General features: G+C 35.9%; 61 protein-coding genes (1 of these 61 running past the window's edge). 24 read left to right on the top strand and 37 right to left on the bottom strand.

Annotation, left to right across the window (positions count from 1 at the left end; genetic code table 11):
* Both ACHUE4_RS08435 and ACHUE4_RS08430 read right to left on the bottom strand, forming a co-directional pair.
* On the bottom strand, positions 1 to 1,061 hold the 5' portion of the coding sequence (locus ACHUE4_RS08435; protein ID WP_394188934.1) for a D-serine ammonia-lyase. The gene continues 280 nt to the left of window position 1, outside the view; 1,061 of the gene's 1,341 nt are visible here — the first part of the coding sequence; its start codon is at positions 1,059 to 1,061; its stop codon lies off the left edge, out of view.
* Positions 1,062 to 1,095: 34 nt separating this feature from the next.
* Positions 1,096 to 1,629, bottom strand: a complete 534-nt coding sequence (locus ACHUE4_RS08430; RefSeq protein WP_394188932.1) for a ribonuclease FAU-1 family protein — start codon at positions 1,627 to 1,629, stop codon at positions 1,096 to 1,098.
* Between the two features lie 148 nt (positions 1,630 to 1,777).
* On the opposite strand from ACHUE4_RS08430, the gene ACHUE4_RS08425 reads away from it, so the two are divergent.
* The 4 genes from ACHUE4_RS08425 to ACHUE4_RS08410 all read left to right on the top strand — a co-directional run bounded on the left by ACHUE4_RS08425 (position 1,778) and on the right by ACHUE4_RS08410 (position 4,811).
* Entirely contained in the window at positions 1,778 to 2,680 is a 903-nt protein-coding gene (locus ACHUE4_RS08425) for an aldo/keto reductase (RefSeq protein WP_394188930.1), read from the top strand.
* A gap of 164 nt (positions 2,681 to 2,844) precedes the next feature.
* Positions 2,845 to 3,357: a DUF3231 family protein gene (locus ACHUE4_RS08420; RefSeq protein ID WP_394188929.1), complete on the top strand. Its 513-nt coding sequence runs from the start codon at positions 2,845 to 2,847 to the stop codon at positions 3,355 to 3,357.
* Between the two features lie 71 nt (positions 3,358 to 3,428).
* On the top strand, positions 3,429 to 3,656 hold the full coding sequence (locus ACHUE4_RS08415; protein ID WP_394188928.1) for a hypothetical protein: 228 nt from the start codon (positions 3,429 to 3,431) through the stop codon (positions 3,654 to 3,656).
* Positions 3,657 to 3,671: 15 nt separating this feature from the next.
* A complete protein-coding gene (locus tag ACHUE4_RS08410) occupies positions 3,672 to 4,811 on the top strand; it encodes a zinc-dependent alcohol dehydrogenase (RefSeq protein WP_394188927.1) in 1,140 nt (379 codons plus the stop codon).
* Between the two features lie 285 nt (positions 4,812 to 5,096).
* On the opposite strand, the gene ACHUE4_RS08405 is transcribed toward ACHUE4_RS08410, so the two are convergent.
* The 3 genes from ACHUE4_RS08405 to ACHUE4_RS08395 form a co-directional block, all read right to left on the bottom strand.
* The gene (locus ACHUE4_RS08405; RefSeq protein ID WP_394188926.1) at positions 5,097 to 5,249 is read right to left on the bottom strand and encodes a YfhE family protein; all 153 of its coding nucleotides are present in this window, start codon (positions 5,247 to 5,249) and stop codon (positions 5,097 to 5,099) included.
* Positions 5,250 to 5,321: 72 nt separating this feature from the next.
* The gene (locus ACHUE4_RS08400) at positions 5,322 to 6,113 is read right to left on the bottom strand and encodes a cytochrome c oxidase assembly protein (protein ID WP_394188925.1); all 792 of its coding nucleotides are present in this window, start codon (positions 6,111 to 6,113) and stop codon (positions 5,322 to 5,324) included.
* Positions 6,100 to 6,600, bottom strand: a complete 501-nt coding sequence (locus ACHUE4_RS08395; protein ID WP_394188924.1) for a DUF2243 domain-containing protein — start codon at positions 6,598 to 6,600, stop codon at positions 6,100 to 6,102. Before ACHUE4_RS08395 ends, ACHUE4_RS08400 begins: the two co-directional genes overlap by 14 nt.
* Positions 6,601 to 7,030: 430 nt before the next feature.
* On the opposite strand from ACHUE4_RS08395, the gene ACHUE4_RS08390 reads away from it, so the two are divergent.
* The gene (locus ACHUE4_RS08390) at positions 7,031 to 7,504 is read left to right on the top strand and encodes an RDD family protein (RefSeq protein WP_394188923.1); all 474 of its coding nucleotides are present in this window, start codon (positions 7,031 to 7,033) and stop codon (positions 7,502 to 7,504) included.
* 32 nt (positions 7,505 to 7,536) lie between these two features.
* Here the strand turns inward: ACHUE4_RS08390 and ACHUE4_RS08385 are convergent, their stop codons facing one another.
* Positions 7,537 to 8,085 (bottom strand): GNAT family N-acetyltransferase, encoded by a 549-nt coding sequence (locus ACHUE4_RS08385; RefSeq protein WP_394188922.1) that lies wholly within the window; start codon positions 8,083 to 8,085, stop codon positions 7,537 to 7,539.
* Between the two features lie 458 nt (positions 8,086 to 8,543).
* On the opposite strand from ACHUE4_RS08385, the gene sda reads away from it, so the two are divergent.
* A complete protein-coding gene (gene sda / locus ACHUE4_RS08380; protein WP_394188921.1) occupies positions 8,544 to 8,666 on the top strand; it encodes a sporulation histidine kinase inhibitor Sda in 123 nt (40 codons plus the stop codon).
* Positions 8,667 to 8,717: 51 nt separating this feature from the next.
* On the opposite strand, the gene ACHUE4_RS08375 is transcribed toward sda, so the two are convergent.
* The 7 genes from ACHUE4_RS08375 to ACHUE4_RS08345 all read right to left on the bottom strand — a co-directional run bounded on the left by ACHUE4_RS08375 (position 8,718) and on the right by ACHUE4_RS08345 (position 14,965).
* Positions 8,718 to 9,437, bottom strand: a complete 720-nt coding sequence (locus ACHUE4_RS08375; RefSeq protein WP_394188920.1) for an alanine racemase — start codon at positions 9,435 to 9,437, stop codon at positions 8,718 to 8,720.
* 28 nt (positions 9,438 to 9,465) lie between these two features.
* A complete protein-coding gene (locus tag ACHUE4_RS08370; protein WP_394188919.1) occupies positions 9,466 to 9,816 on the bottom strand; it encodes an alanine racemase in 351 nt (116 codons plus the stop codon).
* Positions 9,813 to 10,901 carry a DUF1611 domain-containing protein gene (locus tag ACHUE4_RS08365; RefSeq protein ID WP_394188918.1) on the bottom strand — a complete coding sequence of 363 codons (1,089 nt, stop codon included), beginning with the start codon at positions 10,899 to 10,901 and terminating at the stop codon, positions 9,813 to 9,815. Before ACHUE4_RS08365 ends, ACHUE4_RS08370 begins: the two co-directional genes overlap by 4 nt.
* 150 nt (positions 10,902 to 11,051) lie before the next feature.
* Positions 11,052 to 12,104, bottom strand: coding sequence for an ATP synthase beta subunit C-terminal domain-containing protein (locus ACHUE4_RS08360; RefSeq protein ID WP_394189094.1), 1,053 nt, complete (start codon positions 12,102 to 12,104; stop codon positions 11,052 to 11,054).
* Between the two features lie 23 nt (positions 12,105 to 12,127).
* Positions 12,128 to 13,789, bottom strand: coding sequence for a M3 family oligoendopeptidase (locus ACHUE4_RS08355; protein ID WP_394188917.1), 1,662 nt, complete (start codon positions 13,787 to 13,789; stop codon positions 12,128 to 12,130).
* A 134-nt stretch (positions 13,790 to 13,923) separates the two neighbouring features.
* On the bottom strand, positions 13,924 to 14,397 hold the full coding sequence (locus ACHUE4_RS08350; RefSeq protein WP_394188916.1) for an NUDIX hydrolase: 474 nt from the start codon (positions 14,395 to 14,397) through the stop codon (positions 13,924 to 13,926).
* A 25-nt stretch (positions 14,398 to 14,422) separates the two neighbouring features.
* Complete coding sequence (locus tag ACHUE4_RS08345) at positions 14,423 to 14,965, bottom strand: GrpB family protein (RefSeq protein WP_394188915.1); 543 nt, start codon at positions 14,963 to 14,965, stop codon at positions 14,423 to 14,425.
* A gap of 152 nt (positions 14,966 to 15,117) precedes the next feature.
* Between ACHUE4_RS08345 and ACHUE4_RS08340 the strand changes: the two genes are divergently transcribed.
* A complete protein-coding gene (locus ACHUE4_RS08340) occupies positions 15,118 to 15,303 on the top strand; it encodes a hypothetical protein (RefSeq protein WP_394188914.1) in 186 nt (61 codons plus the stop codon).
* Between the two features lie 75 nt (positions 15,304 to 15,378).
* Here the strand turns inward: ACHUE4_RS08340 and ACHUE4_RS08335 are convergent, their stop codons facing one another.
* Positions 15,379 to 16,161, bottom strand: a complete 783-nt coding sequence (locus ACHUE4_RS08335; RefSeq protein ID WP_394188913.1) for a SurA N-terminal domain-containing protein — start codon at positions 16,159 to 16,161, stop codon at positions 15,379 to 15,381.
* Positions 16,162 to 16,378: 217 nt separating this feature from the next.
* Between ACHUE4_RS08335 and ACHUE4_RS08330 the strand changes: the two genes are divergently transcribed.
* Positions 16,379 to 17,086, top strand: coding sequence for a gamma-glutamyl-gamma-aminobutyrate hydrolase family protein (locus ACHUE4_RS08330; RefSeq protein ID WP_394188912.1), 708 nt, complete (start codon positions 16,379 to 16,381; stop codon positions 17,084 to 17,086).
* A gap of 77 nt (positions 17,087 to 17,163) precedes the next feature.
* Positions 17,164 to 18,156 carry a M23 family metallopeptidase gene (locus ACHUE4_RS08325; RefSeq protein WP_394188911.1) on the top strand — a complete coding sequence of 331 codons (993 nt, stop codon included), beginning with the start codon at positions 17,164 to 17,166 and terminating at the stop codon, positions 18,154 to 18,156.
* A 58-nt stretch (positions 18,157 to 18,214) separates the two neighbouring features.
* Here the strand turns inward: ACHUE4_RS08325 and ACHUE4_RS08320 are convergent, their stop codons facing one another.
* Together ACHUE4_RS08320 and ACHUE4_RS08315 are read right to left on the bottom strand one after the other, a co-directional pair.
* Positions 18,215 to 19,312, bottom strand: coding sequence for a threonine aldolase family protein (locus ACHUE4_RS08320; RefSeq protein WP_394188910.1), 1,098 nt, complete (start codon positions 19,310 to 19,312; stop codon positions 18,215 to 18,217).
* 59 nt (positions 19,313 to 19,371) lie between these two features.
* A complete protein-coding gene (locus tag ACHUE4_RS08315; RefSeq protein ID WP_394188909.1) occupies positions 19,372 to 20,646 on the bottom strand; it encodes an MDR family MFS transporter in 1,275 nt (424 codons plus the stop codon).
* Positions 20,647 to 20,746: 100 nt separating this feature from the next.
* Between ACHUE4_RS08315 and ACHUE4_RS08310 the strand changes: the two genes are divergently transcribed.
* The gene (locus ACHUE4_RS08310) at positions 20,747 to 22,402 is read left to right on the top strand and encodes an ABC transporter substrate-binding protein (RefSeq protein ID WP_394188908.1); all 1,656 of its coding nucleotides are present in this window, start codon (positions 20,747 to 20,749) and stop codon (positions 22,400 to 22,402) included.
* A gap of 80 nt (positions 22,403 to 22,482) precedes the next feature.
* A complete protein-coding gene (locus ACHUE4_RS08305) occupies positions 22,483 to 23,637 on the top strand; it encodes a phosphatidylglycerol lysyltransferase domain-containing protein (RefSeq protein WP_394188907.1) in 1,155 nt (384 codons plus the stop codon).
* A gap of 62 nt (positions 23,638 to 23,699) precedes the next feature.
* Here ACHUE4_RS08305 and ACHUE4_RS08300 read toward each other — a convergent pair whose 3' ends face one another.
* The 4 genes from ACHUE4_RS08300 to ACHUE4_RS08285 form a co-directional block, all read right to left on the bottom strand.
* Positions 23,700 to 24,020, bottom strand: a complete 321-nt coding sequence (locus ACHUE4_RS08300; RefSeq protein ID WP_394188906.1) for a hypothetical protein — start codon at positions 24,018 to 24,020, stop codon at positions 23,700 to 23,702.
* A 204-nt stretch (positions 24,021 to 24,224) separates the two neighbouring features.
* A complete protein-coding gene (locus tag ACHUE4_RS08295) occupies positions 24,225 to 24,764 on the bottom strand; it encodes a P-loop nucleotide/nucleoside kinase family protein (RefSeq protein ID WP_394188905.1) in 540 nt (179 codons plus the stop codon).
* 162 nt (positions 24,765 to 24,926) lie between these two features.
* A complete protein-coding gene (locus ACHUE4_RS08290) occupies positions 24,927 to 25,745 on the bottom strand; it encodes an SDR family NAD(P)-dependent oxidoreductase (protein ID WP_394188904.1) in 819 nt (272 codons plus the stop codon).
* Between the two features lie 131 nt (positions 25,746 to 25,876).
* Positions 25,877 to 26,050 (bottom strand): hypothetical protein, encoded by a 174-nt coding sequence (locus ACHUE4_RS08285; protein WP_394188903.1) that lies wholly within the window; start codon positions 26,048 to 26,050, stop codon positions 25,877 to 25,879.
* Positions 26,051 to 26,158: 108 nt separating this feature from the next.
* Between ACHUE4_RS08285 and ACHUE4_RS08280 the strand changes: the two genes are divergently transcribed.
* Entirely contained in the window at positions 26,159 to 26,977 is an 819-nt protein-coding gene (locus tag ACHUE4_RS08280) for a protein-glutamine gamma-glutamyltransferase (RefSeq protein ID WP_394188902.1), read from the top strand.
* 10 nt (positions 26,978 to 26,987) lie between these two features.
* Here the strand turns inward: ACHUE4_RS08280 and ACHUE4_RS08275 are convergent, their stop codons facing one another.
* On the bottom strand, positions 26,988 to 27,470 hold the full coding sequence (locus tag ACHUE4_RS08275; protein WP_394188901.1) for a DinB family protein: 483 nt from the start codon (positions 27,468 to 27,470) through the stop codon (positions 26,988 to 26,990).
* A 46-nt stretch (positions 27,471 to 27,516) separates the two neighbouring features.
* Positions 27,517 to 28,254 carry an alpha/beta fold hydrolase gene (locus ACHUE4_RS08270; protein ID WP_394188900.1) on the bottom strand — a complete coding sequence of 246 codons (738 nt, stop codon included), beginning with the start codon at positions 28,252 to 28,254 and terminating at the stop codon, positions 27,517 to 27,519.
* A 378-nt stretch (positions 28,255 to 28,632) separates the two neighbouring features.
* Here ACHUE4_RS08270 and ACHUE4_RS08265 point away from each other — a divergent pair, with 378 nt between their 5' ends.
* Entirely contained in the window at positions 28,633 to 29,127 is a 495-nt protein-coding gene (locus tag ACHUE4_RS08265; RefSeq protein ID WP_394188899.1) for an NUDIX domain-containing protein, read from the top strand.
* Positions 29,128 to 29,439: 312 nt separating this feature from the next.
* On the opposite strand, the gene ACHUE4_RS08260 is transcribed toward ACHUE4_RS08265, so the two are convergent.
* Positions 29,440 to 29,808 carry a class I SAM-dependent methyltransferase gene (locus tag ACHUE4_RS08260; protein ID WP_394188898.1) on the bottom strand — a complete coding sequence of 123 codons (369 nt, stop codon included), beginning with the start codon at positions 29,806 to 29,808 and terminating at the stop codon, positions 29,440 to 29,442.
* 131 nt (positions 29,809 to 29,939) lie between these two features.
* On the opposite strand from ACHUE4_RS08260, the gene ACHUE4_RS08255 reads away from it, so the two are divergent.
* Positions 29,940 to 30,845, top strand: coding sequence for a LysR family transcriptional regulator (locus tag ACHUE4_RS08255; protein WP_394188897.1), 906 nt, complete (start codon positions 29,940 to 29,942; stop codon positions 30,843 to 30,845).
* A 322-nt stretch (positions 30,846 to 31,167) separates the two neighbouring features.
* Entirely contained in the window at positions 31,168 to 31,509 is a 342-nt protein-coding gene (locus tag ACHUE4_RS08250) for a cell division protein FtsK (protein WP_394188896.1), read from the top strand.
* A gap of 206 nt (positions 31,510 to 31,715) precedes the next feature.
* Here the strand turns inward: ACHUE4_RS08250 and ACHUE4_RS08245 are convergent, their stop codons facing one another.
* From ACHUE4_RS08245 to ACHUE4_RS08235, 3 genes are all read right to left on the bottom strand, one after another.
* Positions 31,716 to 32,951, bottom strand: coding sequence for an MFS transporter (locus ACHUE4_RS08245; protein ID WP_394188895.1), 1,236 nt, complete (start codon positions 32,949 to 32,951; stop codon positions 31,716 to 31,718).
* A gap of 170 nt (positions 32,952 to 33,121) precedes the next feature.
* Positions 33,122 to 33,382, bottom strand: coding sequence for a hypothetical protein (locus ACHUE4_RS08240; protein WP_394188894.1), 261 nt, complete (start codon positions 33,380 to 33,382; stop codon positions 33,122 to 33,124).
* Between the two features lie 81 nt (positions 33,383 to 33,463).
* The gene (locus ACHUE4_RS08235) at positions 33,464 to 35,308 is read right to left on the bottom strand and encodes a DNA ligase D (protein ID WP_394188893.1); all 1,845 of its coding nucleotides are present in this window, start codon (positions 35,306 to 35,308) and stop codon (positions 33,464 to 33,466) included.
* A 111-nt stretch (positions 35,309 to 35,419) separates the two neighbouring features.
* Between ACHUE4_RS08235 and ku the strand changes: the two genes are divergently transcribed.
* Both ku and ACHUE4_RS08225 read left to right on the top strand, forming a co-directional pair.
* The gene (gene ku / locus ACHUE4_RS08230; protein WP_394188892.1) at positions 35,420 to 36,247 is read left to right on the top strand and encodes a non-homologous end joining protein Ku; all 828 of its coding nucleotides are present in this window, start codon (positions 35,420 to 35,422) and stop codon (positions 36,245 to 36,247) included.
* Between the two features lie 75 nt (positions 36,248 to 36,322).
* On the top strand, positions 36,323 to 36,538 hold the full coding sequence (locus ACHUE4_RS08225; protein ID WP_394188891.1) for a small, acid-soluble spore protein tlp: 216 nt from the start codon (positions 36,323 to 36,325) through the stop codon (positions 36,536 to 36,538).
* 61 nt (positions 36,539 to 36,599) lie between these two features.
* Here the strand turns inward: ACHUE4_RS08225 and ACHUE4_RS08220 are convergent, their stop codons facing one another.
* Positions 36,600 to 37,520, bottom strand: coding sequence for a patatin-like phospholipase family protein (locus ACHUE4_RS08220; RefSeq protein ID WP_394188890.1), 921 nt, complete (start codon positions 37,518 to 37,520; stop codon positions 36,600 to 36,602).
* A gap of 152 nt (positions 37,521 to 37,672) precedes the next feature.
* Between ACHUE4_RS08220 and ACHUE4_RS08215 the strand changes: the two genes are divergently transcribed.
* Positions 37,673 to 37,969 carry a hypothetical protein gene (locus ACHUE4_RS08215; RefSeq protein ID WP_394188889.1) on the top strand — a complete coding sequence of 99 codons (297 nt, stop codon included), beginning with the start codon at positions 37,673 to 37,675 and terminating at the stop codon, positions 37,967 to 37,969.
* A 434-nt stretch (positions 37,970 to 38,403) separates the two neighbouring features.
* On the opposite strand, the gene tnpB is transcribed toward ACHUE4_RS08215, so the two are convergent.
* On the bottom strand, positions 38,404 to 39,537 hold the full coding sequence (tnpB, locus tag ACHUE4_RS08210) for an IS200/IS605 family element RNA-guided endonuclease TnpB (RefSeq protein WP_394188888.1): 1,134 nt from the start codon (positions 39,535 to 39,537) through the stop codon (positions 38,404 to 38,406).
* 333 nt (positions 39,538 to 39,870) lie between these two features.
* On the opposite strand from tnpB, the gene ACHUE4_RS08205 reads away from it, so the two are divergent.
* The gene (locus ACHUE4_RS08205) at positions 39,871 to 40,815 is read left to right on the top strand and encodes an ABC transporter permease (RefSeq protein WP_394189092.1); all 945 of its coding nucleotides are present in this window, start codon (positions 39,871 to 39,873) and stop codon (positions 40,813 to 40,815) included.
* 299 nt (positions 40,816 to 41,114) lie between these two features.
* On the opposite strand, the gene ACHUE4_RS08200 is transcribed toward ACHUE4_RS08205, so the two are convergent.
* Positions 41,115 to 43,652: a glycoside hydrolase family 31 protein gene (locus ACHUE4_RS08200; protein ID WP_394188887.1), complete on the bottom strand. Its 2,538-nt coding sequence runs from the start codon at positions 43,650 to 43,652 to the stop codon at positions 41,115 to 41,117.
* A 355-nt stretch (positions 43,653 to 44,007) separates the two neighbouring features.
* Here ACHUE4_RS08200 and ACHUE4_RS08195 point away from each other — a divergent pair, with 355 nt between their 5' ends.
* Entirely contained in the window at positions 44,008 to 44,685 is a 678-nt protein-coding gene (locus tag ACHUE4_RS08195) for a hypothetical protein (protein WP_394188886.1), read from the top strand.
* A gap of 79 nt (positions 44,686 to 44,764) precedes the next feature.
* Here the strand turns inward: ACHUE4_RS08195 and ACHUE4_RS08190 are convergent, their stop codons facing one another.
* The 6 genes from ACHUE4_RS08190 to ACHUE4_RS08165 all read right to left on the bottom strand — a co-directional run bounded on the left by ACHUE4_RS08190 (position 44,765) and on the right by ACHUE4_RS08165 (position 52,061).
* Entirely contained in the window at positions 44,765 to 45,580 is an 816-nt protein-coding gene (locus ACHUE4_RS08190) for an inositol monophosphatase family protein (RefSeq protein WP_394188885.1), read from the bottom strand.
* Between the two features lie 160 nt (positions 45,581 to 45,740).
* A complete protein-coding gene (locus ACHUE4_RS08185; RefSeq protein WP_394188884.1) occupies positions 45,741 to 46,481 on the bottom strand; it encodes a hypothetical protein in 741 nt (246 codons plus the stop codon).
* A 1-nt stretch (position 46,482) separates the two neighbouring features.
* The gene (locus ACHUE4_RS08180; protein WP_394189090.1) at positions 46,483 to 47,178 is read right to left on the bottom strand and encodes a hypothetical protein; all 696 of its coding nucleotides are present in this window, start codon (positions 47,176 to 47,178) and stop codon (positions 46,483 to 46,485) included.
* Positions 47,179 to 47,460: 282 nt separating this feature from the next.
* On the bottom strand, positions 47,461 to 48,855 hold the full coding sequence (locus tag ACHUE4_RS08175) for a SpoVR family protein (RefSeq protein WP_394188883.1): 1,395 nt from the start codon (positions 48,853 to 48,855) through the stop codon (positions 47,461 to 47,463).
* A gap of 20 nt (positions 48,856 to 48,875) precedes the next feature.
* Entirely contained in the window at positions 48,876 to 50,033 is a 1,158-nt protein-coding gene (gene yhbH / locus ACHUE4_RS08170) for a sporulation protein YhbH (RefSeq protein ID WP_394188882.1), read from the bottom strand.
* A 132-nt stretch (positions 50,034 to 50,165) separates the two neighbouring features.
* Positions 50,166 to 52,061, bottom strand: a complete 1,896-nt coding sequence (locus tag ACHUE4_RS08165) for a PrkA family serine protein kinase (RefSeq protein ID WP_394188881.1) — start codon at positions 52,059 to 52,061, stop codon at positions 50,166 to 50,168.
* Between the two features lie 54 nt (positions 52,062 to 52,115).
* Between ACHUE4_RS08165 and ACHUE4_RS08160 the strand changes: the two genes are divergently transcribed.
* From ACHUE4_RS08160 to ACHUE4_RS08150, 3 genes are all read left to right on the top strand, one after another.
* On the top strand, positions 52,116 to 52,508 hold the full coding sequence (locus tag ACHUE4_RS08160; protein WP_394188880.1) for a hypothetical protein: 393 nt from the start codon (positions 52,116 to 52,118) through the stop codon (positions 52,506 to 52,508).
* 122 nt (positions 52,509 to 52,630) lie between these two features.
* A complete protein-coding gene (locus ACHUE4_RS08155) occupies positions 52,631 to 53,065 on the top strand; it encodes an HIT family protein (RefSeq protein ID WP_394188879.1) in 435 nt (144 codons plus the stop codon).
* Positions 53,066 to 53,088: 23 nt separating this feature from the next.
* Positions 53,089 to 54,144 carry a hypothetical protein gene (locus tag ACHUE4_RS08150; RefSeq protein ID WP_394188878.1) on the top strand — a complete coding sequence of 352 codons (1,056 nt, stop codon included), beginning with the start codon at positions 53,089 to 53,091 and terminating at the stop codon, positions 54,142 to 54,144.
* Positions 54,145 to 54,254: 110 nt separating this feature from the next.
* Here ACHUE4_RS08150 and ACHUE4_RS08145 read toward each other — a convergent pair whose 3' ends face one another.
* The gene (locus ACHUE4_RS08145; protein ID WP_394188877.1) at positions 54,255 to 55,205 is read right to left on the bottom strand and encodes a DUF2268 domain-containing putative Zn-dependent protease; all 951 of its coding nucleotides are present in this window, start codon (positions 55,203 to 55,205) and stop codon (positions 54,255 to 54,257) included.
* 72 nt (positions 55,206 to 55,277) lie between these two features.
* Positions 55,278 to 55,790, bottom strand: coding sequence for a DUF4275 family protein (locus ACHUE4_RS08140; RefSeq protein ID WP_394188876.1), 513 nt, complete (start codon positions 55,788 to 55,790; stop codon positions 55,278 to 55,280).
* A 205-nt stretch (positions 55,791 to 55,995) separates the two neighbouring features.
* Here ACHUE4_RS08140 and ACHUE4_RS08135 point away from each other — a divergent pair, with 205 nt between their 5' ends.
* Complete coding sequence (locus ACHUE4_RS08135) at positions 55,996 to 57,387, top strand: bifunctional metallophosphatase/5'-nucleotidase (protein WP_394188875.1); 1,392 nt, start codon at positions 55,996 to 55,998, stop codon at positions 57,385 to 57,387.
* Positions 57,388 to 57,671 lie beyond the last annotated feature (284 nt).

Below are 57,671 nucleotides of genomic sequence, written 5' to 3'. Positions count from 1 at the left end.
CTAATGGATGAAGCAAAGCTGGAAGGCCGACCTACAGCTAATCCGTCGCCTTCTGTTATATTATCTATGCAAAAATCCTGTACACAAACCTTTTCCTTCTCTCCTGTTAATAAACCGATTAAAACTGCTGGTGAATGTGTTGGCTCGACAAAGAAACAATGAACATGGTCTCCGAAAACCTGTCTTAAACCAAAAGCGGTACCACCTGGAGATCCTCCAACACCACACGGTAAATATACAAAGAGAGGATGATCACGGTCTACTTTAACTTTTTCAAGTGCGAGCTGTTCCTCTAACCGATGAGCTGCTACGCTATACCCTAAAAAGAGATGTCTAGAATTTTCATCATCCACAAAATAACCTTTTGGATTTAATTTTGTTTGTTCTCGACCAGCAAAAATCGCTTCTCCAAAATCTCCTGCAAATTCAATGACAGTGGCCCCTTTTGCACGCAATAAATCCTTCTTCCATTGCTTCGCATCTGAAGACATGTATACAGAAACATTGAATCCTAACTTAGCAGCGATAATCCCAATACTTAATCCTAAATTACCTGTAGAACCCACACCTATTGTAAACTGTTTAAAAAATGATGTGAATTTCTCATGACAAAAGACCGAATAATCTTCATCCTGTTGTATTAAACCCGCTTCAAGAGCAAGTTGCTCGGCATAATAAAGAACTTCATACACGCCGCCCCGTGCTTTAATAGATCCGGCAATAGGCAATTCATTATCACACTTCAAAAATAATTCCCCTTCTATTTGAGCAACATAACGACTATTCAGTTCATTTTTCATTGTAGCAATTAACCGCAATGGGGATTCTACGATGCCATTTGTTTCTCTCGTTTCAGGAAAAGCTAATGCAAGAAAAGGAGCGAATCGATCCCATAAAGCAGCGGCTTCATCCATATCATCACGGGTAACTGGAAGAGAATCCATCTCACTTTTTGAAAGATGGTTCGGATTTAACCAGACAACAGGCTCTAAAGAGACGATTCTTTTTAGTAAAGGAAATTGATGAAACCAAGTATTGAGTGCGGTTTTGTCAAAAGCCATAAAATCCTTCCTTTCAACTGAAGATTTAGATGCTTTACATTTTTTCTTCTAACATTTTTTTATGTTTTGCAGAATGGTGAAGCAAGTGAAAGTTATCTTTTTGTATAAGATTTAGTATACAATTTGCCTCATCCCATGCCTGTTTGTAAAGAACTTCATTTATTATCCCTTGAGACAAAGCCTCATCTAGTTCATCATGATCTTTTTGAATTATTTTTCCAGATGGGAAAACGATTAAGTCCAAATATAAATCATCTAACCATGGGACTTGATCAAAGCCAATTTGATAACAAATATCGATGTACCACTGGACAATCTCACCCTTATCATCAAACATGGTTGTTACGGAATATTTTTCGTTTGCCGGAAAATGTTGAAGCCAGAAATAACCATCATCAGCTAAGCAAATATGAAGATCATCATATCTAACAGTCAGAGGTGCAGCCACTTTTTTTAAGTGTAGTAAAGTGACATGCCCTTTAAATTCTGGAGCTTCCATATAGGTTTGCACATAAGTTCTATCAAGTATTCTTTTCCACTCGGAACGATCGCCAAATTTGCGTTTCAATCGAAAAAGCACCACCAATCTATATCCTAATTGTACCAATAACCATGAAATCTTATAACTAATAGATGTTGTGAATCATCATAACAAACTTCTTTTGAATGAAAATAATACATGAAATGTATACAATAAACGAGAGAGGAGAATGATTATGCAACGAGTAGAACTTACAGAGGACTTATCTTTTTCTAGAATTGTTTATGGATTATGGCGTCTTTCCGATTGGGACATGTCAACGAAAGATTTAGTTGTACATATTGAAAATTGTTTAAAATTAGGCATTACCACTTTCGATCATGCCGATATTTATGGGAACTATACATGCGAAAAAATATTTGGTGATGCATTAGCCCTTAAACCCGAACTGAGAAACGAGATGGAAATCGTGACGAAATGTGGCATAAAGCTTGTTTCAGAAAACCGACCATATCATTCGATTAAGTCTTATGATACGAGTAAGGAACATATCATCGCATCAGTTGAACAATCTTTAAAAAATCTTCAAACGAATTATATAGATGTTTTATTAATTCATCGTCCGGATCCTTTCATGAATCCTGCTGAAGTGGCAGAAGCTTTTATTCAACTAAAGACCGAAGGAAAAGTGCGACATTTTGGTGTTTCGAATTTTAAACGTTCTCACTTCAAAATGCTCCAATCCTATTTAGATTTCCCGTTATTAACAAACCAAATCGAATTGTCAGCAGTTCATCTTGAAAATTTTGAAGATGGAACGTTAGATTTATGCCAAGAAGAAAGAATTCCACCTATGGCATGGTCACCTCTTGCTGGAGGATCTATTTTTTCGAGCAAAGATGAAAGCTCGCTGGCTTTACGCAACACATTAACTAAAATTGCGGGTGATATTGGCGTTCAGGATATAGACGAAATTTTGTATGCTTGGTTATTAAATCATCCAGCTCACATTATGCCAGTTGTAGGTTCAGGCAAATTGAGCAGGATTGAATCAGCAGTTCGCGCACTTGATATCTCACTAACCCGCGAACAATGGTTCGACATCTTCCAAGTGTCAAAAGGACATGAAATAGCTTAATACATTTTTATTAAATGGACTTGAGAAAAACACCTTCTCGAGTCTTTTTCTTTGCCGTTATTTTTATTCATAAAATTCATCTGCATATTGGGGAGAAACTGACACAACATAAGTCAGTACGAATTTTTGTACATTCAAGATGCAATTCAAAAGGAGGAAAATAGTTGGGCATTTTATCTGGAAATTCGAAAGACGAACCCTTACATGACGGTGAAGTTTTTGGTGCTTGGTCTTATATGATATCGAATAACGGTTTGTTGTCTATTTATCAAGCATTCATCAATCATGCTGGTGACAAAGAACTTAAATCGATGCTAGAAGAAGCTGTAAGAACCATGAAAGATGAAAACCAATCGATTGGTGAACTTTTAAAAGAAAATGGAATTGCTTTGCCTCCAGCCTTACCAGATCGACCGGTTGCTTCTGCCGAGGAAATTCCTGTTGGCGCACGATTTATGGACCCCGAAATCAGTGCCGTTATATCAGTGAATGCCGCTCAAGGTCTAGTCGCATGTAGCTTAGTGATGGGACAAGCAATACGTGAAGATATTGCCCTTATGTTTGGACAATTCCATGCAAGTAAAGCTTTATTTGGAGCAAAATTACTACGTTTAAATAAAGAAAAAGCTTGGCTCGTACCCCCACCACTTCATTACGCACCGACAGTCGCCAAGTAATATTATTCATTTACCCATGGCGATGCGCATTGGCTCGTCATGGGTTTATTTCACGAAAGGATGGTCATTCAATGGACAAAAAAGTATTTACAGAAGAAGATCGCAAATTGGCTTTAGGACCTTACATGGATAATCCGGAACAAGTGATGACTGATAAGATAAGTCTCTTCGATATGCATGAGGACATGAAAACAGTCGATTCCATTTCGATTAATGAATTAAATAAACAAGTGATTAACGATCCATATCGAAAAGTTACGAAAGATCCAGCTATAAATGAAGAAATACATCCTAACTGAAAAAGAGGGAAATTAATGAAAGCAGTCACTTTCCAAGGAACGAAGGATATTAAGGTTAAAGAAGTACCAGATGCCAAATTAGAAAAACATGATGATATTATCGTTCGTATCACTTCAACTGCCATTTGTGGATCGGATCTCCACATTTATCGAGGAGCCCTTCCGACAAGAAAAGATTATGTTATTGGTCATGAACCTATGGGCATTGTTGAAGAAGTAGGTCCAACAGTAACCAAAGTGAAAAAAGGAGATCGTGTGGTTTTACCGTTTAACGTTTCTTGCGGAACTTGTTTTTATTGTAAGCATGATTTAGAAAGTCAGTGTGATAATTCAAACGATAATCCAGAAGTTGATACAGGTGGATATTTTGGTTTTACAGAAAGATATGGCAACTATACGGGCGGGCAAGCAGAATATTTGCGAGTGCCCTATGGAAATTTTATGCCTTTCGTTGTTCCACCTTCTTGCGAGCTCGAAGATGAATCGCTTCTTTTTTTATCTGACGTCCTTCCCACTGCTTATTGGAGTGTTGAAAATGCAGGGGTAAAACCAGGGGATACCGTTGCCGTTTTAGGATCTGGTCCAGTCGGCTTAATGGCGCAAAAATTCGCATGGATGAAAGGCGCAAAACGAGTAATCGCTGTTGATCACTTACCTTACAGATTGAAACATGCGATAAAAATGAACAATGTGGAAGCGTTTAATTTTGATGAATTTGATGATATGGGTGCACATATTAAGGAAATAACGAATGGCGGCGTTGACATTGTGATCGATTGTGTGGGAATGGATGGGAAACTTTCGATCGTAGAAAAAGTCGAACAAAAATTAAAGCTTCAAGGTGGAACTTTGAGTGCTATTGATATTGGCTTAAATGCAGTTCGGAAATTTGGAACCATTCAACTAACAGGAGTTTACGGTTCTCTATATAATATGTTCCCTTTAGGAAATATCTTTGAACGCAATGTGACACTAAAAATGGGACAAGCCCCTGTCATACACTACATGCCTTTATTATTCGATAAGATTACTAAAGGCGAATTCGACCCAAGAGAAATCATTACACATAAAGTACCTTTAGCAGAAGCGAGCAAAGCTTACAAAACATTTCATGACCATGAAGACGAAAGCATCAAGTTCATATTAAAGCCATAGAAAAAATGCTCTTTAGATTCTCACTAAAGAGCATTTTAGCCGTAAATCAATGGAAATGTAGGTGGTCAGCTATTTCTCTCACTTTCCGCAAACGAAACGCCAGCCTCCTCGGCTATAAAAACCTATGCTCCTGCGGTTACTCGTCGCAAAAGAATTGCGCACAATTCGTTGCCTGTGGGGTCTAGCTTGTTTCGTTTTTCCGCAGGAGTCTTCAGAAATAGCCGACCACTTCCCAATAAAATAGTTTGGATAGTTATTATGCCCGCGAAAGCGTCCTCCGCGTTCTTACTGTTTTTGTTTGTTGGTAGCTTCTATTTTATTTCCGTTCGAATGACGATCTGCTTTTTTGAATTCTTCTTGGTACAAAACCTCTTGTGTCTTTGTTAGACCATTACTTTGAGTAGTCATTTTTTGATGTGGCTCTCTGTTCTTAGACATTTTTAAATCTCTCCTTCATCACTCAATGCGAGTTTGTTCTCAACAACATTAGATTGCCCGATTGTTTTTACTTCATACAAAGGAATGAGTGCCTGTGGATACTCGTGGTTTAGTTGATTTATACCACTGTGTACAGAAGATGAGAATTATAAGGATTTCACTTGCATCTCCTCCGTAATACATCAACATCGAACCCTTTTCCGCATCTATTCTCGAAACGCCTTCTGGAGGATGCGCGTATAAATACTTAGACAAAATCCCATGAGCAGCAAGGGCTAATAAGAGAACAATCGATCGGAATCGAAAGCTCCATTGATGAGGAAGATAGTCAAAAGAAATAATGGAAATCGTAAATAGATAACTCGCGATGAACACATGAACATGCACGAACATATGCAACAAAACGTTTTGTTGCATGAGTGCATATAAACTTGACGTGTATAAAATCCATAGTCCTCCAACGCTTAGCAAAGCTGCAACTAATGGATGTGTTAACAATAGCATCGGCCAACTCTTCATCCATTCAATTACACGTCTTGCAGTTTTAACGTCAAGCACGCGTAAAAATAAAGTTACTGGTGATGCAAAAGCGATGAATATTGGAGCGAGCATACCAAGAAGTAAATGGTTCGTCATATGCGGGTAGAAGTCTGAGTGAGCCTTCATCGCGAGTGGTCCGATGAAAGCACTAAAGATAAACACCACTCCAATGCAAAACGAAAGAGTTTTCCATATAGACCATGACTTTCTAAAGCGACTATTTGAGATCACCATCGCAATTAAATATAAACCGATGGCTATCATACATACGGCGATCAGTTGTAACCAAAGAATCGGTTCAGGTAGATGGTTATTTGTATGCATGACGTTCCTCCGATCTTATGTTTGTATTCTTCAAAAGGAAATAGGCTGCGATAATCATTCCTAAAGCCGTGATATTCCACACAACATCATACGGCGTAATATCGACATTGTAGCGAATCTGATGAATCTGCATTAGCTTATGCTGAATCGTTCCATCATAAAGCTGAAATGTCCCACCACCTAATAATGCACCACCAATCCAGCGTTTCATCACAAAAGCATGCCTTCTATGAAGGTCCGCTAGCATAAAGCTAGACCCAATAATGGCAAACCAACTAAACGCGTGAAATAACCCATCCGAAACGAGTCCTATGTCCGTTGTAGATTTATCATAAAAATGATGCCAGTGTAGCAATTGATGAAAAACTGTCTCATCAATAAATGCGACAACCCCGAGTCCAAATAGAAAGCCTCCCCACAGATTTCTCGATGAATAGTTCAATTGATTCGTCAAACTCGCTTTCACCTGTTTACTAGTTTTCTCCATATAATCCCCCTACTTTGTTGATAGATTTTCAACTTTGAAAAGTCATGTCTGTTTTGCAGCAACTATAGATGCTTAGTTTAGTAACATTTAAAGCATTCCTAACTTTCACTAGACTTGTACCATTTCGAAGAGTCAGTTTAACAACCACTCATTTTCTAACTAAGATTAGTATGAATCAAAAATGTTAATTCAAAACATATAGTAGTAATTTGAAACTTTACTTAACAAAATACGTAAATCAACTAACGAAGTTAGACATAAGGAGACAAATCTAATGGAGAAAAAAAAGAAGGAAAAAGATCATTCATTAAGAGATTATATTTGGGGTGAGATAGTTGGGCACTTCTTATGGTCACTGTTTTCAGCACCATTTCGTCTTATAATCAATTTGTTTAAGCACTACTAATCACTATATTTTGGAGGAAATCAAATGAGCATCAGACAGCATGTACTTCATCCTGAATTCGGTGGATTTTGGAGCAGATTCTTCGCATCATTTTTAGATTTCATCATATTATCTATTCTTCTATTAGGATTAGGAAAATTAATAGGGTTAACAACGGCTGAATCAATGGAAGTTGTCTCAGGACTGAATGTGGGGATGGATTTAGCACACGAACAAAGTCTTTTTTACATATTAACGATTGCATATTACATCATTTTACCCGCCACTCCTTTACGAGCAACACTTGGAAAATTGGTTATGGGGCTTCAAATTGTGAATGTACAAGGAAACCGAATTTCCTTACTCCGTTCCACTGGTCGTTACCTAGCTTCATTTGTTAGCTCTGTTATTCTTTTTGCTGGGTTTTTGTTAATTATTTTTCACCCTGAAAAACGAGGATTACATGATTTAATGGCCAACACATATGTGATGAAGAGAGATCATTTTATAAAGAAATAACAAAACGGCAAAAGCGTTTATGCTTTTGCCGTTTATCTATTTACTTTTTTCGTATATTCAATTAGCCAGCAATCTCGAAGCTCGCCTTCATGAAGTTCTTTTTGCGGTAAAACCTTCACTTTTAAAAATCCACACTTTTCGTAGCAAGCAATTGCGCGTTCGTTAACCACTTGAGGATCCATAACGATTTTGTCTGCTTGTTTTTGTTCCACTAAATATTGAACAGTAGCGGACACCACTTTCGTTCCTACACCTCGATTCCAACAATCCACTTCTCCAATGAATTGATCCATACCAAAAACTCGTTCATTCGAAGCTTTAAGTCCGTATTCAGAAAAAGCTTCCTGATCTAGTTTATAAAATTGAAGATAACCGATTTCTTTTCCTTTATATTCAATAATACATCTTGTTTCACTGTCATTTTGGTTGAAGAATTTTTGACGCACTTTAGCCAAGTCGAATGGATTGTCCCTTCCTTCATAAAACTCTAACACAGTTGGATTTGAAAGCCATATGGCTAATAAAGCGGCATCTCCTTTCATTAATTCTCTTAAAACCAAATCCTCTTGTTGAAATATCATAAAAAATCCTCCAATACTTTTGTCTAAAAACCATCAATTTTTATTCCTATATTCGACAATACACAACATTCACCATAACGTAGATTAAAAAGAACAGTCATTTTTCCGATGAATAAAAATGAGTAAGTTATTAGAAAAGTCTGTATTTTTAGATAATAACTATTAAATGTCCTGAATATTTATTAATATTACCAATTATTTTTCCAATTCCCAAAAAAATGTTTCGACAAATTTCGCATTTTTTAAAACTGTGGATAACTTTATACACATATTTAGAGCTGCTAAATATACGGTTTGAGAAACTATACACAACTTAAACACAAGTTATCCACTGTAAACTGTGGATAACAGAACGGTTGTTCTTTGGAAATTATTTTGATAGATTAAATGTACATCCAAAATATCAATTAAAAATTCAAACTATAAATAAAACTATTCATCGGAGGTGCCTATTTAAAATGAGTAATCTTTCATCTGAATTACTAGTAGAGTCCTACTACAAAGCAAAAGAGTTAAAATTAAGCTCAGATTTCATCAGTCTACTAGAATCAGAGATTCGCAGACGATCATTAAAAGTTTAACTTTAATCACCATAACGGAAAAAGCACTCGGATTTGAACCGAGTGCTTTTTTTATTTATCCACAACATGTGGAGTTAACATGTTTATATATTTTTTACTTATATTTTCTGAAGTCATAAGTGTTAACAATGCACCATAATTCACTGAGAAGCTTACTTCATCGCCTACATGCAGATTTTCCTGCTTCGCATCCATAACTGTATGATCACTACTAGATCCGAGAATTTCAATATTTAATTTCGGTGTAAGCCCAGAAATCAACACATCTTGAAATCCAACACCAAGAATAATTCTTCTGATTTCTCCACGTTCTTCAAACTCAGGAGATATACCTAAAACATTTTGAGCAATTTCTCCATAAGGAACTGAAGGCTTCATTTTAGATTCAATTACTTCAGCTACAAAAGTAAATGCATCTGTAAATAAATTCGGTATTGCCTCACGATACAGCGTTTCTCTGCCTAAAAGAATCGATTCTCCAATTCTCAAGTTATTAATCCGATTCGTGTGTTCAGTCTCTATAAACCAACTGTAGTTCGCTGAGTTTCCCCCAGATACATAGGGCAAGGTAATATTAAACTCAGACTCTATTTGAGTAGCTAGTAAAGAAAGTTGATTCATCTTTTCATCCGTCGGTTTGACTCCGCCGAAACAAGCAAAATTAGCTCCAATGCCAACTAAACGTATTCCTCTAAGTTGTAAAACTTCTCGTACTACATCTACTGCGCTCTTAGGTAATATACCTTCTCTTAAATCACCCATTTCAATCATCAGAATGACCTTATGAAGGACATGATGTTTAAGTGCCATTTTCAGAAAGTTGTCTAATAATAACAAGTTCAGAATTCAAACTCACATCCACCGTTTGAATGACTTTTTCAATTTCGCTTAATGCAGGTGATCGCAATAAAACCAACTCTGCATGGATACCTTCATCGTGCATCCGCTTCAGATTCTTCACTTTAGAATCTCCAAGCATCTGCATCCCCTTCTCTACTAGAACCTTAGCAATTTCTGGACTCCCACATACACCTTTAGTAACACCCATTAATTCGATTCCTTTAGAACCGTATAATTTTAAAAGCATTTCAGCATTATGAGCAATTTTCGCTAGGTTTATTTCGATTCGAGGCAATTCAGTATGATTCAATTTACCAGAGCTTTCTTTTGACGATTAGCTAATTGAGGAAACGCTGCAAGAACGCTTTCAACAAGCTTGTCACTCCCGTGTTTTAATACATCAGTAGTTGGTAAATGAAGTTGATTTTCATAAGCTACAACGACATCTTCAATTTCTTGATCTGTCATATTTTCATGGTTGATTGTAATCGCTACGACTTTGGAATCCGAAAAATTTTCTATTAGTTGTATTTCACTTTTAACGGTAGGCATTGGCATAAAGTTAAAATCACCAAGCATTTTTCTCATTGGTGGATGTTGTACAATAACAGCTCCAGGTCTCGAACCTTTTAAGATCCCACTAGAACTAATATAGGAAGGATGACTTAACGCACCTTGACCTTCCACGATGATGATATCTGGATTTTCATCATCATATGCTTTCATTATTTCATTTTCAATTTCACCCGTAATATATTGTGAAGGAATAGCATCAATTGCTACGCCATACTTAGCTCCTTGAATGAGACCGGTTTGTCCAGTCGCAATAAATGCTACTTTCAAACCCTTAGCTTGTAGAGCCGCTTCAAGAATAACAGAAGTCGTTCTTTTTCCAACTGCACCATCTGTTCCTAATACAGCAACGATTGGTGTATCAATGTGTAGGATTCTCCCTGAAAAAAGATGTAAATCTTTTTTTAATGGAGGCATCCTTACATCTTCAATTCCAACTCCATAGTGAAGAGCAGCTTGAACAAATTGCTCATCATCTGTTAGAAACTCCTGAAGGGGATTTACAATGTTCATCCCTTGTTTCATCGCCTCTAAAATAACATTGCGTTCATATTCTTTCAAAAATGCATCGGCTGGTGCAATCCCATAAATAAATTGATTTGGAACGCTAGATAAATTTAGTAATGCATCTTCTATATTAGCGAACATAGGAATACCATTCTCTATTCCTTCAAGCACTGCTCCTGAATCCATGCCTGCCTTCGTACTATCAATCACACCAACGATTTGATATTTGCCTGAGCTTCGAATCAAACCGTTTGCTGTTTTCCCATCCATCGTTCCAAAATGATTCTCGCAGTATATTATTGCTGTCTTCTTCATTTAGTTTTCCTCCATTCATTTTTCATGAAAGAAAAATAAATATCACAAAAAAAATACCTAGACATTCTTGTAGAACACTAACAGCCTTAAGGCGAGATTCTAGAAGATGCAAGGTATTTCATGCGATATACAGTTAATTCCATTTATTCATTATAACATAGATTCTTGAATACTACCGATATAACGTACTTTTTCAGGATTGAGGGTATCTGCCCTTCCATCTAAAATAATTTCAACGTCGCGCAAAGTCTCTGTTAATGATACTTCTAACCCCTTTTGTTTTGTAAAAGCTTCTGCAACGAAAAAAGGCTGAGTAAAGTAAGATTCAAGTAATTCACCACGATTAAAAATCGTAATATCTTTCTCTTGAAGTCGCTCTTTCCCATGAACATTTACAAATGAAAGTAATTCTTTATAACGTCGGAGAAGTTGTTGAGCTCTTTGTCGTAAAGAGAAATGTTTTTGATCTAAATCGATCCCTTCAACAATAGAAGATGTAGATTGTAGAGGATGAACAGCAGGGTATAGATGTCTCGCTGCTAAATCAGCATCTAATTGCCACAAAGTTTCAAGAGGACCATATGGCATTTCTTCATCAACGACGTCTCCTGATATATCTACTAAAATCGTTGTAATTTCTCTCGTCACTTGATGAACAAGACGGTCTTGTAAATCTAACAAATCTCCTGAAATTAAATAACTCCTATCTGTGATAAATACAATCTCCGAGTCTAATTTAGTCATCTTATCGAGTGCTTCTTCACATGAATGGACCACGTAGTTAGCTAGCCCAGCTAATTCCTCCATATCACTCGAAGTTGCTTCAGGCATTAATAAAATCGTTTCATATGTAGATACTTTCAAACGTTGTAACAACTCAGCAAGAATAACTAATTGCCCCATACCTGGTCGAGCAACGATCCCTACTGTTCCTCCAGCAACCAATGGTGCAAAAAAATCTAACACTTTAATTTGGGTTGGTATCATGTTCAACTTCACCTCTCTTAAGATTAGTTCATCCACTGTGCAGTTGGCTAAAGTGGCTAAACCAACTAATGTTCGTACTTCCGCCTTACCAAGATCAATTTTTCCTGTACATAGATTCGAGACGGTGGCTGGTCGAATCCCAATTGATTTTGCTGCCACGGTTAAGTTCGGAACTTTTCTGCGTAATAATTCTGCATTTAATCGAATGTCTTTCAACATTTCTCAACTCCTAATTTCAACTAAAAATTGTGATGGTCCACGTTATTTAACCAAACTTGTACTTCCTCAAGTATAGTCGTTAAACTACCTTCTTCAAAAGGAGACATCAGATTGGCCCGTGCTAGCAAATCTTCAAACGATAAGCTGCCTCCACTCTCACACATACTGATAAAAGATTGAACTGGTGGTACGCCTTCTTTTTGTTGCTTCATCCACATCTGTAAGGAACAAAAATGTGCCAAGTCATAATCAATAAAATAAAAAGGGGTAGAGAAGATATGTCCGTATTCACAAAATCCCATGCCCCTTTCTAGAAACTCATTTTGATCGTAATCTTTTTCCGGCATATATTCCTGTTCTAGCTTTCGCCATTGTTGTTTCCGTTCTAGCGTTGTCGCTTTTGGATATTGATATAAAAAGTGTTCAAACTCATCAACCACAGACGCTATTGGCATATACATAATCCCTTGAGTTAGATGTTCATATTTATATCGAATTACTTCATCTCCGAAAAATTGTTCCATCCATGGCCAAACTAAGCGCTCCATTATAAATGAAAACAATTCTGCAGAATCAAACGGAATAATATATTCGTGAATTTGTTTCTCTCGAGTCATATAAAATTGGAATGCATGGCCCGCTTCATGAGCAAATACACGAACATCATTTGACGTCCCATTAAAGTTGCAATAAAGATAGGGTGCCACCTCTTGGCCAATGTAAGTCGCAAATGCACCACCAGTCTTCTCGGGTCTATTTTGAACATCCAGATGACCATTCCTCATGATTTCATTATAAAAAGTTGAAGTCTCCGGAGATAACTCATCAAATACATGAAGATATGTAGTCAAAATTTGTTGGTAACCCCCCACCGGTTTAGGTGCAGGTGTTTGAAAGTACACATGTTCATCGTAGTACTTTAATTTCTCAACTTGTAATCTCTCTTTTTGCTTATGACGCAGATCGTTAACTAATGGAACTCCTACTTCTTTAACTTGCTTACGGTATTTTTTGAAGTCACCTTGATTGAGATTTGTACGGTGCATGCGATGGTATCCCAATTCAATATACGATGGATATCCTAATTTTAAAGCCATTTGATGTCGAACTTTAACTAATTCATCTAAAATTCGATCAAACTCTTTCTCGTTTTTTTGAAAGAATAGATACTTAGATTCGAATGCCTCTTTTCTTGTATTGCGATCTGACGAAAAAATATAAGGAATTAGTGAAGAAAGTGATATGCTTTCTCCTCTAAAAACACTTTCTGCTTTTCTGAAAATTTGCTGGTATTCTAAAATCAATTTGTTTTCTTTCTCTATTTCTTCAGCTACCTCATTATTAAATGTTTTTATTTTTATTTCCGCTAACTTAAAAAGCTGCTCCCCCCACATTTTCTCCAAGTCGTCTCTATATGTCGCCGATAAAATTGTTTCATAATAGTCATTTACTAATGAAAGATACAATGATTCTGATTGTTGAATAGTTGTATATTCTTCTTCAGCATTTACATTATTCAAATCACTAAAATGGTTAAGCATTCGTAAGTTCTTAGTTCCCTCATATAGCAGGCGATGTTTGTTGAGTTCTTTAAAGAAATTGTTTTGTTCTTCAAACGTTTTTGCATTTTTAAACGCAATTAGTAATTCATTAAACGTATTTTTTAAAAAAATGGTGTCCATACGATATCCTCCCAGTATTTTTCTTTAATTACTTTATATCGTAATTTAAATTACTCTAAAGGTCAACTTCGATTTTTTCAAACTTTATTAAACGAAAAAAAGGACCCAAAAGGATCCTTCAAATAAATTTCTAATTAAACTAAGTTTTCTAATCTTCCCAGTAAATTATATGGACCTATTTCAATTGTTTCATAAGGAATGAAGTGTTCCGCATTCATTGAATCAAGCGTTCGCGATATCATATTAGGTCGCGTGATGTACTCCTCAATATTATCAGATGTCAATTTAATAAATGCAGCTTCCTTTATTTCTTCGGGTTGAATCTCAATTTCTCCACTTATGTATATAGCCTTAAATACAACAGACAACAATTGTTTTGTAACATTATAATAAACCCCAGTAATCCCGAGAGGTTTAATCAAGACTCCTGTTTCTTCAAAAACTTCCCTGATGACAGCTTGATCTAATGCTTCTCCTTCTTCAACTTGACCACCAGGACACTCCCAAGTATCTTTACGCCAATGTGTTTTAACCAATAATACTTTTCCTTGTTCATTGGTGATAAAGGCCGAAACTGCAATAATATGTTTTGGGTGTTGATGTGTCATTTTTAAATCCCCCATTTAAAAAACTTTATTTAGCACAATATACTATATAAGTACTTAACGTTTTCTCTAAAACCGATTCAACAAATTCGGTTTTACCTTCTGTATATTCTTCTCTTGTGTTAACCGTGGCTGCCAAGGATTTTTTAAGGACCTCATACTCTTTGGCTTCATCCGGATGTTGTCGCAAATAATCTCTAAATGCCAAATGCCTATTTAATTCTTTGCTATCTAATGAGCATACATAAAGATGGTGTGGAGGTTTATTTATATTTAATAACTCATTTCTATTTCTTTTAAAGACTTCTCGTCCTTCAATTCCTTGATTACCATGATAGATATAGCCCATTTTCTCTAATCTGGTACAAACTTTTGGGAATAAGCTAACATCATTGATAACAATATCTATGTCCAAAATTGGTTTGGCAGAAAGCCCTTCGATTGACGTGCTTCCAACATGTTCAACCGAAATGATCAGACTGTCCAGTTCATTGATAAATTCACTTTTTAATTCATTAAATTGTTGTGCCCATATTTCATTATGTGGCTGTATTTCAACGATATTAGTCATACTTTTAAACCTCCGGTGTGACAAAATTCATGTTTTGCTTATATTTCCCATACTATCATTTTACTCATATTTATCACATATAAAATGGCATACATTATTCGCATGAATTAACTCATGATAAGGAGGATTCGAAATTTGAAAGGAGAGTTTTCATGAAAAAAGATTATCAAAATGGAGTCAATAATAAGACGGTTTCATTTACTGATTTCACATTACGTTCTAGAAAAAGAACTCCTTCACAAAGAGAAGAAATTTCTATGGAATTAGCTGAGTTAGGAAATTTAAATCCAAAGCATGAGCCTATGACGCAAAACCAACGTAAGAAACGAGAACAATGATAAACTCTCCCCTATTTTGAATCACAAAAAAGACACCTTCCATTGCGGAAGGTGTCTTTCCAAAATAACCAATGATTAAATTTTTACATCAATTTCAGCATCAGCTTTTATTTCTTCTACATGTGCAGCGAACTTTTCTTGTTGTTGTTGCTGTTCTAAGACTCCTTTGATTTCTTTACTTGCTTCTTCAAGAGGAGGTAGTTCTTGACCCGCTTCTTTAGATTGAGCTGCTGCTTGATCGTAATAAGCTTGAATTTCTTCATCAGTTACTTCAGCCGCAGGTACTACTTTGTCTTGATATTTTTCAAAAACGATGGATTGGGCGATTTGTTCTTTTAATTTTCCTAATTCCATGTTTTGTTCTTTAAGTGCTTTAGTCATGGCTTCTTCTCCACCAAATTGCTCTTCAAATGTAGCATAACGCTCTTCAACTTCTTTTTCAGAAGCTGTTATTTTAGCTTCTTCTGCTTTTTGAAGAATCAACGTTTGATTCACAAGGGAATCTATCGTTTGCGTCTTTAATTGCTCTGCTGCTTCTTTGCTATTTGGATCTTGACCCATTTGTTGCATTTGACCTTGAATCGAAGCCAATGCTTCGTTATATTGTTCACCAGTAAGTTCTTCTTTATTAACAATCGCTACGATTTCTTTTTCATCAACTTGCTGTTTAGCTAAGTTGTCTTCCATTTCTTTTGCTGCAGCTTTTGCATCCTGTTCAGATGGGGCTTTTGTTTCTTCTTGCGCTACTTCTTCTTTAGGTGATTCTTCTTTAGCTGATTTATCTTCTTCACTACAAGCTGTTAATCCAAGTGCCAGAGCACCTGCAGCTAAAGGAAGTAAGTATTTTTTATAATTCATGGATGAAAATCTCCTTTCAAATCTAACGCATGTATTTAATGCCTAGCCTGCATCTTAACGAAATTATGATAAGAATTAAACCAATAAGCCCTTATGTCATTGAATTGACATGTTCCTGTTATCTTATTATCGACATATTTACTTTCTCATTTTTTGCAAATACATGAGGGAATTTATACATAAAATGAACGACCTTAGGTTGAAAGGACGATTCATTTTGAAACCTACTATTGGCGTATCAACAAATTTAAAGGATCACGTGTTATCTGTTTCAACAGACTATCTTGATGGTATTACTTCGTTTGGCGGTTTACCAATTGTGTTGCCCAATCTAAACGATGAGGATGTTCAGTCTATCGCACTTTTATTGGATGGATTACTTTTAACTGGTGGCGGTGATGTCGACCCCACTTTATTTTTCGAAGAACCTATTCCACATCTTGGCAATGTCTCTCCAGAAAGAGACACCTTTGAAATAGCCCTAACTCAAAAAATGTTAAAACTCAATAAACCCATTTTAGGAATTTGCAGAGGAATTCAAATTCTTAACATTGCGGCAGGAGGAAATATCTATCAAGATATTTATTCTCAATTTGATAAACCACTTTTGCAACATACGCAATTGGCTCCTCGCCATCACGCTTCGCATTTTATTCAAATAGAAAAAGCAACTAAGCTTTATGGTATTTTACAAAGCGATTTGGTAAAAGTGAATAGTTTTCACCATCAAGCAGTTAAAAAAATCCCTAAAGCTTTTGAAATTTGCGCAATTGCAAATGATGGTTTAATTGAAGCGATTGAGAGCAAAGAACATGATTTTGTTTTAGGTATTCAATGGCATCCTGAAGGCATGTTCAAAAAGAATGATTCATCGTCCGTTTCCATATTTCAAGCTTTTATTAAAGCTTGTCAAAAAAAAGAATAGCCAATTTCATAATTCATTCATGAAAATATCTTTCCTGGGAAAACTACAAGACATCACGACCTTTGGAGGGATACGAATTGAATCGATGGCTTCGATTAACTACACTTAGTGCCTGTTTCTTACTACTTTCCTCTGGTGCATATGCGAATGAACAGCAACCCACGAGAGAACAAGTGTTGGAAAAGCGAATGGCCTATTATATAAATTACTCGAGCGACATTTTGCCATGGTATTATTTAGCCGCAATTGATCAGTATGAACGGAATATCCAAGAAGTACGGAGAGATCTACCAAAGCGAGACGGAATTGTCGCCATGCAATTTTCAGATGACTACTGGGTAGGTCCACTTAATCCACAACGAGATGATAATTACTCACTGTCCATCACATTTTTTAATGGGAATGGTGTGGACGCTAATGGTGATGGGCTAGCAGACCGGAAGAATGATGACGATGTGATGGGGACGCTTGTCGAGTTATTGAATGTACAAGGACATAGCGAAAAGGACTTTAAAAAAGCCGTTAAGAACTACTATCAGAATGATTTGGCTGTTAATCAAATCTTGACAACAGCGAAGATTTATCAGCATTTTGAAACAATCAATTTAGATCAGCATGCATTCCCGCTTCCACTTAGACAAGATTATAGCTATCGAAGTACATGGGGAGATCGTCGTGGATGGGGTGGCAGAAGAATTCATGAAGGTACAGACTTGTTTGCTTCCTATGGAATGCCTGTTAAATCCACCACATATGGCATGATTGAAACAATGGGTTGGAACGAATATGGTGGATGGCGGGTTGGCATACGAGATGTAAATAATACCTATCATTATTACGCTCATTTATCGAGCTTTAACAAAAAAGTCAAACAAGGCGATATTATTGAACCGGGTACGATTATAGGATATGTAGGCAGTTCAGGGTACGGGAAAAAATGGACTTCAGGCCGCTTCCCTCCGCATCTGCATTACGGTATGTATAAATTTAATGGCCGTACAGAATGGGCTTACGATCCCTTCCCTGCATTAAGAAGATGGGAACAAGAAGAACGTAAAAGAGGCAGTTAAAATGAAAAAATAAAACCTCCCAGTACCTAAAAAGGAACTGGGAGGTTAATTCATGTGATCAATTTTTAATTTTCTTCATTCGTTCGTTCAGCATGTCAAAAACAGAGTTCAATTGGTCCTCAGTAATGCTTTCATACTGATCACCAAGACTTACTTCAAAGTTACAAGAGTGATCACTTGTTTCTCTTACATAACCTGAGATACCCACATTAGAAGTCTCCATAATTTCTTTTAAGATATGCTCCATCTCTTCTTTTGAAGCATCAAAATGTACATGAAACATGTTTGAAACAGGTACTGCAGGGATAGTTGTCACCGCATGACATGAATTAAATCGGTTAGCCAAATCTTTAGCATCACGGTAATATTGGTCCATTTTGTCTACACGTTGATCAAAATAAGTATCCGCCGAAATGATATACGGATAGAGACTGATTAAATTCCCACCATATCGTTGCTTCCACACCATCGATTCCTGTGTGAAATCATTGTCACCTGCAAGCACCGCCCCTGCGATACCTCCGATTCCTTTATAAACAGAGATGTAGACACTGTCAAACAAACCACAAACTTCAGCAGCTGATTTCTGGTAATACGGAAGAATTTCCAGTAAACGTGCACCATCTAAATGCAACTGAATCCTTTTTTCACGACAATACTTCGATATTTCTACTAGCGTTTCAAAGTCAGGTAATTGCCCTCCAATTTCTCGTTGAGGTAATTCCAGCAACAAACACGCGATGTTTTCTTCCATATTCATTACGTCTTCTAAGGTAATCACTCTGGTCTTATCTGCTAACAAAACAGTCTCAATGTGATGCAATTCTTTTAAGCCATCTGCTTCATGAATCTCTAAATGACATAGAGGATGATAAGCGACTTTCTTCACATTTTTCCGGTCACACCAAATGCGTAAAGCGATTTGTTGAGCCATCGTACCACTCGGGAAAAATACGGCAGATTCCTTACCTAAAAAAGCAGCCATTTTGTTCTGGAAATCCTCAATAATTTTCCCGCTTCCGTAAATGTCACTCTCTAAATCTCCATCAACTTGGTGAAATGCTTCTTTAAGGACTTTCACATTTCGCTTACCATGTCCGGCCAATTGAATGTTGGACTCTTTAAAAGCTTTGAATAATGCTTTACTACTACTCATTGTGTGATCGCCCCTCTATACACCCATTTGCTTACTAGATTAAATATATAGCAGTTTGATTATTTTATAAACATCTTCATTGTTGTAGTCAAAATCGCTTTTTTATTTAATAACGGCTGGGAGCTCTTCACAAATAACCCGGTATAAACGAGAAATATACCAATCATTAGGATGACTCCGATATAAACCGACATCATCGTAGGTATTAAGAATGCACCAATTATGATTGTAGATCTTGCGATTAAGTCAGCTCCTGAAAATGACAGATTTGAAAATGCAGAATATGACCCTCTCTTATCAGTTGGCATCATGTTGGCCTGCTCAGCATTTCGAATCGGCGAATAAATTAACTCACCCATCGTCGCGATAAAACCAAAGATAATGAGCAGATACCACGAATTTGCAGAAGTAATCGTTACATAACCGATTCCATAAATAATAAGTCCAACTAACATCATTTTTTGCTTATTAAAACGATCTGTAAATTTGGTAATAAAAAAGGTTAAACAAACAACGAGTAACATATTTTCGATATTTAAAATACTCAACATACGAACTCCACCAATGTCAAAATCACCAATATTGACGGTCTTAAAAGTTTCTGCCAATCGAACACCAATATAACTATTTAAAGAAAATTCCGCTGCAAAAATGAACATCGATCCAACAACAACTTTAACGAATGGTCGATCTTGAAAAGCAACTTTATAATTTTGAATTAAATCGATAAATACGTTTTGATGTTGCTTTTCTAAACGATTTGTATGTTCATCAATAAGCCAGATTTTATAAGAGATTGGAAGAATCGCAGAAGTAACACTCAGCAAAACAAATAACTCAATTTGGTGATTTACATACAGCAAGCCACCTAATGCAGCACCAATTGCCATCGACAAATTGATCATCCAATAATCAATCGCATATACTGCCTTTCGATTTTCAGGCGTAGTGGAATCGATAATAATGGCATGCATCGCTGGTCTGCCTAGACTACTTGTAATGACAAACCCTACATACGCAATGGCAAATAACCAAATAACATTATTTACAGGAATTAAACTAATCGTCATCAGTAAAAACATCACTGCACTTAACGAAGAGGTAGATAATAAAACCTTCTTTCGTGGAAATCGATCGGATATATATCCGCCAATTAAATTAATAAAAAAACTTATGATGACAGTAAATACTAAAAAAATTCCAGCCCACACCTTACTCATTTCTAGAGCAAAGAACAATGCCATAAATGGCATAACTGCTGACGATACTGCGCGGTTAAAAAAAGAAGTGATTAAACGAACTTTAATATTTTGTGGATAGTCTTTCCAATTCATGTTGCATACCTCCTCTGTCTTTTGTATATTAAACTAGACTCAAGTTCCTAAAAATAGACAATTAGTATAAAAATGTCCACTTATGCAAGAGGAGGTTAAGATGGATCATTATCTTTTAACATTATGGAATGCTGTTGACTCTGGTGAAATTAAACAAAAGGAAATTGCGGAGATTCTTCAATTAAGTTCTAAACAAACAACTCGTTATATCCAAAAATGGGTTACGCAAGGCTGGCTAACCTTTACATCTGGTAAAGGTCGCGGAAATGTATCGAAACTACAATGGATGAAGGATGTAGAAGAAGTATTTGAAGAACAGCTAATGAAGTTGATTGAAATTGAACCCATTGAAATGAGTAGTAAATATCTTTTATTCGATTGGTCTAAAGATAGTAAACTTCGTTTAATGAATAAATTCAGTTCAAGACTAGGTTACGTTCAAAGTGCAAATGAAATAGACAAGCTCATTATTCCAAGACGTTATCCGTTACTCACCATGCATCCTTTAAAGGCTGCGGAAGTACATAGCGCAAATATGGTGGCGAATGTTTTTAATCGATTAGTCACAGTCGATAATCAAGGCGTTATCTATCCAGAGCTAGCTCACAGTTGGGATGAATCCAAAACAAAGCTAAGACTTTACTTAAAAAAAGATGTTAAATTTCATGATGGTTCGATTTTATTAGCCGAAGATGTTGTTGATTGTTTAGAAAAGCTTCGCAAGGACGCTCATTTTAAGGAGCTGTGGCAACCTATTCAAAAAATTAAGGTTATTGCTCCATTAGTAATAGATATTTGTTTTCCGGATGGTTGTAGCTATGTTCTACAAATGATTGGGACGTTAAATGCGAGTATTTACAAAGAAAGTAAAGACCAGCTTTTAGGAACAGGCGCATTTTACGCTGAAAATAGCCATGATTTAAAAACGACTTTATTTGCATTTAAAGATTATTTTCAAGAAAGACCATTACTTGATGAAGTAGAATTTGTGCAAGTACCTAAAGATTTCGACATCGTATACCGTTCTTCAACAAAAGAGGATGTAAAAGATACATTTGAAGTTGAAAGCGATTCAGGGTTTGGTGTCGTCATTATGAATACTTTCCGCAACACTGACATTCAACGAAAAGAAGTAAGAGATTACATCCACTATGTGATTTCAAAGCACCGTCATGATATTGGTCGGGTATCTTCTCGAGCATTACCAAACCAAAAAAGCTGTCTGTTTGGACAGGACCAACACTATGTTGTTCCTCAAGTAGAACGTCCTAAATTTACTGGAACACTTATTATGAAACTCGTCGGTTACACAGAAAACACAACTCAATGGCTAAAAGAAACATTTGAGTCTGAAGGGATCCCCGTTGAAATAAAATGGATATCATTCGAAGATACCATAACCAATAGCGAAAATAACCAACAAGTGGATTTGTTCATTCATGGCGAAGTTTTCGAGTTGAATCAAAACTTTTCTTTTTACCACTTTTTAAAAAATGGTTACTCACCGTTAGCGAAAATAATAAAAACAAATAACACATTGACTAATTACATGAATGAATATGCCCGCACACCATTCCATGAATGGACTGCTTTAAATTTGAAGGTTGAAAGAGCCTTACTAGAATCATCAATTATGATTCCGCTTTATTATGAAAAACGTCAAATCCCATTCTCAGCAGATTTAATGAACATTACGATTAAGCACTTCGGCTACGTAGACTTTTCTAAATTGTGGGTACGTCCGGGAATCAAGTGAATTTGAATCCTTCTTTCTTTCAATAAAAACCATTTCTATATAGAATACATTCCTTCTGTATGCTATCTTTATAAAGTTCCATGGTACAAGGAGGAATTGAACTGAAACTTGAAATTGTCTCACTATATTTAATCTATTTTTCGTTACTAGCTGTCATAATTTACGCATTTTATTTAAATAAAAAGTCTTCTAAAGAGTTTACACCCAATAAGATTGAAGAGTTTAATGATCGTATGCTTCAAACATTTTTGATGACACATGGGGGAAATCATATTTCTCACCTTATATTTTTAAAAGACAAACAGCTCTTCTGGTCAAAAGACAGAAAAGTGCTGATTGCTTATAAAATAAATTTTCATCGAGCGATTGTATTAGGAGACCCAATTGGAGAAAGTTCATCATTCCAAGAGGCAATCAATGAATTTTATAAGGATTGTATGAGAAAAGGCTTGAAGCCTCTTTTCTATCAAATAAGTCCTTCACATATGCATCTATACCGAGAGACTGGCTATCGATTAATGAAACTGGGTGAAGAAGGAAAGGTTACCCTCCCTACTTTTACTCTTGAAGGCAAACAAGGTGCGAAATTAAGAACAACATCCAATAAATTTTCTCGACTCGGATATACATTTCGTGTAGCAACGCCTCCCTATTCAGATGCGTTTCTTGAAGACCTATCAGTCGTTTCGAACGCATGGCTAGGTACTCAAAAAGAAAAAAGTTTTTCCGTTGTATCGTTTAGCAAGGAATATATAGAACGCTTTCCTGTTGCACTGCTTTATGATTCAAATGGACAAACAGTGGCATTTGTAACGTTAGCTTCTAATTATCGCAAGACCTTAATTATTGACCTCATGCGAAAAATCCCAAATTCCGAAAACGGGGCGATGGATTTCTTATTTATTGAGATCATGAGGTGGGCAAAGAATCATAATTACCAAAGCTGTAGTTTAGGTATGGCTCCTTTAGCGAATGTAGGAAACTCAAAAGATTCTTTATTTAGTGAGAAGATGATTCACTTATTGTCTTCATACGGAAAGTCGTCTTACAATATTAAAGGATTGAAAGAATTCAAGAGTAAATTTGCCAGTGTGTGGGAACCAAAGTACTTGGCGTATAAAGAGTCTTTCCTTCCTATTGCACTAATACAGATCTATTTAGTCATTCATAAATCACCCGTACCTCAACCTATCTTTGTAAATAAAATTAAACTTCTCTTAAAAAGAGCTGGATAAAGCAAAAGGCATCTTAGGATTTAAAGTCCCTAAGATGCCTTTATCTATATTCAATAAAAAATTTAATTCACATCAAAACCATTAACTCTTACTTCACGATCAGATTTTGCTGCATCTAACATTAAAAATATGGCTGTTAGAGTATGCATAATCATTCCCACAAAAGGAATCCACGCAATACAAGAAGTCACAATTCCAAGGATACTCCCTGTTGTTGATCCCTCATCTTTTTTCGTTAAAACGAGTGTGACAATATGCAACGCAAGCATAATCGCTAATGGAACCCATAAAAATCCGATTACGATTGTTGCTCCTAAAATCGGAATCGCTAAAATTGCTTCCATTCCACCAGTAACCCATTTTAAAATTCTTGAAACTGACATTCTCAACATCCCCATCCACTTAATTGTCATTTGTATAATTCTTATTTACTATATCACTTCTTGATTGTACTGAACATATGATACGGCAATTTCGAACTAAAACAGTTTTATTATGATATGTATATGCAGGGGAATACATCTGAAAATGACAGAGCAGAATTTACTCTTACGCTCAATTGAAAACCTAAAATATTGAAAGATGTTTCAATTAGAATTTGACTTAGTCATTAAATAGTTAAGAACGTTATCTATATAATTTTCTATAGGCATACTTGAATCCACTCTCAAACACTCATGTCCCACGGGTTTTTTGCTATTATTCACCCATTCATTAAAAGCTTCTTCGGAGGATATGTTTTCAATTTGACTCACCATTCGTTCTCTATTCGCCAGTCTGAATTTAATTTCTTTACTGTCGTTTAAATAACATTCAATATATTTATACTCTACCTTGTGTTTTTCAGAAAGATGTACACCTTTTTCAACCATTTCCATGTAAAAACAAGGACTATCTAAAATTACGCTTTGTCCTTGAGACAAATAGAAATCGACTAATGACCAATCAATATCATATGAAATTTTCCCTGCCAATTGATGGTCGATTGAGTTGTCATTCAACGAATTTAATAAGGCCGATTTCACAACATCATGATCGACTATAACTGCACCCGTAAGTTTAGCTATTTGTTTAGCAAGAGTCGATTTCCCTGCACCAGGAAAACCAGACATTTGAAGAAAAAACATCATTACACTTCCTTATTGTCATGATAAGTCAACACATCAGTCGGTGCTGCTCAGCTAAGATTTGCCTCCTTGTGTGAGAATCCATACACATCGAAGTACAACATTTCATAATTATTAGAAATTAATCTTTTACAATCTTGCCCCTATTGTACAGAAACCCGATCATCCTCCATATGGCAAAGGTTGAGTTCCATCTACATCAGTAAAACCATATTTTCTCGCTAGATCAGCCACCATCATTGTATCGCCTGAAACCTTTGATACCGTGGAGTCTGTTGCCAATGCCACAACTGCACGACCTACATAAGCTGTTGTTTCCGTTGTTCCATCCTCTGGTCCAAAACCTGAATCTGCCACTCTTTCTGTCCTCATCCAACCTGGGCAAACAGCAACGGTTGAAACGTTGAAGTCCTTTAATTCCTTTGCCATCACTAGGGTCATTCGATTGATAGCATTCATAGCTAAATCATAATATAAATTACCTGAAATCTGGTCCTTGATAAAAAATGTGATATTTACAATTAACCCTATACGATGTTGCTTCATTAAAGGTACAGCGTATCGAGTAGTCAGCAAATAAGCTTGCGGTCCAGCAACCATCATAGCATCCCAATGCTCCACTGGTCGTTCCCAAAAATGTCGTCCTTCTCCTGATGCGAGAGAACTTTCAGAGCCACCAAATACACTATTTACTAAAATATCAATCCGACCATGTTCTCTTTCAATTTGCTCAAACAGGTTTCTCACGTCATTGTCGCTAGTATGGTCACATCGTATGGCGATGCCCTTACCTCCTCGTAAAGTGACGCCATCGGCAGTTTCCTCAATGGTTTCTGATCGATTATCGGTTGTAGCTCCCTTTATACTCCTACCTGTCACATATACGGTCGCCCCTGCACTGCCTAGTTCGAAGGCAATCCCTCTACCCGCTCCACGGGATGCACCTGTAACAACAGCAATCTTCCCTTGTAATGGTTTCAAATGTTCCTAACTCCCTTATCTATCTCAATTTTAAATACAATAAAATTTCACATTTTTGTTCATACATATTGGTATTAATACTTGTCCCACTAATGGCGCTTTAGTTCAATAAGAAAAAGAACCACTGTAGTTTAAGTAAGAAACATTGAAATAGATGTAGCAAATAGAAGCAATACTAAAAGAAAAGGAACTAATGCCTTTCTTATTTCTTCTTCGTTTTCAGCTTTCTTAACCTTCTTTTTATAATCAATCCAACTAATAAACGTTACAATCGAAACTATTATTACATATGGAAGTTCTTCCAAGCGAATCCCTCCTTCATTTCCAATATTTCACTCAAAAATCACACATTAATATAATTCTTGAATATGCTAGGTAAGAATGAAATACGCGAACATAGAAAGAGGTATATTATGATTCAACTAGCGGGGATGCCCTTTCAACAAGGTGAACTCTGGTTGCCTGGTAGTATCGAACGGATGATTTTTCAACGAATGATTGAAGATACAGTCATTTACTCGTATCAATCCATAGGTGAATTATCTTTTGAACTTAAGTTACGAAAAAATATACTATTAAGAGCAAGAGCTATGAATCAAAGCAATGTGAGGTTTGAAAGTTTTTCAAAATCTTTTTGTAATCCTCAATACTGGCATTTGACGAAGTCCGGCGGATTCTTGCTGCTGAATGGGGTAAAACCATCAGACGCGATTCAGGATATCTACACGAACAGTTCACAATATGCGTTCGAATGTGCAACTGCAATTCTCATTATTTATTACCACGCAGTCCTAAACGTTTTAGGTGAATCTTTATTTAACCAATTCTTTCAAAACATCTATTTGTATGGCTGGCATGCTGATCCTGACCTTGGAATAAATGCAACTTATACAACCCATCTTCTGCCTGGAGATGTTGTCTATTTTAATAATCCGGACTTCGATCCACGAACCCCTTATTGGAGAGGAGAAAATGCTGTTGTTCTTGGAGATGATTCGTTCTTTGGGCATGGATTAGGAATACTGACAGCTGAACAAATGATTCATTCGCTGAATCAAGTGAGAAAGCCAGGGGCAAACCAAATCGCATATCTGACAAATAAAATTGGAAGACCATCTTTTACCTATTTGGCGAAACTTTCGATATCGCAACTTGGTTATTCGGTTTATAAATACCAACAAATCTTCCATCATAACGAAAGTTCGGTTCCAATTGATCGATATATGTTCTAATAGCTACATCTTAGTTGAATAAGTTATACTGTGATCTATTTACAAGCACTTGTTTCATGCTTTTAATTATCCCCATATGTAGATTTTCATGATTAATATGAAAAATAAGCATTTCACCTAATGTTCCCATACCTAAGAACCGCTCTTTAAGTGGGTCATCAAGATGACCTTTACATGCTCGTTCAATAAGAATAGGTTGTTCTTCCAATCGATTTATTATCTCTTCCAATGAAGGAGGTTGTTCTACCCAATGTTGGGGTTCAGAACCACTCGGAAAAAGGACGTGATAAGATAGAGGCATTTGTCTTTCCTCATTAAGGGCTGGAAACATTGTATTATCCCATCCTACTAAGATATGACCAGCATTCCATCTGATACTGTTGTTATGACCTGGTGGAATTTTGTCTATGACATCTTCCGGAATTGTACGGAGAAACTCCACAGTCCATCTACGCCATAATTTCATTTGCTCAAATAAATGTTCTTCTTTCATACTTCTTCCTCTCCTTTAACTACTTAGTTAAGTCTATAAGAAAGCTCTATACTTTAATAATTTCCAGCATTTTAATAATCGCTTTTGTAACTGGTTGAGGATGGTCGATATGGATAGCGTGTCCAGCTTCTTTAACAATAAGATGAGTACTATTTGACGATAGATTAGCGAGTTCTCTTTGGAATTCCATCCAAACAGTCATTGATTCTGTTGTATGATGTAACTGTGTCCCCCCTGTCATAACGATAAGTGGCATGTTTCCAAGACTTGTACCCCTTACTTGTTCCAGACTTTCCTCAAATTCACTTAGAGAACCTTCGACTGTGAACTGTCCTAAATATTCTTCTTGAATTTTCTTATTGAAAAACGAAATCATTTTTTTATTTTGATCTTCATGAACCGAGTCTAAAAGGATTACTCCCACTACCTCTTCTGGGTATTTGCTTGTATATAGTCTTACATTTAGTCCTCCGAATGAATGTCCTATTAATACATATGGTGGTTTTATGTCTAGTTTTTGCAGCAGACCTCTAAGGTTCTCTATAATTTGAATACTATGTTTTGGTTTATTGCTTTTCGCACTTTTACCCACACCATCTCTGTCATACATAAATATATTTGCAAACTTCGAAACTTCATCCCTGATTGGATTCCAATTGCTTAAATCCCATCCGTACCCAGATTCAAACACAATCGTTAGCTTATCGTTAGAATCTGCAATATGTTCATAATATAGGTCCGTCCCGCTAATACTTACCTTTTCCTCATCTATATTTGTTTTCATTGTGTCCTCCATAAGTTTAGTTCTACATCATGGCAATTTTTATTGGTGTTACACTAACCTATCCCGTTAGCCACCAATCTCAATTCATCTACATATAAGATTACCATATATTTGATACATACCCATTTTATTATTAGGCTCTGTTATGGAGAAGGTTGAATAATGGTTAATGAATATGGGAAATGAATTTCTCAATGGATGTTTATGTTAAAATTAATAAAAAATTGTGAAAGTGTTCACTTAAACTAACGTAAGCTGGTTAGTTGAATAAGAACAAATAAAAGATATTATTATTTAACGTTGAATTTTATAAATTAATCGAGGGCATTTTCATCGATATAATGTAGCATATTGAAAATACATATAGGGGGATATTAAATGCAGTTTCATATCAGAGTACGAGCAGGTGCAATTATCATAGAAAATAATAATATATTATTAACGGTATATAATGACCAGTTAAGAGGTATCGTCTATGATTTACCTGCTGGCGGAACAGAACCAAATGAATCTATTACTGATGCAGTTAAAAGAGAAGCTAAAGAAGAGGCATGTATAGATGTAGAAGTTGGTCCTTTAGCCTTTGTTTATGAATATACACCACATCTTAATCTTGAAAAGTTTGGGAAGATCCATACACTAGTTATGATGTTTGAATGCAAAATAATAAACAACACAACTCCAAAACTTCCAGAAGATCCAGATTCGAATCAAATAGATGTTAAATGGCTACCAATATCGGAGTTACAAAATGTTGAAATGTATGCTAATATCGGTTCTTATTTACAGGATTATACAACTAACGCTAGAAACATTGACTTGATAGAAGAACATAAACTAAATCAAGCTTATGGTGAAGCAATGAGAAACTAATTACTTCCTTCTTCAACTAACGCGTGCTTTACTTCAATTAGGAGTAGAGCCTTTTATTCTTAAACTAACGCAGCAGTTTATTTTAATAAGATAGGGATGTAACATCATAAAAAGGTTTTATGTTGTTACATCCCTTTTTATATGAAGTTTATTTTTCTCCAATAACAGCTATAGTGTGGAACTGTCTTGAATAAGGTCCTTTTAATATTTTTACATTTTTGAAACCACTCTGTATCATTAAAGGAAGTAATTGTTGATCCAACATTTTTTGTATACCACTCCAAGTTTCCCCGTTCTTTCCATTACAAAGGGTTATAGTATATGTATACTAAATACTTTGGTAAACCTTTCATTTTCTAAAGGTATATTACTTACATTACCCTGCACAAATTTAGCTATACCTTTACTAATGTTGCGTATATTTCTTATTTTAGCTGATCGAAGAATCGATTTAGATAAGTCTAATCCTACTACTTGTTTTACGGTAGGATTTATAAGGAGAAGTTTCATTGCGTATCCAGCTCCACAACCGAGTTCTAATATCATTTCATCTTTTTTAAGATCCAAAAAATCGATTGTCCAAATTGTTTCTGGTCGATGCTGTAAAACCATTTTTTCCCCAAAATATAATCCTAACATTCCCTTTGGTGACTGATATTGTAAGTCAATACGTTTTTGCATTCTTTGTAGGCACACCATAATTCCACCTCTCTATAGTTCTTATGTAAATTATAGTAGAGTAGATGTATAAAACAATGTAATGTTATCTATACCTATTATTAATATTTTTTATAGATAAGGAGGGGACATTCTTGGACATTAAACAATTAGATGCATTCGATCATGTTGTAAGATTGGGTAGTTTTAGTAAAGCAGCAAGACACCTGAATCTTTCTCAACCTACTATTAGTATTAGAATACAAGGATTAGAAAAGGAGGTTGGGAGTGGCCTTTTTTATCGTGTTGGAAAAAGGATAGAACTTACAGAGGTAGGTAAAGGTTTTTTGCCTTACGCGAGACAAGTTCTTGAAATTCTAAATAAAGGGATTGAAAGAGCGAATCTTATTCGAGAGGGAAAATTGGGTCATGTTACTATTGGAACCCTACCATCATTTACTTCAGGTTTATTTAGTTCGGTAATTGCTAATCTAAATAAAAACTACTCTGAAATAAATTTAGAGATACATACAGGACATAATCAGCAAATTGTTGAAATGCTATATGATGGATTGGTTAAAATCGGGTTTATGACAAATCCTTATTTTAATACAGACTTAAAGAGTATCGTTTCTTTTAAAGAACCACTAATATTAGTAGCTCACTATTCACATCCCTTAGTTTCATCAATTAATAAGAACCTTAGTACTGCCGATGTAATAAAAGAAGGTAAGCCATATATAATTGTGGATTGGAGTGAGGAAAGTAAACATTGGCAAAAATCAATGATCTTCACTGGCATAGATTCATTAGAATTACCTCCAGCTACAGCTTTAGATTTAGTTCTTTCAAAGAATGGAATAACGCTTGTAACTGAATCAATGGTAATTGATCTTTTAGAATCCAAAAAGTTAGTAAAAATCCAATCAACTGATTTCCCATCTTTATTCCGTGAAATATCTTTAGTAAGTTTAGAATCAGAAAGTAGCTTACCGCCAGCTGCTAAGACATTTGTTAATGCTTTTAAGTTCCAAATTAAAAACTCCCCTGAAAGAACGTAATGTTTTTTCAAGATCTGTGGTGTAGCTATTATTCCAAAACTTTATTTATGGCTCGAGTGCTTTAATTAAATAAGGAGTAGAGCTTTTTTCTTCTTTAACTAACGCAGCAGTTTAGTTCAATTAGAGGTATTAAGCACATAACAATTATTGGGGGAAATGCTTTGAAAAGATTATTGAATTGGAGTTATTTTTCGGTTTTATTTGTTAGCATCTTAATAGGGTATTTTGGGATACCTATGCTAAATCGTTTATACTTTCTCATCTAACAGGGCATTTTAGTACAAGAATTAAAAAAAGTTTAAATTTGCTAAGCAGGTGACATATGAAGATATTTAAAAAAATTATCGACTTCCTCAACAGAGCGAAGGGCATAGACATATGGGGAGACAGGAACGAGGGTTTAACCGATGATGATATAAAATATATAGACAGCATACCAACTCAAAATCCGTATGGGGCGGTAGGAATGATTCTTGGTGGAGTTTCTTTCTTATTCCCCCAATACGCTTTTTCTGTTATTACTCTTATCTTTTGTATAGTAACATTTTTTACTTTTGAAAAAGAAAAAGAAGATAATCCTTGGACGTTTATTGTGGGTATAGTATTTTCTTTGATGGGATTATCAATGTTTCTCGCAGGTAAAATTCACCACTTAATAATCTGATACAATCCTTTGTTTTAGTAAGGGAAATTAATTAAATTAGGTTATTCATTTAATTAAAGGGTTTTAATTAAACTAACGGGTGTTTAGTAAAAAAATAGACAGGAAATAATGAGCTTGAGAAGTATCCAAGCTCACTTTTCTATTCAAAATCAACCATTAAATTTAACATAGCCCGGCTATTAAAACTAATGTGGCAACCCTACGCTTTAAGTTGTTACCTCAACCTCTATTTTATTAACCCCGATATAATCAGATGTTAATTCTTTCTTCCAAGATGCCAATATTAACACTGAGGAAATGATCAAAATTCCACTTAGCACAATAAAACAAGACATAATTAGGCCGTTTGAAACCATTCCTGTAAAAAGAGCGAGCAGTGCAATCCTTATGAGTAAACCTGCCGATCGAAATAAACTGTCGACTCTTCCGATTAATTCGTTAGGGATTTGATCCATTAAGTATGAATTTCTTGCAACTCTTGTTCCACTATTACCAATAGCTATGAATAGCATCAGTGCTAAATAAGATGGCACATTCGCTACAACAATTAATGATATTGCAAGTGTGTATGTTAAGACTCCGTAAATCATGGTTTTTTCATTTCCTAGTTTTCTAGCAAATAAAGGGACAAAAATTCCTGCTAGAATAGCCCCAACTCCATAAACCATTCCTTGAATTCCATAGACATTTCCAGATGTTTTTAACACATCTGCTAAATAAACGGGAAACAAATAATTCGTTATCATGACGCCAATAAAAGGCATGATTGAAAATAAGAGAAAGATAAACATTAAGGGTCTTTTCAGCATATACAAAAGACCAGCCGTTGCTTTATTAAAGGATTTATTAGTACTTAGACGGCTCGCTTGAGCGTATGGAATGCGTATATAAAAATAAATGGCAGCAGCATACGTTAAAACATCCAATAATAAAATCGTTTGTAATTCCCACTTTGTTAATAAAATACTTGCCAAGGCACCGGCTATTACACTAGATAGCTGCCCTTGAACTTCCATCGCTCCGTTTAATACTTTGTATTGATCAGCGTTAAAAATTTCTTGATTTAACGCGAACATGGTTGGGTAAAAAATCGTGTAATACAAGGTTCCAATCATATAAATGATTATATAATGCCAAACTTCATATTCTAACCCCACAAATCCAATCAAAGAAAAAATGAGTAATAATGCCAGACTGATAAACTTGCTAACTAAAAGTAATTTCTTTCGAGACATATTATCTATCAGATTGCCGATAAAAGGCGTCAAGAAAAAGCTTAGAATTGTTGTAGCTATCGTTACATATCCAAACACCGCATTTCCATCTTTACTCGTTACAAGCATCCATGGAATGGCAATCATTGTGATGCCAGACCCTACTGATGAAGCGATATTGGCAAATAGTATCATTCGAAAACGAGCGTCTTGAAGAAGATTTTTCATGATGTTATTCTCCTCTTGTTCATATAATTTTCTGTTACATTTACTGTAAATGAAAATGCATGAAATCCATTCATTCATTAGTCTAGAAAACGTCTCATTCAAATGACTGATATTCAAAAAGAAAAAATCCAGCAGATTTTTCATCTGCTGGATTTTCATGCATTCTCGTATTAATGAAGCGTATTAAATTTGGCTTTACTTTGATCTAAACGTTGTTGAAGATTACGAATAGGTTCTATGTCTCCTTCTTTTTCAAGGGCATTTGCAACCGAACGTTCGGCATGTTCAATCATATCTTGCAGATGTAAAAGGGCACGTTCTGATGGATTGGTAAGAGCCTGCCCGACAGCCATTGTCACATTATCCACTGAGTTGTTTAATCGAGTGATTACCGAGTCATCTTTCCAACTTACTTTTGTATGGTCTTCCATAGCCAAGTCCTCCCAACTTTTACTTAACTAGTTCGTCCTTATTATGGCAAACACCTAGCTTTTCATACCTTAAATACTTTCTTAACTTTCATGGAAAACTAATTCCTTCAGTTCTTTCAAAACCTTCTTAAAAGCCTGTCCATCGATATCATGTCGAAAATCCCGAAATGGATCTCCTTGTTTTGTCAGACGTTCCAATACTGCATGAATTGTAAACTGTTCAGGTCTTAAGTTTTCATTTACCTCATTCCATTTAAGAGGTGTTGCGATTAGCCCCTGTTCAGTGCCGCGTGGAGAGTATGGTGCAATAATGGTCTTTCCTTCTTTATGTTGAACATAGTCTAAATATAGTTTGTTGTTGCGGTTTTTAATTAAGCGCTCTGTCGTAAACCATTGAGGCTCCTGTTCACATAAAAAGTTACATACAAACTGAGTAAAAACTCGCGTTTCTTCATATGTAAAAGCATTTAATGGCAAAGGAATATAAACTTGTAAACCTTTTCTGCCTGAGGTCTTCACGTATGATGTCAATCCAAATTGGTCAAATATAGCCTTCATTCTAACTGCCGCTTCGATCGCAAGTGAAAACTCCTTAACAGATGGTGGATCCAAATCAAATACAATTTCAAGAGGTTTATTCGTCAAATAGGTTTGAAAAGGAATGTGAAATTCGAGTGCATGTTGATTACCGAGCCATAGCAATGATTCAACATTATTACATAATAGAAACCGTGTATCCTCCACTTCTTTGGTCATAATAAATTTAGGAACTGCATCAGGCGTATTCTTTTGGTAAAAGCTCTCTTTGCCTGCACCGTGTGTAAATCGAATAACGGTTAGCAGACGATCACGAAGAAAAGGCAATATCAAAGGGGCTACTTTTTGTAAATAAAGCAGGTAATCATCTTTTTCCACACCAATCATTGGCCAAATCGGTTTATCAGGGTTTGTGATCTGAACCCTTTCAGGCAAAGGAAAAAGCTGACGTTGCATGTGACGCCAAGTGCATTCTTCTGGATTCTTCTCGAAATTAAATGCATAAAATCTCGGCTCGCGAATGTGTTTTCCATCAAAATCAATCGTCGCAATATCCACACATATAGACGGCTCGAGTCTCCATGTACCCTTTTCAGACGCAATGCCATTCGACAGAAATAAGGTACTTAATATTTTCTTTTCATCTTCAGACAGTCCATGTTTAAAGGTCACCACTTCAATTAACTCTTCTCTATTGAATATGGAACCATGGAAAAAACCGTTCCTTTGATCATATTTCGTTAAAATAACCGTTACGTATTTCCAGTTTTTTATTTTGAGCCATTGACCGGTTCGATTATCGCTTTCCCATTTACTCGATTTTTCCTTTGCAACGATGCCTTCTCCATGTCCAACTTGAACTTTATTCCATACTGTCTTGCTGTGTTTATAAACGTCAATAGCTTGAATTAAATTTGGATTCTCTCGTTCAACTGATAAAGGGAGTTTCATCGATTTAAAAAGGGTTTGCAGAACTTTCTTTCTTGCTTCAATGGTGTGATTACTTTGACTCTCGCCGTTTATTTCCATCAGGTCAAACGCAATATAATGGCATGGAAATTCCTTTGATTGGTCGAGAATAACCGACTGATTACGCATACGCCCTCTTAACTGAACGATAGAAAATGTACTCTGGACATCATTTGATAAATACACTAATTCTCCGTCCATTTTTAATGGCAAAAAGGGTTTGATTTTTTCGTATATCGTTTCACTGAAACGGATGATTTCAGGAAACATCTCATTCAAGACGTTCCCATTTCTACTTAACAAAATAGGTGTTTCATTTTCCCAATTTAATAAACAACGAAAACCATCATATTTTACTTCATAGAGCCAGTTCTTTCCGACAGGAATTTCTGTTGCAGAAGACAAAAGCATAGGCTTCAATTTTCATCCCACTCTCGATTGTTTGTCCTAGCTTTTGATGTTCTTTCCAATCTGATACATAAATAACCCAAAACATTGCATAGTAAGGAAAAGAAAGTGTAGGTGAAACATATGCATACCGTTTGGAAAGGCAGCATCAGCTTTGGACTGGTCAATATTCCTGTGAAGCTTCATACTGCAACCGAAAACAAAGATATTAAATTACGCCAACTTCATAAAGAGTGTAATGCTCCGATCAATTATCAAAAAGTTTGTTCTGGCTGCAGCGAAGAAGTCAAAAGTGAAGATATCGTAAAAGCATATGAGTATGCCAAAAATAAATTTGTCGTATTGGACGATGAAGAACTTGAAAGATTGAAAAAGGAAAACGAAGACAAAGCTGTAGAGATTATCGATTTTGTAAAACTTGAAGAAATCGATCCCATCTTTTTTGAACGAAGCTATTTCATGGCGCCTGATAGTGGTGGTGCAAAGGCATATTCCCTTTTACGAAAAGCTCTAATGGAGTCAGGAAAAATTGGCGTAGCCAAAATTATGATTCGTTCTAAAGAACAACTGGCAGTAGTGCGTGTTTACAATGAAACCTTATTGATGGAAACGATTCATTTTCCAGATGAAGTTCGTAACTTTAAGGATGTCCCAAACATTCCTGAAGAACAAGTGGTGGTTAAAAAAGAGTTAGATACTGCACTCATGTTAGTGGACCAGTTAACGACTACCTTTGACCCTGAGAAATATACGGATGATTACAGAACAGCCTTAATGGAGTTAATCGAAGAGAAGAAATCTGGCAAATTCACGGTAACAACGACTGAAAAACAACCAACTGCGCCGTCAAACGTGACGGACTTGATGTCTGCTCTTCAAGCTTCATTAGACCAAACGAAAAAGAAAAAACCAGCACCAAGAAAACGCACCGCAAAAGCAAAGACTTCTTAGTTCATTTACAAATAGAAGACAGGATTTTGGGAAAGCTACAAATGTGAAGCTTAATAAAAAAGAGGAGGAACCATTATGCCAAGACCACTACCAAATGACTCAGCCGATAATGTAGAACGACTGAATAACACGATTAACAATATGGAAGCTGCCGAAGAAGCCATGGCATTAGCTGATGGAAAAGAACGTGCACGGATTAAGGAAAAAAATGAACGTCGTAAGGAAGCCATTTCAGGTTTGAATAGTGAAGTAGTCGCTGAAGAAAAATCTCGCATCAACGGCTATATCTAACATGCAAAAGGAGCTCTCAGTTATTCACTAATGAGAGCTCCTTTTAAATGGATAATACAGATTATCGATACATAGAGTGGACGTTAGTTTGAATATTAAGTGGTGACCAATTTTTCAAGAAATGAATGGTCGTTTTTCTTCCCTGTTCCAAAAGTGCTATTTTCGTGTCACTACTCAAATCAAAATCCGTCGTTTTTGTATCTTCTACAGGAATAAATATGATGTTTTTCTCATGTTTTCGTGAAATATATTTTGAATCATGTGCGCTTTGCATCGTTGAAAAAAGAGCTTCAAATAGATTTAGACTATTGTTAACAATATGAACTGGCGTCTCGTTATGTCCCCGACTAATTTTCAATCCAATCACTGGACGTTGTTTTCTCCCATTTGGTTCATCAAATAACCAAATAGGAAAGTTACTTAATACACCACCATCCACAATTAATGACTCGCCAGAATCCAAGTTCAATTTGACAGGCTCAAAGAAAAAAGGAATGCCACAACTCATACGTATAGCACGAGCAATTGGAAAAGTTTTTGCTGGTATGCCATAACGCTCTAAATCATCTGGTAGAACCAACATCTTGCCATTCGTAATATCGGAAGCAATTAATTTTAATGATCCTTCAGGTAAATCCCCAAATGAATGAATCCCCTTTATCGCTAACTTTTCAGCAAGCCAATCTTCAAGTGCATTGCCCTGATATAATCCCATTCGCCAATAAAGAAAAAACCATTTCATAAAGGGAAAAGGCAGAAAGGTGTTTCGCGGATCCATAAAAATTTTAAAATTTTGTTCATCCAACAACCTTTCAATTTCTTTTCCAGAATATCCAGCGGCAATAAATCCGGCAAGAATGGCTCCTGCACTTGTACCAGCAAGACGATGAAATTGGAATCCTTTTTCCTCTAACACTTGATATGCCCCAATTAAAGCAAAATCCTTTATTCCACCTCCTGAAAACACACCGTCAATTAACATAGAAAACGCTCCTTTTTTCATCTCTTCTTACACTGTAAGAATGAATAAGAGAAATTAGAACGTCGAACAAGCTTGAATAGCTTCAAACTTTTAATGAATAATAAACACCTTCCACGTCTACAATATTGATATCAACATAAAGGGGTTTAGCGATGTTATTATTCAAATATTATAAGGACGAAACGGGTGAATACTTAGCAATTCGTGATGAATACGTATACTACGTCTGCATCCCTTCTTCAGACGAAACTGCACATATTGTGACATTATTCGATTTTGCTGAAGCTAAAATAAAAGCTCATTATCATAAAAATAAAGAGGAAATTCATCAAATGAAAATCTATTTACCAGAAGATCCTCTTTTACTCGAACGTATTCAAGCGGTAAAAAATTATCAAAAGATTTATGCAATCAGTCATGAAGAGTTCATTGATTCTTATACAGGGTGAGGATTATTTAAGGGGCTAACGTCTTAGTTAGCCCCTTTTTCTATGCATTCATTTATTGTCGTTTATTGACAATACAATATTCTTACAAATTATTTCCCGAGAAATAATGACAACTTCCAACAATATATTTGCTGGAATTCATCTAGAATTTTCCAATGTGTAATGATAGGCTAATAGTAAGGTCACATAGGTATTAATCATTATTTAAACCTCTACATATTTTGAAAAGGCTTTGTAGGAAGCGTGCGTATTGGAGGCGAAAACAATGTTGAAAAGTATTATCTTGAACTACCCCCACTTATCGACCTTACGGTCTGATTGAAGTGGGAGATTCTTGGGAACAGAGCGTACTTATTGACGTATTTCTTTGTCAACAGAGGCTTCTCTTATTGACCAAGCTAACCCCGCAGATTCCTACGGTTCTATCCTTTTGTTTAAGCCAAAACAAAGGTTCTTAAGCCTTCGGCTAGGATGTTTTTGCTGGCATTTATATCTCTATTGTGATATTCGTGGCAAATAGGACAAGTCCAATCCCTTATTTCAAGAGATTTCTTGCCATCCTGATGTCCACAATTGGAACATATTTGACTAGACGGGAACCATCTGCTTATCTTCACGACGGTTTTACCATACCATTTCGCCTTGTATTCTAACTTCGATACAAAAGCAGACCAGGATACATCAGAGATTGATTTTGCTAACTTATGATTGCGTAACATTCCTTTGGTATTCAACTCTTCGATACAGACAATATCGTGGTTTTTGATGATGTCTGTACTTAATTTGTTAAGGAAATCGTCACGTTGGTTCATTATTCTTTCGTGCAATCTAGCGACTTTTATCTTTTGCTTCTGATAGTTTTTTGCATCAAGAAGGCTTATCCCCTTGTTTTTAGCATTCAATGCACGTCTTGAAAGTTTCCGTTGTTCACGCTTTAGTTTCTTTTCCATCTTTGATGTGAACTTATTATTGTCAATCTTGCGACCATCAGAAAAAATTGCAAAGTCAGTGATCCCTAAGTCTATGCCAATAGATGAATCAGTTTTCTCCAATGGTTGAACGACTGTTTCGGCCAAAATGGATACAAAGTATTTGCCACTAGGATTTTGTCTAATAGTCGCACGAATAATACGACCTTTTACTTCACGACTTTTTGCAAAGCGAACAAGACCCAGTTTCGGTAATTTTATTTTGTTATCTACAATGGCAATGTTATGATTTGTTTCTTTCGTTGTGTAGGATTGCACCTTATTCTTTTTAGACTTGAAGCGTGGTGCTTTATTTTGTTTCTTGAAGAATCGTGAATAGGAATCAGCAAGGTTTTTAAGTGAGGATTGAAGGGCAATGCTATCAACTTCTTTTAGCCATATTAATTCCTTTTTTAAATGTGTTAATTCAGCCGAACAAGAATGGTACGTTAATCCTTTCCCAGTTTCTTTGTATGTATCGTTCCATCGCCCTAAAAAGCGATTGAATACGAAACGACTGCATCCGATTGTTTTAGCAATGAGGATTTCTTGTTCTTTGGTTGGATAGATCCGGAATTTGTATGCCTTATTGACTAACATGATTCCCACCCCTAACGACACGAATGTTTGTTCTTATTATATCATCGTGAGGAAAGTTTTGGATACCGCCAGCCGACATTCATCTCCCACCTACTCATTAGGCTTCAACTTTTTCATTCCTTGAGGTGGGAGTCTTCTGTTGGATAACGATAAAAGAGCTTAAAATCATTGTCAGAGAAAAAGGAAACTTCTTCTTTCTTATTGGCATGCCTATCATGTTCATTGTTCTATTCGGTTCCATTTTTGGGAACACGGATACCAAATTCACCATTCCATATATTGACCATGATCAATCAGAAACCTCAAAAGCATTTCTTGAACAATTAAGATGGAATCAGTGCTTTAGAGTTAGAGAAAGTTGATAGAAACGAACAAGAACAAGTTGAACAAATAAAATCCGGAAAAATATCTACCCTTCTCGTCATTCCTGAAAATTTTGAGAAAGAGTTAACTTCCAGCAGCTCACAAGCAGGTATAAAATTCTATCGGGATCCGGCAGAAGCACAGACAATTGCATCCATTGAGGCCATTTTAGAAAATATAGCAATTGGCTACCGTGAACAAAAATTAGCTGGTGCACTTGCAAGTACAGGTCTGAATGAAGCAGAGGTCGAAAACATTTTGACCGCTCCTGTACAAATTGAACAAATCAACACCAGCACAAAACAAGTTGATGCCATTTCACAATATGTTCCAGGGTATACGGTCATGTTTGTGTTCTTCATCATGATTACGATGGTCCGTCGCTTTTTCCAAGAGAGCGAATCAGGTATGGTTGCACGTATGCAAAGTACACCTTTAAAACCGATAACATATTTAATCGGTATGTGGATTCCAGCTTTGTTAAGTGTTATTATTCAATGTTCAGTTCTCCTTGGTTTTGGACATTTTGTATATGGATTGAACTTGGGCAATCTTTTCGCTATCAGTACAATTGTCATTTGCTTAGCAGTTTGCGGAACTGGCTTAGGATTAGCTATGGCCGTTAACGTGAAAGGCGAAAACCAAGGGCTTGCGCTAACACAGGTATTTTCTTTAGGCGGTGCAGTGTTGGCTGGACTGTGGTTTCCCTTTGAAATGCTTCCTTCATTCGCAAGAGCAATTGGTATTTTCACACCACAATACTGGGCACAGACCGGTTTACAAAATATCATGGTACGAGGAGCAGATGTAAGTGATATTTGGCAAGGTCTACTCGTGTTATTAGGCTATGGTGCGTTTGGAATTTTAATTGCATTATTGCGGTTCAAATATTTCATTAAGACAGCGATTAGTTAAATTAACTTTTCTAAAAAACCGTCACCTTTTTAAGGATGACGGTTTTTTATTGGAAAGATTATTAGATTCGGGTGAGCTTTCACGTTCAATCGACACTCTTTCTCTTTCAAACGACTATCTTGCTCTCTCAGCTTAGAACCTTACACTCAAATCAGCATCCTATGAGCGTTTACCCAGATACTTCCAATTCTCCTGACTTACAATTGTATTCCTGTCTTATGTATTGAGTAAATAAATACAAAGAAAGAGGCTACCCGTCATTCAATTCTCACTGAATTTCTAGATAGCCTCTTTACTACTTATTTAATCTTAACTGTTCGTTTCTCTTCAACAGGAACGGAGACATATAGTGTTTTCGTTTTTGTATCATAGAAGTAAGAACGTTTTGTAGCATTTACAGCTTTAAGCGTGTTTACAGCTTTATATTTATGGTTAGCCGCTTGAACTTTTTTCGGTTGATTTACATTGTTTAATTTTAACGTGAATTGTGTTAAATCAGATTTGAAATTCTGTTTAAGAACTTTCTGATCAAACGTAATTTCATTTTTCTTGTTTACCACGGTAAATTTCGTTTCGTTAAATTTCCCTGATTGGTAGTCAAGAGTCTTTGCATCATCTTCATAGAACGTGTACTCCGATTTATCTGTTACATACGTGTCTAATGTTAGATTAGTTAGCTCATTTTGATCTGTGTATTGTTGAACTTCTCTCGTAGGTATAATGCTGTTTTTCTTCACGAAAATCGGCATTGTTTCTAGAGGTGCTGCAACAGTAATTGTTTGTCCACCTTTATACTCCACTTTTGAATTGAAATCAACCCAAGTTTCGCCTTCAGGTAAGTAAACTTCACGAGAAGTTTGACCTTCATTAATAACTGGTGCAAGCATCATGCTATCTCCAAACATATATTGATCACTAATATCGTATGTGTTTGGATCTTCTTGGAAATGATAAACAAGTGGTTGTTGTACAGGTTTACCAGTTTCAGTTGAATCTTGGAAAGCATTGTATAGGTAAGGAAGTAATTGATATCTCATTTCAATATATTTCTTAGAGATTTTCTCAACTTCTGGACCAAACGCCCAAGGTTCTTGACCTTGTTTCACTGCTGCTTTTGCATCACTATCATAATGAATACGTGCAAACGGTAAGAATGCACCAACTTGAATCCAACGTGCAAAAAGTTCTGCATCTGGACGTGAAGCAAATCCACCAATATCATTACCAACGAATGAAATACCAGACATACCAGCATTCATATTCATAGGAATCGACATTTGTAAGTGTTCCCAGTTACTTACGTTATCACCTGTCCATAGAGCAGCGAAACGTTGTGTTCCTGAATACATATCACGTGTTAAAACAAAAGGACGTTCGTTCGGCTTATGCATTTTGAATGCATCGTAAGTAGCTTCTGCTTCGTCATGTCCGTAAAGATTGTGGTACTCCGTGTGAATAATTTTATTGTCATCATAGCCAAAGTAATTATCTAAAGGCATTGTATGATTATAAATTCCACCATCTAAAAATACAGCTGGTTCGTTCATGTCATTCCATATACCATCAATACCTTCATCAAATAATACGTCATGATTTTTTGCCCACCAGTCGCGAACTTCTTGTTTTGAGAAGTCAGGGAAAGCTGAGTCTCCTGGCCATACAGGTCCAATGAAAGGTGTTCCATCCGCATTTTTTGCCCAGAAGTCATTTTTAGTTCCTTCTTGGTAAATACGATAGTTTTCATCTTGTTTTACAGCTGGATCATTAATAGCGATTGCTTTAAATCCTGGCATAGATTTTAATTTCTTAAGAGCATCCTTGTATTCTTGAGTCCAAGTAAATACACGGTATTCATCCATATAGTCAATGTCAAAATGCATGGTGTCTAATGGAATTTCTTTGTCTCGATATGTTTGAGCAACATCTGTAATTTCATCTGCTGTATATCCCCATTTACTTTGGTGAAGACCTAGCGTCCATTCAGCAGGCATTTCCATTTTTCCTGTAATTTCTGTATAACGATCAAGTACGTCTGATACTTCTGGTCCGTACATGAAATAATATGTTAGCTTCCCACCATTTGCATAGAAATAGTAGTAGTCGTCTGATTCACTTGCCATTTCAAAGTATGAACGATGTGTGTTATCAAAGAAAATACCATATGCTTTTTCATTTTTTAACCCCATGAAGAATGGAATCGACGTATAAAGATATTTTGTATCTTTCGTATATGAGTAAGCATCTGTATTCCAGTGCCCAATACTTTTGCCTCGTTTGTTAAATTCAAGACCAGATTGTTCACCAAAACCATAGAAGTCTTCATTTTTATCGGTTTTCTTGAATACATAGGGCTTGCCATCTTCATAACCTGAAGCGCCACCTGCTCCCATGTAATCTTCATTAATCACATTGCCTTTTTTATCCGTAAACTTAATACCAAAAGGAGTTTTTTTGATGGTCACATTTAATTCTTTTGTAGAAATTGTGAGACTATCTTTGGAATCTTTCGTGGAGAATTTAGGAGTTTTCCATTGCGTTTTTGCGATTCCGCGAGAGGTATATTCTTTTTCCCCTTTTTTCACAAGAGAGATTTTAACTAAGTCATCTGCGAACACGCGAATATATGCTTCATTTGTTCCTAAGTCTAGCTTTACTCCATCGTTTAATTTTTCAACTGACTTGACGGAAAGCTTTTGTAAATTTTCTTTCTTTAATGGTGTATCTGCTTCTGGCTGAGTTACAGCTGCCATTGCAGTTGTTAATGCTGTTGAGAGGGGAAGTATTAAAGCTAAAGCAAAAATAACGAATACTCTCAACAATTGTTTACTGTTTTTCATGTATGCACCTCTTCTTTTTTATTACTTGTAGAAATATAACGAAGACATGAACCAACCGTCAATGAATTCAAACATGCAAGGACACCTTGAAAACATTGGTGTCGAATGACCTAACCAGTTGTCACTTCAGTGTGTTAAAGTACTAACACACTAGATGTAAGCAGTTCCATTTAAGATTTAAAAAGAACCATATGAACTAGTGAGTTATCAAGAAACTACTACTTATTATTCTCCTATAATATTTACTATTTGTTTAAATCGAATTTTAAATTTGGTTATAAATGGCATGAGAAAAACAGTCAATTTAGGACATGATAATTCATTGAAGAAACAAATCTAAAGGGGTGCTAATAATATGGCGTTGGAATGGTTTAACAGAGTAACTGGCGAACTTCAAGAACAGCTGGAATCTATTTGTGAAGAGTATGACCAAATTGGTCATATGACGATTGATCAGAGCACAAAACATCCACGCATCGAATTTTTTGTGGATACGCTAAATGGCGAAAGAGAATACTTTTGCACCCTATTGTTCGATCCTCATAATGAAGAATTCTATCTTGAAAGCTTTGATGTAGAATTTGAACAACCAGCAAGAGTTATTCTTGCTGATATTGAGGATGTTATCGACGCTGTTCATGAAAGCTTTCATGCCTTTTTAAACGGAGAACATGAAATGTATTATGTGGATGAAGCTGAAGATGGTGATGATGAGGATGACGATGATTCATACGAGATTACTGAGATTGAAGATGAAATAAATGAGGTTAGTGTTTCAGGAATCGAATGGGAAACTCCAGAAGTCACTGCCTTTTATATTGAAGATGAAGTGGAAACAACCTATCAATTTGGGGTTGTTAGTGCTACAGGTGAAGGTGTCTTACGGAGGGTAAATCGACTTTGGACTGATGATGAAGTCTTCAAAGATGAAAGTCAGTTCACCTTCGCAAAAGAAGAAGCGAGCACCATTATCGCTATGATTGCGAGTCATATGGACGATTTGCCTGGTTTTGAAGATATGATTATTCAGTAAACAAAACAGTAGGTATTGAATGGATGTCTACAATACCTACTGTTTATTAATTTGAAGTAATAAAACTGATTCTTTGACTTTAAACACTAGCTAATTGAGGTTTAAGTCCTTCTTTTACCATCTGCATAAAATGATGTTTGTGATCAGGATGACATGCGATTAAATAAGGTTCCCTGTTCATGCCTATAAAATCATTTCCTTGAAAATCAACGACTATTCCTCCCGCTTCTTTCACCATTAATATGCCAGAGTATAGATCATCACCTTCCGAGTTATATAGAATGATTCCATCTATATCGCCTTTTGCCAACATACACCACTGTAAAGTTGGAGCCCATAATCTCATCATGCGTTTTGAATTAACATCTATGTAATGTCTTAAACGGACTGCTTTTTCATCATTTTGAACTGCATGTCCTTGTATCCACCCTACAGTAAGTCTATTCACATTTTCATTCTTTTTGATTTTTATTATTTTGTTATTGCAAATGAACCCTCCATTTAAACTAGAAATAAATAGTCGGTTTACCATCGGCTCATAAATCACACCCAGAACAGGTTCTCTCTTGTATAAAAGAGTAATGGACACTGAAAATACGGGGAAACCAATAGCGAAATTATTGGTTCCATCTAGTGGATCAATCATCCATAGCCAATCACTTTTTAACCCATTATCTCCAGCTTCTTCACTATGGATTCTGTGATCAGGAAACGCTCGACTTAATTCATTTAAAATAACGCCTTCTGCCAAATGATCGACTTCGGTTACTACATCACCAAAATCATCTTTTACTTCAATACTATATGATTTATCAAATCGATCTTTCGCTATATTTCCTGCTTCTATAATGACTTTACTGGCAACTTCTTGCGCTCTGATTAATGTCTCTTGCATATAGACCTCCCGAGAAATGTTGTATGTTATTTTTATCGTATCATATTATTTAGAGAACATTACCAGAATTTCCTATCCAATTTATGAATATGTATAAAAAATGAGCGACCGATACAAAATCTCGGCCGCTCTGTTTCGTTTTATAAAGCCTATCCACTTTTTATTCAATCTCCATCTTATCTAAAAACATCACAAATTCAGTGTTTACATCAATATTGGTATACCCGCTACTATTATAAGAACCATTACCAAACGATACTTCATTTTTCTCGTTGTACGGAACCCAACCAAAGTGCATGGATGAATTCGAGAAAAATGAATTGAAAAACATATCAGGCTGCTTGGATAATAAAAATTCTTCATGAGAGTCTATGACTGAAACCCATTCCTTAGACAATTGACTCACACCGTAAGATTTATTGTTTAATGCTACATTATTATCTAATTGGATTCTTGGACTATAATCTTCAACACCATCTGTTACATAAAATGATCGATCTCTTATCAAAAAGAACTTTATATGATGAACTTGATCTTCATTCTGTAAATTCCACACAAAATGGAAAGTAGAAGGATCATTTTCGTCAATTTTCCATATATGTGGTTCACCAGTGGTACTAATAGATCCAACATTCCATTTCCGATTTTGCCATACCCAATAACTTACCCCATTTTGATTTTCAGCAGAAATAAATGGAACAAATACATGCTTCTCATCCAATTGGATGGTGTCTTGAATAACCTCAACTTTTGCTTCTGGAAAGATAAGATTCATCTCTTTCGATAATTGTTCATGATTAGGGAACGAAGTCGGGTTTGAATAAACAAACCAATAAATGAAAAATCCAACCAGTACACTGACAGGTACTCCAATTACGATAAGCAACCTTTTTTTCTTCATTCTAGTTTCCTCCCTTAATCAGTGAGTGCTCAGAACGAAAGTATAATTGCTTATTTTTAGTTGAAATGAGTATACCTTTTCCATCCTTTTCTAAATAAACGACCGTCTTCAAGCCACTTCCCCATTTAGTCGAAAATCCAATAAGTTGATAAGGAAAACGTTCGACTACTTTCTTGGAATGTTTATTCAACTCCATCTCAAGATACCATTCATGACTTTGAACCAATTCATCACTTAAAAATGGAGTTTGCTTTTTAAGCCGCTCTTTATCTAAAGAGCTATCTTTAGCAGATGGGTGAATATTTACGACTGAAGCATTTTCAATATTTGAAATATAGGTTTCAAATTCACTTTCGGGATAAATGAAATGATTAAAAGGTAATGCCAGTAGTAACGCGATTAAAAAGATAAAATTGGCGTAAAAACCTAGCCATGCAAATGGTCGATATAATTCCCACTTTTTGCTCTTATTTTTAAATACTGCATACAAAATCCAAACTCCAAGAGGTAAAATCGGAATTTTTATATAGCTATTAAACATCTGCCAATTAATTGAAAAAGTAAAAAACCCTATAAATATAATCAGTAGAACCTTCCACAATGTTGGTCTCACTTCTTGCTTGGTATATAGAAAATTGGTTAACCACCCAATTACAATCCAAGCTGAAATCGTCGCAATCAATTCAATGATGTTCATACTCTCCAAGAAGTTCATTCCCCTTAATTCCTTTTTTCTATGTTGGAGTCAAATAGTAAATAGATAGATTAAACTCCTATGATTCATTTCGACACCATCTAAATATTCACCTTCCAAAATTTTCATTTAAAATATAATAGGTTTTCATTACCCTCCAAAAAATAATCAAAGAATCTATAATCAAAAAGAAGCGACCGAAACAAAATATCGGCCACTCTTGAATTTCTATACAGTTTCTAATGTCGATTTCATCATACCTATTTATCAACGTGACCACTTCAGTTATATAATTCTCCGACTCACCTTTTTCCCATCATACATATACACCATCGGTTTATTATCTAGAAAAGTCTCCATATAAACGGGTCTTCCCCATAATTGATAAATATACGGAAGCACATTTTCTAAATACTGTGGGTCTAGTTCAGTTCCTTCATAGCCATGTTTTAAATACAACTCTCCATTACGTGAATAATCGCCATCATCTACGACAATGTACGGAAAGCTTCCGTTCACACGCATGGAAACAAGTCGGTCACGTACATGTTCATAATCTTTATCTGTCACGATATATTTTCCATCCTTTTTCTCGAACAAATAAAGATCCTCTTGCTTCACCAAATCTTTTGTTAAGTAGTTTCGAATGAAAGAAATATCAGATTCAATTTCTCGTACTTCAAACATTTTCTCTCTACCTGACTGAGGCTTAACCCCTAATCTCAACATTTCCTCAGAAGGTTCGTTGTATCTTCTTTCAATATCTTCATAAATTTTCAGCCCTAAGTAATAGGGATTGATACTTGTTTTGGAAGGCTGCACAACATTTGCGTTTAAAAGAGAAAATTCAATTGCCTCATCCGTCGTTAAATCCATTTCTCGTAATATTCGCTGATGCCAGAAAGTTGCCCAACCTTCATTCATGATTTTCGTCTCGATTTGTGGCCAAAAATAGAGCATTTCTTCTCGCATCATTGTTAAAATATCACGTTGCCACTCTTCAAGTTCAGTACTGTATTCTTGAATAAACAATAGAAGGTCTTTTTCTGGACTAAGCGGAAATTTTTTTCTCTTCTTTAAAATCTTTTTATTGTCAGGTTCCTTATAATCAATTCCCCATAAATCGTCATAAGGCGTTTTCCGTACAGTGATCTCATTTTCCTCATCAAGTTCTTCGTTGTGTTTATGCTTAATTATCGAAGGGTCAATATGTTCCTGGATGGCTAATGCAGCGTCTAAAAACCGTTCGACCTCTTCTTTCCCATGAATCAATTCATAATTCATAATTCGTTCAGCCGTTGCAGTCATGCTTTCAACCATATCGCGTCTTGTATTAGAAAAGCGGACATTGTTTTTAAAGAAATCGCAGTGAGCAAGTACGTGAGCAATGATCAGTTTGTTTTGTGTCAGACTGTTCGTATGCAGCAAAAACGCATAGCATGGATCCGAATTAATGACGAGCTCATATATTTGGCTCAATCCTAAATCATATTGAAGCTTCATCTTATGAAATTGCTTCCCGAAACTCCAATGAGAAAAACGTGTCGGCATCCCGTATGCACCGAATGTATAAACAATATCTGCTGGACAAATTTCATAGCGCATTGGATAAAAATCAAGGCCAAATCCCGAGGCAATTTCCGTAATTTCAGCAATCGCACGATGAAGCTCTTTATCCATCAACTTAATCCCTTCGCGTGTTATTTTTCTCCTTTTTGAAAAAATCGTTTCATTGCGTGGTAGACATCTTGTTTTTCTCTTAATACATAATGACGAAACTTATCATTTGAAATCCCTTTATAGACGGACATTAAAGTCGAATAGCGACCATGCACATTTACTTCTCCATATCCAAACATGCTCGAAACATCCATTAATTCATTGACTAGCTTTACACATTTCTCATTGTCTCTCGTCATATTTTCCCCGTCCGAGAAGTGTACAGGGTAAATATTAAACCTAGATGGACTGTATTTTTGTTCAATGAGTTCAATTGCTTTTTCATAGGCTGAGGAACAAATGGTTCCACCGCTCTCCCCTTTATTAAAGAAATCTTGCTCCGAAACCACCTTGGCTTCTGTATGATGAGCAATAAATTCAATTTCAACGGTTTCGTATTTCGTACGTAAAAATTTAGTCATCCAGAAAAAGAAACTGCGAGCCATATATTTTTCAAAGACACCCATAGAAGCACTTGTATCCATCATTGCTAAAACAACTGCTTTGGAATCAGGTTTAATGACATCATTCCATGTTTTATAACGCAAATCATCATTATGAATTGGGGAAATTTCAGCTTTCCCTTTCGAAGCATTTCGTTTGATAGCGGTTAAAATCGTACGCTTTTTATCAATATTCCCCATAAGACCTTTTCTGCGAATATCATTAAACTCAATCTTTTCAATGGTATGATCGGCTGTTTCCTTTTGTTTTAAATTCGGTAATTCCAACTCTTTAAATAAAACCTCTTGAAGTTCTTCGAGCGTCACTTCAGCTTCATAATAATCTTGGCCGGGTTTGTCGCCCGCTTCCTTACCTTGACCCTGACCATTTTTCCCATTGTTAGGATCACGTGCCAGGATATCGCCTATTTGACTATCTCCATCGCCTTGACCGACATGTTTTGACTGATCGTAATTGTATCGAATTTTGTATTCATCCAATGAACGTATCGGGATTTTTATCACATCTCGTCCATTTGACATGATAATACTTTCTTCACTAATTAAATCCGGCAAATTATTTTTAATGGCTTCTTTTACTTTGTCCATGTGACGTTTCTGATCTTGGTATCCTTTTCTGTGAAGCGACCAGTTTTCCTGTGAGATGACAAAACGATTATGTTGGTTTTCGTTCATTTCCATCCACACCCATCTTTTAATAGAAGCTTTTAATTTCCTTATCATATGCACGGACAATCAAGTTATGAACATGTCAGGGCAAATAAAAAACAAGACTAATGAAAAATAATTAGTCTTGTTTCTATCATTTTATCGGTTAAGCAGACTTCCAACGTATCGCAATAATTCATTCGCAGAAATCGAATTGTACCCATGCTCATCTATTAATCGCGCAACCACTTCGTTTACTTTTTTCAGTTGTGACTCATCAGGCGTTTTCGATGAAGTGGTAATTTTCACGACATCTTTTAAATCCGCAAATAGTTTCTTTTGAATCGCTTCACGCAAACGTTCATGTGAATTATAGTCAAAGCGTGTGCCTTTTCTTGCATAAGCAGACAAACGGATTAAAATTTCTTCGCGGAATGCTTTTTTCGCATTTTCTGAAATACCAATTTGCTCTTCAATCGAGCGCATTAATTTTTCATCTGGCTGCATTTCTTCCCCAGTAAGTGAGTCTCTCATTTTGTTTTTATTACAAAATGCTTCCACATTGTCGAGGTAGTTATCCATTAACGTAATAGCTGATTCTTCGTACGAGTAAACAAAGGCTTTTTGAATTTCCTTCTTCGCAATTTCATCATATTCTTTTCGCGCAATCGAAATATAATTTAAATACTTTTCACGATCTTCTTGTGAGATCGAAGCATGTTGATCAAGTCCATCTTTTAATGAACGCAAAACGTCTAGTGCATTAATAGAAGGTACTTCTTTGCGAATAATGGCTGAAGAAATCCGGTTGATGACATAGCGCGGATCAATTCCATGCATGCCTTCAGTAGGAAACTCCTTCTTCAACTCTTCAACATCAAGTTGGTTATAACCTTCCACGTTTTCCCCATCATACAGTCGCATTTTTTTGACGATATCAATGCCTTGTTTCTTAGGCGTTTCCAGTCTCGTTAAAATTGAAAAAATAGCCGCTGTTCTTAGCGCTTGAGGTGCAATATGAACATGCGTCATATCACTTTCTTTAATCATTTTTTCATAGATATGTTCTTCCTCACTCACTTTCAAATTATAAGGAATTGGCATAACGATGATTCTTGAATGAAGAGCCTCGTTCTTTTTATTGGAAATAAACGAATGGTACTCGGTTTCGTTCGTATGCGCAATAATTAATTCATCGGCGGAAATTAACGCAAATCTTCCAGCTTTGAAATTACCTTCCTGTGTTAACGACAATAAAAGCCAGAGAAACTTTTCATCTAGTTTCAACATTTCTTGAAACTCCATCATTCCTCGATTCGCTTTATTTAATTCGCCATCGAACCGATAAGCACGAGGGTCTGATTCAGAACCAAATTCGGCAATCGTTGAGAAGTCTATGCTGCCGGTTAAATCAGCGATGTCTTGAGATTTAGGATCGGACGGGGTATACGTTCCGATTCCGACTCGTTTATCCTCGGAAAAGAAAATCCGCTCAACTCGCACATCTTCAATTCGTCCACCATATTCTTTTTCTAATCGCATCGCATTGAGTGGAGACAAGCTCCCTTCAATATGAATGCCATATTCCTCGAAGAAGTCTTTGCGCAGCTCGTGAGGAATTAAATGAAGAGGATCTTCATGCATGGGACAACCTTTTATAGCGTAAACCGCACCCTCATCTGTTCTTGAATACTTCTCGAAGCCTCGTTTAAGCAAGGTAACAAGAGTCGATTTACCACCACTTACAGGACCCATTAAAAGAAGAATCCGTTTGCGAACATCTAATCTTTTGGCAGCTGGATGAAAGTATTCTTCCACGAGTCGTTCAAGTGCAGTTTCGAGTCCAAATATTTCATTGCCAAAAAATTGATATCGTTTCTGTCCATCTTCTTCTGTAACTCCAGCACTCTTAATCATATTGTAAACCCGTGAGTGAGCGGTTTGAGCAACTTCTGGTCGTTCCTTCACAATGGCTAAGTAATCGGAAAATGTGCCTTCCCACTTGAGTTTATTCTCTTCTTCTCGGTAGCTTTTCACCTTATTTAAGATGTCCATACTTTTCCCTCCATTCAGGGGTTGGTTTATTTATAGTATGAGTGGAGGGTTGTGATGATGACGAAGAAATGCGAAGGGGTAGTGAAAGGTAGAGAGCTGAATTTTTTCGGTTACGGGAGTTATCAATCAAACTGGAGATTTATTAATCAAACATGGGATTTATCAATCAGAATCAAAGTTTTCCGTGAAATGATTTCCGTTTCAGACGGACGCGTTCCGCGGGCATGGCTTCAGTCTCCTCGTCGCTTCAAAACACCTGCTCCTGCGGTTACTCGTCGCAAAGACACTGGCTTTAGCCAGCATCTTTTCTGCGGTGCCTTCAGCTCATGCTATTCCCGCTGGAGTCGCCGTCTTCCACTTCAATCCAATATCAACTTGAAAAAGAATAAACTAAAAAATAGAATTAATTTGGGAAAGTTTATGTGTTCCTTTCTTGATTCGGTATAAAGTTTATTGGACAACTCCACTTACCAAAATGACAATCCTCCAACTAAAGCTAAGTTGTTTTCTAATTTCTCTATGTTAAAATAATTTTATCAGAATTTACCAATAGATAAGGTTGTGTGTTTATGGAATGTATAGGTTGTAGGTTAGCGAACGAAAAAGAACCGGTTTATGTTGTGTTTGAAGATGACTATATTAGTTGTTTCTTAGATCATGAACCATTCAATGAAGGTCATGTATTAATATTGCCGAAAAGTCATATTCTCGACGCCGATGAATTAGATGAAAGTACAGCCGATTCAATAATGAAAGCTTCTATGTTTATTTCAAAAGCGATTAAAAAACTGTATAAGCCTGATGGAATCACGATATGTCAAAATGGTGGGGTTTTTAATGAATTGACACATTATCATATGCATGTGGTTCCAAGATATAAAGACCAACCATTCGCCACTTTCTACATGGAAGGTGAACAGATTTTAATAGAAGACCCGGCAAAATTGAGAGAAACACAAAGTAATTTAAGCGAAGCTATTCGAGAAGTAATAGGTTCTAAGTAGTAAATATTAAAGGAGTAATCATCATGACACTCAAAAACGTATTACAACATTCAAATTATATTAATTCAAAGGCAGAATACTTAGGTGAAGGGGCGTGGCATCAAGCTTGGAAGTTGACGGGCGACCAACACGAACCACTTGTTTTACGAATACCTAAAAAATTCGCCTACAACAAAGAGGTTCCTTACGATGAAGCAGCTTTAAAAGCAGAATATGGTGGGACTGATCTTTATTATCGCTCTGTGAATCAAGTCGTACCCGGTGCTGCCCCTGAAATGTTCGTATACCATGTATCAGTAGAGTTAACCTATACCATCGAATCTTTTGCAGGAAATCATGTGAATTTACATACATTAAGTAAAGACGATGCACTAGAAATGGGTGAAGTAATTGGTCAATTATATAGGGAAGTTGAACAGGTTGATCATGGTCTCGAAGGATTGGGATATTTAACATGGAATAAAGAAAGAGGTCTACATGGTCATTTTTTGAGTGATTTCCAAGAATTCATTGAAGATGAATGTAAAGAAGTAATGGATGACTACCATGAATTGTCACTAAAGAGACCCATTTTTGACAACCCCGATTTAAGGGATGGCATAAAAAAGATCTGCGAAACTCGTTTAAAAGCAATCAGCCATCCCGTATTAACAAATCAAGATGCATCTCCAGAGAATTGGTTAATCGATAAGGGGCAAATTAGACTCATTGACCCTCTTCCAATCTTGTATTTTGGCGAAGTAATGGCAGGAAACTTTTTAAATTTGTATGAAACGTTATTTGTAGAACTCTCACATACGGAACGCTATAAAAAGCATCAATTTAATGAGTGCCAAGAAACATTAAAGGGCATTGCGGATGGTTTTGTAAAAGGTTATTGTGCACAAAATCCCGATTCAATTGTGATCCTAAGAGGAGAACAAATGCTTCAAGTATTGGATTCAGCTGTGAATCACGTTCGTATGTTGGAAGAAGGATTAAACGAAGAACAAATCATCCGTTATGGGTCTAAAGAAGATGTAGGAGAAAGATTGTCTGTTTTTCATGATAAGTTAATTGATTTACTAAAATTCACCTGAACTTTTCTAATTTCCGGGTTGAGTCAAATATCACTGTGGATGGCAACAAAAAGGGCTGTCAATTAATTATAATCTGACAGTCCTTAACCAAACACTATAATTTAAATCCATTATTCCATTCCCGTTAAATTGCTCTTTGCATAAATGTCTTCAGCTGACATCTGTGTCCATTCTTCTAATGAGACGTCGGGATTTTCCATCAAAAAACTCTCCATAATTTCATAACCAATTTTGTAGTTGGACAAGGGGAGAATCCCTTTACCTCGGTTACCAAAGAAGAAATCTGACCAAACCTCATAATCAGCTGAGTTTAAATTCTCATTGAAAATTTTCCATGACTCTTCTTTGTAGTATCCTTTTAATGGCTTGACCCACGGTACATCAATGCTTGGATACATTTTTTTCGAAAATGCTTCTGCCTTTCCCTCTAATACGACTTTTTCAATCAGTGTATCTCCTACTTCACTTTCCATCGCAACAAGATGATGATATTCATGTGCGATGGTATGTTTTATGTCTATTTCAAGAAATGAAGGGTCGACCAAAATGATCATTGTATATTTGTTAAACGCCTCGCCAGTCACATAATTCACCTTTTTAAGCGATGATTTATTTTGCGGAGTTGATGGTAAAACATAAATGAACTTATCTTCTCCAGGAAGCAAATCTGATGATTCTTTTAGAGCTTCAATTACCAATTCGTTTATTAATGTTTTCTTTTCCGTTAAATTCTCCAATAATTCGTCCATAGCCTCCACATCTTTAGGAGGTGTTAACATCCAATGTTTTAAACGTGGGATTCCCATATCCGAACTAACTTGTTTTACAATTGCTTCTTCATAAAGTTCATCAATATTGTCTGGTTGTTTTTTGGCACTTTCCAAAAATCCTTCGAATTCATCATAATAAGTAAAGATTTTAAATTCTTGTTCCTTATGTTTAAACACGATCGGATTATCGTCCATCTCAGGTGTTGGACTCTTTACTTTTTCTGTCTCATTACAACTAATAAGTAAAAATGATAAGCTAATTATTAACGCAAAAGAACTAATTTTTTTCAACAACTTTCCCTCCTACTCTTCTTTTGATTTTTAATGGCGACGGCATTTTTCATCCTGTATAGAAGTTCATAATTATGATTTCTTATAAAAATAAGGACCACATTCTGTTTCATGAGTATGAATATAAGTCCAAGAATAATCTTCGTCTGCAACAAAAATGTCTTGTTCCTTTTCAAAATCCGCAGCGGTTATACTTGAAGCATTTTCAAGCTTATAGACTAAATCTAGATGTTGATAGAAAGCAAAACAGTTTTCTTTTTTCATGTTATTAAAAGCAACTATTGAATCTTCTTTTTCAATACAATCCAAAACTTCATAACTAAAAACGTGCCAAAGAAACGATTCAAATGAGATTTCTTTTTTCATTTCTTTAGGAATAGTTTTTGTAAATTCACTCTCCCACTTCTCTTTAAAATCCTGTCTTTCACCAATCAATTCAGTTACAATTACTCCTTTTTTGGTCAAATATTGAACAAAGTCTGTTCTTTCTTTCGCAAATTCTGCAGCTATTAAGACATCTAATACTTTATCTTCGGGAAGTTGGTCAATAATTTTATTGATTTGCTCTTTATAAGACGAAAACATATAAATATTCCTCTCCAGTCAATCAAAGTTGTATAAGACACTTTCATTATTTTAAAATGCTAGTTAAATAATTGGTTTTAAAGGTAAATTCTACTAATTACTACGAAAATAAATGCAATAGGTTTCAATAAACTTATATTGAAACATACATTATTATCAATGCTATAATTACATAATAATGGGTTTTATTTAACGGAGGTCGAATATGAAGGAAACACTTACAATATTACATACGAATGATTTGCATGGTCACTATGATTTAGCACTTAGACAAGCGGCGTTAATTAAAAAGAGGAAGCAAGAGTTATTGGACCAAGGAGAAAATGTGATTGTTTTAGATGGCGGTGATCATATGGATTTGAGCATGAATGAATGTTTAGCTACTTCTGGAGCTATCCATCTTGAAATGCTTGCTGCCACTGGTTATGATGCGATGACAGTTGGAAATAATGAACTGTTGCGTTTACCTATGGAAAGAATTCGAGAACTCAGTCAACAATCCAAAGTACCTTGGCTTTTACTTAATATAGAAGAAGCAGATGGCTCACAAATTGGTGGGACAAAAGAGACATTATTACTTGAAGTTGGGGAGCATTTAAAGATCGGACTTTTTGGAGCTACTGATCAATTTGAAGATACCTATGAAAAGAAGCACGGCTTGCGCAATAAAAATACGGTTAAAGAAATCGAGCTTGCAGTTGAGAAGTTAAGAAATGACGGAGCTAACCTCATTATTTTCCTATCACATATGGGTTATCACACAGATTTAGGGCTTACCAAGGAATTATCCGGGCTAGTTGATGTCATTGTTGGTGCACATAGTCATACCGTATTGAACCAGCCAGAATTTGTTTCTGATATCGTCGTCGTACAAGCAGGTTCTTTTGGAAAGTATTTAGGTGAACTAAAAGTTACTGTGGATACGGATCAAAAGAAAGTAGTTGATCATACAGGTCATTTAACCGAGATATCAATGGATGATGTTAGCGATCCGGAATTAAGTGAGATTGTAGATAGAGCTCGAGTAGTTACGGATAAATTTTTATCTGAAATTATCTACAACTCTGATGATGATATTATTCACGAAGAATTAGTAAAGTTAATGGCTCATAGCGTCAAAGACTTTTGGCAATCTGACATTGGAATTATGTATGGAGGGGCTGCTTCTAGCGGAGTAGCCGGTGGGGATATCACAAAAGGTGATATAGTAAATGCATGTAAGAGTATGCAATCCTCGGCACTAATCGAATTAACAGGTGAACAAATTGCTGGTTTACTAAATGAGACTCTAAATGAAGAAATCACAAATAGAAAAGTGTATGGGAACGGTTTCCGCCCTCAAGGTGGGAGCATTGGAAAACTCCAATTTGCTGGTGTGATTTGGACCGAACTCGATAACAATATTTCGGACATTCAAATTAACGGGGAACCCATTGATTTTAGTAAGACCTATACAATTGGAACTGGCATGCCTCTTGTATATGAAGAAGTAAGCGGATATCCAAGTGTTAATGGAAATAAACTAATCGACTACTCCAAAGTGTTAATGGTTAAAGATATTTTTATTGACTACTTAAGGAAATGCCATAGTGAATAGAAAAAACCGTTTTTTTATTTGGTACAAAAACTAAATTAAACATACAAATAGAGCTCAAATTCGTAAATGATTTGAGCTCTTTAAAAATACACAAGTATCAGGAATAGTTTAATAACTAGAAATAAAATATTAATTTGACCCTAAATGTAACTATCGAACATTCAAAAATAGCCAAAAACATATGTGTTTGTACCATGTCTTATTAACTAAAGCATCCGTTAGTTAAGCAAGGAAATTTATGCTTCGCTAGTTTTAGCGATTGTTTCTTTGTATTTATTTAAAGC

The sequence above is a fragment of the Paenisporosarcina quisquiliarum genome (genome assembly GCF_043641925.1).
GTDB lineage: Bacteria > Bacillota > Bacilli > Bacillales_A > Planococcaceae > Paenisporosarcina > Paenisporosarcina quisquiliarum_A.
Note: the sequence above shows the minus strand (reverse complement) of the source record. Positions and strands in the feature narration are given on the sequence as shown.

Bases quoted from the DNA above. Each gene is read 5' to 3' on its own strand.
- ACHUE4_RS08425 (WP_394188930.1), top strand. From the start codon at position 1,778: ATGCAACGAGTAGAACTTACAGAGGACTTATCTTTTTCTAGAATTGTT.
- ACHUE4_RS08415 (WP_394188928.1), top strand. From the start codon at position 3,429: ATGGACAAAAAAGTATTTACAGAAGAAGATCGCAAATTGGCTTTAGGA.
- ACHUE4_RS08410 (WP_394188927.1), top strand. From the start codon at position 3,672: ATGAAAGCAGTCACTTTCCAAGGAACGAAGGATATTAAGGTTAAAGAA.
- ACHUE4_RS08405 (WP_394188926.1), bottom strand. From the start codon at position 5,249: ATGTCTAAGAACAGAGAGCCACATCAAAAAATGACTACTCAAAGTAAT.
- ACHUE4_RS08400 (WP_394188925.1), bottom strand. From the start codon at position 6,113: ATGCATACAAATAACCATCTACCTGAACCGATTCTTTGGTTACAACTG.
- ACHUE4_RS08395 (WP_394188924.1), bottom strand. From the start codon at position 6,600: ATGGAGAAAACTAGTAAACAGGTGAAAGCGAGTTTGACGAATCAATTG.
- ACHUE4_RS08390 (WP_394188923.1), top strand. From the start codon at position 7,031: ATGAGCATCAGACAGCATGTACTTCATCCTGAATTCGGTGGATTTTGG.
- ACHUE4_RS08385 (WP_394188922.1), bottom strand. From the start codon at position 8,085: ATGATATTTCAACAAGAGGATTTGGTTTTAAGAGAATTAATGAAAGGA.
- sda (WP_394188921.1), top strand. From the start codon at position 8,544: ATGAGTAATCTTTCATCTGAATTACTAGTAGAGTCCTACTACAAAGCA.
- ACHUE4_RS08375 (WP_394188920.1), bottom strand. From the start codon at position 9,437: ATGATTGAAATGGGTGATTTAAGAGAAGGTATATTACCTAAGAGCGCA.
- ACHUE4_RS08365 (WP_394188918.1), bottom strand. From the start codon at position 10,901: ATGAAGAAGACAGCAATAATATACTGCGAGAATCATTTTGGAACGATG.
- ACHUE4_RS08355 (WP_394188917.1), bottom strand. From the start codon at position 13,789: ATGGACACCATTTTTTTAAAAAATACGTTTAATGAATTACTAATTGCG.
- ACHUE4_RS08350 (WP_394188916.1), bottom strand. From the start codon at position 14,397: ATGACACATCAACACCCAAAACATATTATTGCAGTTTCGGCCTTTATC.
- ACHUE4_RS08345 (WP_394188915.1), bottom strand. From the start codon at position 14,965: ATGACTAATATCGTTGAAATACAGCCACATAATGAAATATGGGCACAA.
- ACHUE4_RS08340 (WP_394188914.1), top strand. From the start codon at position 15,118: ATGAAAAAAGATTATCAAAATGGAGTCAATAATAAGACGGTTTCATTT.
- ACHUE4_RS08335 (WP_394188913.1), bottom strand. From the start codon at position 16,161: ATGAATTATAAAAAATACTTACTTCCTTTAGCTGCAGGTGCTCTGGCA.
- ACHUE4_RS08320 (WP_394188910.1), bottom strand. From the start codon at position 19,312: ATGAGTAGTAGTAAAGCATTATTCAAAGCTTTTAAAGAGTCCAACATT.
- ACHUE4_RS08315 (WP_394188909.1), bottom strand. From the start codon at position 20,646: ATGAATTGGAAAGACTATCCACAAAATATTAAAGTTCGTTTAATCACT.
- ACHUE4_RS08310 (WP_394188908.1), top strand. From the start codon at position 20,747: ATGGATCATTATCTTTTAACATTATGGAATGCTGTTGACTCTGGTGAA.
- ACHUE4_RS08305 (WP_394188907.1), top strand. From the start codon at position 22,483: ATGGTACAAGGAGGAATTGAACTGAAACTTGAAATTGTCTCACTATAT.
- ACHUE4_RS08300 (WP_394188906.1), bottom strand. From the start codon at position 24,020: ATGTCAGTTTCAAGAATTTTAAAATGGGTTACTGGTGGAATGGAAGCA.
- ACHUE4_RS08295 (WP_394188905.1), bottom strand. From the start codon at position 24,764: ATGTTTTTTCTTCAAATGTCTGGTTTTCCTGGTGCAGGGAAATCGACT.
- ACHUE4_RS08280 (WP_394188902.1), top strand. From the start codon at position 26,159: ATGATTCAACTAGCGGGGATGCCCTTTCAACAAGGTGAACTCTGGTTG.
- ACHUE4_RS08275 (WP_394188901.1), bottom strand. From the start codon at position 27,470: ATGAAAGAAGAACATTTATTTGAGCAAATGAAATTATGGCGTAGATGG.
- ACHUE4_RS08270 (WP_394188900.1), bottom strand. From the start codon at position 28,254: ATGAAAACAAATATAGATGAGGAAAAGGTAAGTATTAGCGGGACGGAC.
- ACHUE4_RS08265 (WP_394188899.1), top strand. From the start codon at position 28,633: ATGCAGTTTCATATCAGAGTACGAGCAGGTGCAATTATCATAGAAAAT.
- ACHUE4_RS08260 (WP_394188898.1), bottom strand. From the start codon at position 29,808: ATGCAAAAACGTATTGACTTACAATATCAGTCACCAAAGGGAATGTTA.
- ACHUE4_RS08250 (WP_394188896.1), top strand. From the start codon at position 31,168: ATGAAGATATTTAAAAAAATTATCGACTTCCTCAACAGAGCGAAGGGC.
- ACHUE4_RS08245 (WP_394188895.1), bottom strand. From the start codon at position 32,951: ATGAAAAATCTTCTTCAAGACGCTCGTTTTCGAATGATACTATTTGCC.
- ACHUE4_RS08240 (WP_394188894.1), bottom strand. From the start codon at position 33,382: ATGGAAGACCATACAAAAGTAAGTTGGAAAGATGACTCGGTAATCACT.
- ku (WP_394188892.1), top strand. From the start codon at position 35,420: ATGCATACCGTTTGGAAAGGCAGCATCAGCTTTGGACTGGTCAATATT.
- ACHUE4_RS08225 (WP_394188891.1), top strand. From the start codon at position 36,323: ATGCCAAGACCACTACCAAATGACTCAGCCGATAATGTAGAACGACTG.
- ACHUE4_RS08220 (WP_394188890.1), bottom strand. From the start codon at position 37,520: ATGTTAATTGACGGTGTGTTTTCAGGAGGTGGAATAAAGGATTTTGCT.
- ACHUE4_RS08215 (WP_394188889.1), top strand. From the start codon at position 37,673: ATGTTATTATTCAAATATTATAAGGACGAAACGGGTGAATACTTAGCA.
- tnpB (WP_394188888.1), bottom strand. From the start codon at position 39,537: ATGTTAGTCAATAAGGCATACAAATTCCGGATCTATCCAACCAAAGAA.
- ACHUE4_RS08200 (WP_394188887.1), bottom strand. From the start codon at position 43,652: ATGAAAAACAGTAAACAATTGTTGAGAGTATTCGTTATTTTTGCTTTA.
- ACHUE4_RS08195 (WP_394188886.1), top strand. From the start codon at position 44,008: ATGGCGTTGGAATGGTTTAACAGAGTAACTGGCGAACTTCAAGAACAG.
- ACHUE4_RS08190 (WP_394188885.1), bottom strand. From the start codon at position 45,580: ATGCAAGAGACATTAATCAGAGCGCAAGAAGTTGCCAGTAAAGTCATT.
- ACHUE4_RS08185 (WP_394188884.1), bottom strand. From the start codon at position 46,481: ATGAAGAAAAAAAGGTTGCTTATCGTAATTGGAGTACCTGTCAGTGTA.
- ACHUE4_RS08180 (WP_394189090.1), bottom strand. From the start codon at position 47,178: ATGAACATCATTGAATTGATTGCGACGATTTCAGCTTGGATTGTAATT.
- ACHUE4_RS08175 (WP_394188883.1), bottom strand. From the start codon at position 48,855: ATGGATAAAGAGCTTCATCGTGCGATTGCTGAAATTACGGAAATTGCC.
- yhbH (WP_394188882.1), bottom strand. From the start codon at position 50,033: ATGAACGAAAACCAACATAATCGTTTTGTCATCTCACAGGAAAACTGG.
- ACHUE4_RS08165 (WP_394188881.1), bottom strand. From the start codon at position 52,061: ATGGACATCTTAAATAAGGTGAAAAGCTACCGAGAAGAAGAGAATAAA.
- ACHUE4_RS08160 (WP_394188880.1), top strand. From the start codon at position 52,116: ATGATGACGAAGAAATGCGAAGGGGTAGTGAAAGGTAGAGAGCTGAAT.
- ACHUE4_RS08155 (WP_394188879.1), top strand. From the start codon at position 52,631: ATGGAATGTATAGGTTGTAGGTTAGCGAACGAAAAAGAACCGGTTTAT.
- ACHUE4_RS08150 (WP_394188878.1), top strand. From the start codon at position 53,089: ATGACACTCAAAAACGTATTACAACATTCAAATTATATTAATTCAAAG.
- ACHUE4_RS08140 (WP_394188876.1), bottom strand. From the start codon at position 55,790: ATGTTTTCGTCTTATAAAGAGCAAATCAATAAAATTATTGACCAACTT.
- ACHUE4_RS08135 (WP_394188875.1), top strand. From the start codon at position 55,996: ATGAAGGAAACACTTACAATATTACATACGAATGATTTGCATGGTCAC.